Consider the following 56,351-nt stretch of genomic DNA (forward strand, 5'->3'; position numbering starts at 1 on the left):
ATCGGCTCCCACCAGGCTTCATGGTCCAGATACCAGCGCACGGTTTGGGCCAGGCCCTCCTCGAACCCCATGCGCGGCGACCAGCCCAGTTCGTCACGGATGCGCGCGGGGTCGATGGCGTAGCGGCGGTCATGGCCCGGCCGGTCGGCGACATGCGTCATGGCCTGGGCGTGCGGCCGCCCGTCCGCGCGCGGCGCCATGGCGTCCAGGGCGGCGCAGACGCCCTGGACCACCTGCAGATTGGTGCGTTCGGCCTCGCCGCCCACGGCGTAGGTACGGCCGACCTGGCCCGTCTCCAGCACCCGGATCAGGGCCTGGGCGTGATCGTCGACATGCAGCCAGTCGCGCACCTGCCGACCGTCGCCATAGATGGGCAGCGGCTGGCCCAACAGCGCCCGCAGCACCGTCAGAGGGATCAGCTTCTCCGGGTGCTGGCGCGGGCCGTAGTTGTTGGAGCAGTTGGTGACCAGCACCGGCAGCCCATAGGTGTGCCCCCAGGCCCGCACCAGATGGTCCGACGCCGCCTTGGACGCCGCATAGGGCGAGCGCGGATCATAGGCCGTGGCCTCGTCGAACCGCCCCTGATCCCCCAGGGCGCCGAACACCTCGTCGGTCGATACATGCAGGAAGCGGAAGGCGTCGGCCGCCGCCGCATCCAGCGTCTGCACATGGGTGCGCGCGGCCTGAAGCAGGACCAGCGTCCCCACCACATTGGTGTCGATGAAGGCGGCCGGGCCGTCGATGGACCGGTCCACATGACTTTCCGCCGCCAGATTCATGATCGCCGCCGGACGATGCGTCTGAAAGGTCCGCGCCACGGCCTCGGCGTCGGCGATGTCCCCCTGGATGAAGACATAGCCGGGCCGCCCTTCACAGTCGGCCAGGGACGACCGATGGCCGGCATAGGTCAGCTTGTCATAGGCGACGACGCCCCGGCCCGCGTCCAGCAGCGCCCGCGTCAGGGCCGAGCCGATAAACCCGGCCGCGCCGGTGACCAGGACCGGGCCGCTCATTCCACCACCCTCAAGGCCATGGGGACGCCATCATAGGCGAAGGGCGCATCCGCATCGGCCAGCCGGGGCCAGGTCTTATCGCGATCGGACAGCACCGGCGGCCCCGCGTCGGGCCAGTCGACACCCAGCGCCGGATCATCCCAGGCCAGGCCGCCCTCGGCGACGGGCGCATAGGGGGCCGAAACGCGATAGGCCACCCGCGTCTCGGGCTTCTGGGTCATGAAGCCGTGGGCGAAGCCGACCGGGACATACAGCTGGTCCCCCGCCTCGGCGTCCAGGGTCACGGTCAGGGCGCGGCCGAAGGTCGGCGATCCGGCCCGCAGGTCCACCACCACGTCGAAGACGGCGCCGGTGATGCAGCGCACCAGCTTGGCCTGGGCGTGGGGCGACCGCTGGAAATGCAGGCCGCGCACCGTGCCGGGCGCATGCGACAGGGACAGATTGTCCTGAACAAAGCCGTGGTCCAGCCCCAGGGCCGCCAGCCGGTCGGCCGACCAGCTTTCCTCGAACCAGCCGCGGGCGTCGGCGAAACGGCGCGCGCGGATCAGGGTGACGCCCCAGCTCATGTCCCGCGATCCACCCCGTGAAGGCTCAGGCGCCGGTCTCGGCCGGGGCCGCCGCCGGTTGCTCGGCCGTCGTCTGGCCGGTCAGCAGGGCATAGGCGCGGTCCAGCGCCTCGTTGCGCACGAAGATGATGCCGCCCGGCTGACGCGCCGGGGCCGCTTCGCCCGCGCCGGGGTTGGTCCCGTTCAGCGGCGCGCCATAGAAGATGTGCGCCCCGATCTGGCGCACCTGTTGCAGCCGCTGGCCCCAGGACGGGCGGACATAGTTGGCGTGATAGTTGACCGAGGACTTGGGCAGCTGGGCGCTGCTGCGGCCCTCCTGCACTTCGCGCGCGATGCGTTCGGCGCGGCGCCAGGCGGTCATGTTCACCTGGCCGCGCCCGATCGAGCCGTCGCAGGTGAAGGTGAACTGGCAGGTGCGGCTGTTGCGCTGATAGACCACGGCGCAGATCGAGCGCGGATAGGCGCCATGACGCGAGCGGTTGATGACCACCTCGGCCACCGCCGCCTGGCCCGCCTCGCTCTCGTTGCGGGCCTCGTAATAGATGGCCTGAGTCAGGCATTCGATGTCGTTCTCGGGAATGCGCGGCGCCGTGGTCAGGTCCAGGCGCGGCGCGACATAGCGGCCGTTGCGGTTGGCGCTGGCCCGGGCGAATGGATTGGGCGCGGGCGGAGCGATGGTTCCGACGGGCTCTTCGCGCGACAGGACCGGCGCATCCGTCGTCGTCGCGGCGCGCAGCCGGGCGCGGGCCGGTTCGCGTGCGGGGTCTCGCTTCGTCGTGCGGGCGGCCGCGCGGACCGGATGGCGCGCCGGATCGGTTAGGCGGGCGCCGTTCCCATCGGTCAGCATCTGTTGCAACCGGGCATTCAGCCGGGCGCGCCGGTCCGCGTCGGTTTCGGGCGCGACGGCGGGCAGGACGTCCCGGACCACAGGGCGCGCGGCCGGGCGCACGCGCTCGGACTGGGCCGCCCCGGCCAGGCCGGCGACGCCCAGCAGGCAGGCCGCGCCCGCCACAACTATGGTTCGATGCGAAGCCTGCAAGGCGTGGCGCACTCCCGATCAGGCTCCTGAAATACCAGTCCCCGCCCTCATCGCCAAGCGGAGCCGCCGGGCGGTCGACACGGGGCCTTTGTTCCGCCGCGCGGGCGGGGCTACAACCGGCGCATGACCCGTCCGCCCCGCGCCGGATTCTCGCTGATCGAAGCCCTGGTCGTGCTGGCTGTGGGGGGACTGGCGCTGACCGTCATCTTCTCGATCGGCATGCGGGCGGGCGACGCCGGATTTCGGCTGGGGCGCGGAGCCATGGCGGCGGCGGATCGCGATGTGGCCCTGGGCGACATCCGCGCCACGGTGCGCAGCATCGCCCTGCGCCCCACATCGGCCTTCCTGCCCCAGATCGACCGCCCCATGGACGGCCAGGCCCAGCGGATGGAGGTCGAGGTGGTGATGGAGCGGGCCACCCAGTGCGCGCCCCAGGGCTGGAGCGGCCGCCTGGTGCTGGAGATCGCCGACCAGGACGGCGAGCGGGTGCTGACCTGTCGCGCCGGGAACCGCCCCGTCACGCGGCTGATGACCCTGACGCAGGGGCAGACCGGCTTTTCCTATTCCACCGACGGCCAGGTGTGGACGCCCGCCTACGCCAATACGCCGGCGCCGCGCGGCGATGGCCCCGTGCCGCCGCTGAACCTGTGGGTGCGCCTGGCCGGGCCGGGCGTGGACATCGTCGAAATGGCGTCGTCGGGCCGGGCCGAAATCTGGTATCGAGTGGGCGCCGATGGCGCGCTTTGAGCCGTCCCGCCCCGGGTTCGCCCTGCCCGCCGTTCTGGCGGTGACGGGGATGGTGACGCTGGTCTTCCTGGTCGCCATCACCGCCCTGGCCAGCCTGCAGGCCGAGGCGCGGTCCGCGCGCGAGCGGGTGCGTTTCCTGCAGCGCGCCATGACCGCCGAGGCTTCCTTGGCCTATATGATGGCGACCGAGCCGTTCCGCGCCAGCGTCATCCTGGCCGGGGCGCCGCGCAACATGGACGACACCTTCGGGTTGAACCTGGCGACACCGGTGGAGTCCGGCGTGCCGGTCAGCGAAATCCGGCTGGACGGGCGGCCCTATCTGATGGACCAGGACGGGCCGATGGTCGTCCGGCTTCAGGACGCCGCCGGTCTGGTGAACCTGGCCCGCACCACGCCGGATGTGCACCAGCGGCTGGCGACGCTGGCGGGACTGCCCCTGTCCACGGCCCAGGCCGCCTACGCCCGATATGTCGACTATGTCGATCCCGACGACCTGCGCACCCTGAACGGGGCCGAGCGGCGCGACTATGGCGCGGCGGGCGGGCCGCCCGACCGGCACATGCTGCGGCCGTCGGAATGGCTGTCTCTGCTGGGCGTGCGCGACGGGGTCGATCCGCGCAAATGGAACGACGTGCGGCACGCCTTCATCGTCGAGCCGGAGATGATCACCTACAACGTCAACACCGCCCCTGCGATCGCGCTTCAGGCCGTGTTCGACATCAGCGCGGGCCAGGCCGAGAGCGCGATCCGGCGGCGCGAGGTCACTCCCTTCGCCAGCCTGGAGGAATTTCTTCAGACCGTCGGGTCCACCTTCGTATCCGACCCGATGCGCCTGTACACCTATCCGGGCGGGCGGGTGATCTATGAGATTCGCGACGGACGCTCGGCCTGGACCTACCGGGGCATGATCGTCCTGACCCCCGGCGGGGTTGTGCAACCGCTGTGGATCACGCAGACCGAACTGATGGAAGCGCCCCGACGGGCCGCGGCGGACACCACGAATGCGACTCGATTTCCTTACACCCCGTATTGACCGGCTGAGCGCCGATGGCGGGCTGGAGGCCGTTTACGCCGGCGCGCCCCTGGGGCGGCTGTTCCGCCGTCCGGTGGTTCTGCTTGCGCGCGAACTATGCGCCTTCGGCCTGTTCGAGACGGCCAATCTGCCGCGCGGGCGCCGGCGCCAGGCGGCGCGGCTGCATGCGCGCACGGCCTCGCCCTATGTCGCGGGCGGCGCGGCCCTGGTGAAGTCGGGCGAGGATTTCGGCGTCTGGTGGTGGGATCTGGCGCGCGTCGCGCCGATGATCGCCGGGCGCGGCCAGGTCTCGCTGCGGCCCGAAACCCTGGCCCAGCCGGTCGGGCGGGACTGGCGCATCGTCAAGCTGGCGCGCGGTTATGAGGCCCAGCATTGGCGCGACGGGGGCCTGCGCGCCTCGGCCTGGCGGGCCGCGCGCTATGACGACGCCGCCTGGACCGCCTTCGCCCGCACCCAGCGCGACGCGCGGGTCGAGGCGCCGGCCACGCCGCCGCCGGCCGAGAGCCTGCCGGTGGATCGGGGGGGCGAGGCCTTTTCCCTGGCCCGCGCCGAGATCACGCGCGAGCAGGCGATCGGTCTGGGCCTGGGCGGCCTGGCCCTGGCGTCGGCCAGCCTGTTCGCCTTGATTCTGGGCCAGTCGATCCAGACCGACAACAAGGCCGCCGAGATCGAGGGCGAGATCGCCGAAATCCAGGCCGCCACGCCCCGCCAGGCCGACACCCAGGCGCTGGAAGGCGAACGGCGCCGCCTGGCCTCGTTCCGCGAGATCGAAAACCGCACCAGCCCGCTGAGCGCCGCCGGCGCGGCCATCGGCATATTGGCCATCCACGACCTGACCCCGATCGCGCTGGACGCCCAGGCGGAGACCCTGACCCTGACCCTGCCCTATGAGGCGGTGAAGGTGGCCGGCGATCTGGTGGCCGAGTTCGAGGGCTCGGGCTATTTCCATCAGGTGGAGCCGCGCACCGACGCGGCCGGTCAGCGCCTGATCATCGAGATGCAGGTTCGCGAGGCGGCGCCACCGTTGTCGCCTGACGCATGAAGCGACAGTCGGCGTCGCTGGAGATCAGCGTCATGACCACCCGGTCGCCGTTCAGCAGATTGGCTGTCGTGGGCGAACAAGCCCCGCCCGGCGCGATGTCCAGCGCCGGCGCCAGAGTATAGCGCCACGGTTCGCGCAGGGTGACGGTGCGCACGTCGGCGTCGGCCGCCGTCTGTCCGCCCGCGGCCGGATCGACCAGACGCAGGGCCTGGCCCGTGCGGTTGGCCTCGCGCCGCAGGTCGGACACCTGGCGCTGGAAATCGAAGAAGACGGCGTGGGACGTGGCCTGGTCCATCATCCGGCCGGTCGAGGGCATGACGATGGCCGCGGCCATCGCGAAGATGGCCAGGACCACCAGCACCTCCATCAGGGAGAAGCCGGCGCGCCCGCGGCGTGGATCAGCGCTGCTGTTCCGAGCTGACATCGGCGTTGACGCCTTCGCCGCCCTCCTGGCCGTCGGCGCCGTAGCTGACGACCGAGGCCGCACCGCCGCCGGTCAGGCCGCCGGCCGCACCGGCGTCCGCCGGGGGCATATAGACATAGGGGCGCCCCCAGGGGTCGGACGGCAGGGCGTCCATATAGGGCCCCTGCCAGCCGGGAACGGTGGTCGCGTCGGCCTGGATCAGCAGGTTCAGCCCTTCCTGCTGGGACGGCAGGCGGCCGATGTCGATGCGCATCGTCTCCAGCGCGCCCTTGATGGCCTTGGCCTGGATGCGGGCCGCCGTGGTCTTGGACCGATCCAGCTGGGCGAACAGGCGCGGGCCGACCACGGCCGCGATCAGGGCGATGATGGCCAGGACGACCAGAATTTCCAACAGGCTGAAGCCCTGGCGCAGCGAACGGCGCGCGGCGGGCCCGGAGGAAGGCTTGCGGCGGTTTTGGAGACGGAACGTCAAGGTCTGCCTTGGTAAATCTGTTACGGACGGCTGACGGCTGCTATAGCTCACGGCCGGTTGGCGGTCGAAGAAAAAACGAAACGCGGGCGCGGGGGCGTGCGGCGGGTGGAGACGATTTGAAAGCGGTTCTGGCGGAACTGAGATCGGCATGGTCGACGCGCACGCGCGCCCTGACCGCCCGTTTCCAGCGGACGACCCCGCGCGAGCGACTGCTGCTGGCGGCGCTGGCGCTGGGGGTGCTGGTCTATGCGCCCATTCTGGCCATGGAACGCCGCGCCCAGGCGTCCGACCGCTATATCGACGCGGTGACCGAACGGGCGGCGGCGCGGCTGGCGCTGGATGCGGCGCGGCGGGCCACGGCCGACCCCATCGACCGGGCGATCTACGAAGACATGCGCAGCTGGGGCATCGAGGCGACCAATGTGCCGACCGCCCAGGTTCTGCTGGAGCGGCGGCTGGTCGAGGCCGTGGCGCGGGCCGAGCTGGCCAACAGCCAGATCACCACCGAGACCGAGCTGGAGACCATCGGCGCGACCCAGTGGGTGCGCGGCGAGGTTCAGGCCGACCTGCGCTGGACCCCGACCTTCGCCTTCCTGGACGCCCTGGCCGCCTGGCCAGAGGGGTTCCGCGTCACCAGCTTCCAGTATGAGACCACGCCGCCGCCGCCGGCCAATCCCGGCATCCCACCCGAAATCCTGGCCGAGATGATGGCCGGCCGGCCGCAGGGCCGGGTGCGCATCGGCGTGGCCGCCCCGGTGCGGCTGGCGCCCCCATCGACCGAAGGGGGAGCGTCGTGAGCCGTCTGTTGCCCTTCCTGCTGGCCGTGCCGGTGATCGCCTTCCTGCTGGGCATGGCGTTCCCGGGCCTGCCCGAAGACCCGCCGGCCGTGCGCCGGGGCGGAACCGGCGCCCGCGCCGAAATGCTGCGTCCGGGCGAGACCTCGGCCGCGGCCGTGCGCTTCCTTCGCACCCTGCGGTCCGACCCCCCGCCTCCGCCTCCGCCGCCTCCGCCTCCGCCTCCCCCGCCGCCACCCCCGCCCCCGCCGCCGCCAGACGTGGCGGTGGTGTTCAAAAGCCTGCTGGCCGGCGTCGAACAGGACGCCGCCACCGGAACCTTGCGCGCCCTGGTCCGCCAGTCCGCCTCTTCCATGCCGCAAATCAACCGCATGGCTGTGGGAGACGCCTTTGGGGACGGTTGGCGCATAAGTGAAATTTCAGAGACCGCCGTCACACTGCGCAAGGGCCGGGAGGTCCGCGTAGTCCGCCTGTACGGCTGATTCTCGGGAGAGCCGCATGATCCAGACGACACCCCGCCGCCTGACGACGACCGCGCTTCGCGGCCTGCGCCGGTGCGCGGCCCTGACGCCGCTGATGCTGGCGGCCGGCTGCGCCGCCTTTCCGTACATGTCGGCCACCACGACCCGGCCCGACGCCGAGGCCGTGGCCCGCACCCGCGCTTCCGGGTCAGACGCGCCGATCATCGACGGTCAGATCGGCGGCGACCGCCGCCCGACCGAGATGCTGACCCTGCCCGGCGGCGCGACTGCGCCCCAGGTGACGCGCCAGCCCGCCACCGAGGCCCAGATCGCCGCCCTGCTGCCCGACGAACAGGTGGACGCCGCGCTGGCGCCCCAGTCGATCCCGCAATTCGTGGCCACGGCCTTCGCCGTGATCGGCGCGCCCTACACCATGACGCCCGACGTGGCCCAGCGCACCGAGACCATCGCCGGCGGCACCGGCGGCACAGTGTCGAAGAGGGTGCTGTTCCGCATGACCCAGATGGCGTTGAAGCAGTACGGCATCGACGTCTTCATCGACAACGGCATGGTCACGGTGGGCGAGCCCGCCTCGGCCGCCGCGCCGGGCGCCGCCCAGGTGGTGCGCGGCCGCGCGCCCACCCCCGCCAGCGGCCGGGTGGTCCAGGTCTTCAACGTCCAGACCATCGAAGTCACGGCGATGCAGACCCTGCTGACCGATCTGTTCCCCGGCGCGGGCCAGGTGCGGATCACGCCGGACCCCCTGACCAACACCATGATCATCTCCGGTCCCGGCCGCGAAGTGGCCCAGGTGGTGCGGGTGCTGCGCGAACTGGACCAGCCGCGCTTCGCCGGATCGAACGTCCTGCGGGTCGAGCCGGCCTTCATGGCCGCCGACGCCCTGGCCCAGGCGGTGGAACAGGCGCTGACGGTCGAAGGTTTTGTGGTCTCGCGCATGGCCGCCTCGGGCCGGTCGCTGGTGATCCTGTCCTATCCGGCCGCCAACCAGATCCTGATCTTCGCCAAGGATCCCGAGCTGGCCGAACGGGCCAACTACTGGGTGTCGATGCTGGATCGCCCCGCCAGCCTGGGCGACAAGGCCTCGACCTTCGTCTTCCAGGTGCGCAACACCGACGCCGCCTCTCTGGGCCGGCTGGCCATGGGCCAGTCCGGCGGGTCGTCTTCCCCGCAACCGCCCGTCGGCGTGCCCGGAGCGCCGCCCGCGCAGGCGGCCGAGGCGGCGCGTAACGCCGCGGCCCGCGCGGGCGGGGGCGCCGGTCAGGCCGGAGGCGACGGCGCCTTCCTGGGCGGACGCATCCTGACCGACACGGTCGGCAACCGCATCCTGTTCACCGGCACGGCCAGCGACTACGCCCAGTTGCGCACGCTTCTGACCACCCTGGACGTGCCGGCGCCCCAGGTGGTGATCGAGGTGATGATCGCCGAAGTCACCCTGACCGACGACACGGCCCTGGGCATCAATCTGTGGGGCCGCGAGGTGCGCGGCGACGGCACCTGGACCGGCGGCACCGAGGGGGTCGAGATCGGCGCCGGCGGGGCCACCTTCAACTTCACCGGCCCGGACATTCGCGCGGCCATCAACGCCTCGGCCTCGAACAACCGCGTCAACATCCTGCAGCGGCCGCAGCTGGTCACCCGCAGCGGCGGCACGGCCCGGTTCCAGGTCGGCACCGACGTGCCGATCATCACCTCGCAGCGGGCGACCAATTTTTCGTCGGGCGACGAAGGCACCGATGTGCTGCAAAGCGTCCAGTACCGCCAGACCGGCGTCATCATGGAGGTGACGCCCGTCGTCTATGGCGACCGGGTCGATATCGAGATCAGCCAGGAAATCTCGTCCGCCGGCGCCCCGCCCGCGGGCACCAGCATCGGCAGCCCGACCATCCTGAACCGCAGCCTGACGACCCAGATCGCCATCACCAACGGCTGGACCGGCGTGCTGGGCGGGCTGATCAGCAACGACTACACCAAGAACAATTCCGGCGTGCCCTTCCTGAAGGACGTGCCCATCATCGGTTCGGCCTTCCAGGCCAATACGGTGTCGGGCGTGCGCACCGAGATTCTGGTGCTGATCACGCCGCACATCGTGCGCAACGACGAAGACATGGCCGACCGCGCCGACCGCTATGCGGCCGACATGAACGCGGCCTTCCGCACCGGGGCGGGCTGGTCCTACACCCTGTCGCCGTGGGGCGCGGGGCCGGCGATCCGCGGCGTCGGCGTCGATCTGCCCAGCGCCCAGCGCGCCTCGGAACGGCCGCCGCTGATCCCGCGTCGCACGCCGCGCGAGAACGAGGTGGAGCCGCAGTTGGTCGATCCGGCCGCCGCGCCGCCGACCCTGCCGGTCGAACCCGAGACGCCGGCGCCCACCGTGGTCATGGCCACCCCGCCAGGCCGGCCCTGAGCGTCAGAAACCCCGGTCAGAAACCCAGGCCGGGGATGTCGCTGCTCATGCGGCGCCAGCCCATCCGGTCGAACACCAGCGGCGCGGGCGGCGGCCCGGCGGCGGGCTGGACGCTGACCGTCATGGTGTAAAGCTGGACCCGGAACGCCCCCTGCCCCATGGGAAAGCCGGTATTGGCGACCTCGTCGCCATGCGGTTCGGCGATCCAGCGCACCGTGTCGCCGCCCGGCAGGGCGATGACGCCCTCAGGCTCGGCCATCGGATTGACGGCGCGCGTCAGGGCCAGGGCGTTCTCCTGCTGGGCCGACTGGGCGATGGCGCGGGCGGCGCGCTGCTGGCCCCGGGCCATCTGAAGCTGCAGCTCGAAGATGGCCAGCAGCGTCACCGAGGCGATGGCCAGGGCGACCAGGGCCTCGATCAGGCTGAAGCCCGCGCGACGGCGCCGCATCACACGGCGCCCTCGTAGACGCTGGACAGGGCCAGGACCAGCGACAGGGCCACGAAGCCGACGATCAGCGAGATGAAGGCGATGGCCAGCGGCTCCAATAACGAGGTCAGCCGCTTCATCCGGTCGCGCAGGCGATCTTCGTAATTGTCGGCGATGAAGCCGAACATAGCCCCCACCGCGCCCGACTTCTGACCGGCGCGCAGCAGACTGAGATCCATCGCCTCCAGCCGCGTATGCGACGCCAGCGAGGCGTCTAGGGTGACGCCCGCCCTCAGGTCGCTGTCCAGCATGTCCAGCCCGCGCCGGAACGATCCGATCGGCACCGCCGCCCGCGACAGGGCCATGGCCGACAGAATGGGCACGCCGCTGTTCAGGGCGAAGGCCGACAGGCGCGCCCAGGCGGTGATCTCTCGCGCCTGGATCACCGGGCCGATCACCGGCGCGCCGTGGGCGACGCCATAGGCGCGGGCGCGCACCTGGGGATTGGTGGCGATCACCACGCCCAGCACGACCAGGGCGGCCAGGGCCAGGCCCACGATCGGCAGATTGGCGTTGGCGAACTCGCCCGCCGCCAGAACCCACCGCGACACGGCCGGCACATTCTCTCGGTTCTCGCCGATCATGGCCCCGAAACGCGGCACCACCTGGGTGAAGATGAAGCCCACCGCGCCGAAGCCCGCGAACAGCAGGAAGGCCGGGTAGGTCATGGCGTTGGTGAAGTCGCGCCGCAGCCGGTCTTCATAGGCCATCTGTTCGGCCGCCTGACGCAGGACGTCGGCGATCTTGCCCGACGCCTCGCCCACCCGGGCCATGGCGTAGACATAGTCGGGGAAGCCCCGGACATGGCCCTCCATCGCCGCGCCGAAGGAATCGCCGCGACGCAGGGCGGCGATGGCGGCCTGGAACTGGGCCTTGCCCTTGTTGGCCTGAATGCCCTGGGCCACCGTCTCCATCGCTTCCAGCAGCGACACCCCGGCCTCGATCATCAGGGCCAGCTGACGCAGCACCAGCACCCGTTCGGCCGGTTTCAGGTCGCGGTCGCTACCCTGGGCCTTCACCGCCGCCGGGGCGATCTTCAGCACTGTCAGACCATCGGCCGACAGGCGGCGCACGGCCGCCGCCTCGTCCGGCGCGGCGACCTGGCCCTTCATCGTCAGGCCGTCACGGCCCACGGCCTCGTACTGGAACGGCAGATCGGTCATGCGGCGGGCGGGAAGAACAGCGGCCTGACGCGGGGATGCGTCACCCGACCATACAGGATCGGGGTGCGGTCCGTCCTGACATAGTCGCGGCCGGTCGCGGCGCGGTAATCACGGTGATAGGCGTCGGCCAGCGCCTCTTCCTCGCCCGGCAGGCGACGGCGGATGCCGCCTTCCTGGGTCGTGGCGCCGTAGTGCAGCTGGTGAAACGTGCCCTCGCCCACCAGCATGACCAGCGGCCCATCGGCGCTGAGACGTTCAAAGGCGTCATAGTTGGCGAAACCGCCGCCCAGGGCGCGGAACCCCTCGTTGAACCCGCCCCGCTCCAGGAACCGCGCCCGGTCCATGACGAAGAAGGTGGTTTCCGGCGGCGAACGGAAGGCGCCCTCAGCATAGCTTTCGCCCAGGGCGCAGATCTCGAACAGGCGATAGCCGTCGGCGGGCCAGCCGATGCCGGCCAGAAGTCCGTCCTCGACCGCGCGAGTATAGCCTTCGGCGACCGACACCTGCTGCACCTTCGGCCCCAGGTGGAAGCCCAGTGTGGCGACGAAGGCGTCGGGGTGGACGGCCATGGCCTGAAGCGCACCCTGCACCAGGCCGGGCGAGGCCATGCGGGCGCCGTCCACGGCCACGGCGATCCGTTCGCCCTTGGCCATGGCGGCCGCGCGGTTGATGGCGATGCAGGGCGAGGCGCCGCCGTCATCGACCCGCAGGATGGTCACCGGCGCATCGGCGTCGAACCATTCGGCGCGCACCGGATCGGTCGAGCCGTTGTCGGCCACGATGATCTCGACCTCACCCGGCGCAATCCCGGTCTGATAGGGCGGCAGCAACGACCGTATGGTGCGCGGCAGTTCACGCGCCATGTCGAAGGCCACCACCACGATGGACAGGCGCGGCCGGGTCACGCCGCCGCCTCCAGCAGGCGCGCCCACATGGCCGTGGCCTGGGTCGGCACCGGTCCCGCGGCCTTCTGGTGCGTCAGTTCGGCCTCGCGGAACGGCATTGGCGCGGTGGCGTCCAGCCCCAGGTCGGCGGCGGCGGCCCGCACGCGCGCCTCATAATCCGGGGCGTCATAGTCGATGACGGCGAAGGGCGCCCTGTCGCGCCAGGCCAGCATGGCGGCGTTGTATCCGGCCCAGATGGCCACTGAGCGGTCGGTCTCGAAGCCGTTGCGCGCCGCCAGCGACCCGGCCACCGCCAGCGGATGCCGGAACGAGCCCACCAGCCGCAGATCCGGCAGCACCTCGAACCAGCCGTCCAGCAGCAGGGTGGCGCGCGGATCCTTGAACCCCCAAGGATGCGGCAGGCCGTCATAGTCGGCCAGAACGGCGCGCAGGGCCGCGATCTCGTCACGGGTCCAGGCCACGGGCTCGGCGGGCGGCGCGTCCCAGGCGGCGCCGACGCGGGCCAGGACGGCGTCATGCACCGGCCACAGGCGCGGGTTTTCGCGGTTGCCCTTCTTGTTGTGCGGGGCGGCGGTGTTCACCTGGCCCAGGGTCAGGCCCAGATCCTGAAGACAGCCCGCCAGGCACGAGGTGCCCGACCGGTGCATGCCCACGACGGCGATCGGCGCCGCAGCCGGGACGGGACTCAAGCCTCGCCTCCGCCGACGATGCGGTGAACCTCGGTCAGGGCCGTCTCGCCGCGCCGGGCCTTGAGGAAGGCGTCGTCGCCGAAGCTCAGAAAACCGTCCTCGCGCGCAATATCGGTCAGGCGGTCCTCGTCCGCGCCCTGGCGCAGGCCGGCGGTCAGGGCGGCGGACATGGGCGCGATCTCATAGACGCCGACCCGGCCGCGGAAGCCCGACTGGCCGCATTTGGGACAGCCGACCGGCTCGTGCCAGTTCGCCGGCTGGCCCTTGACCTGTTTGCGCACAGCCTTGGGCAGATCGGCCTCATGCAGGGCGGCCTCTTCGGGCGTGGAGGGCCGTTTACAATCGACGCACAGGCGCCGCACCAGCCGCTGGCCCTGGACGCCGCGGATCACGTCGGCCAGCAGATAGTCCTCGATCCCCAGGTCCAGCAGGCGCGGAATGGCCGCCAGGGCCGAGTTGGTGTGGACCGTCGAAATGACCAGGTGGCCGGTCAGGGCCGCCTGGACGGCGATGCGCGCCGTCTCGGGGTCGCGGATTTCGCCGACCATGATGACATCCGGGTCCTGGCGCAGGATCGAGCGCAGACCGGCGGCGAAGGTCAGGCCGATTTCGGACCGCACCCGCACCTGGACCACGCCGGGCAGGTCCAGTTCGACCGGGTCTTCGACCGTGATGATCTTGCGCTGGCCGTCGTTCAGATGGGTCAGCAGGCGATAGATGGTCGTGGTCTTGCCCGAGCCGGTCGGGCCGGTGACCAGCAGCACGCCGTTCGGCTGTTCCGACAGTTCCAGCAGGCTCTGTTCCTGGGCCGGGGACACCCCCAGTTCGGACAGTTCGGGCAGGCGGCTGGTCTTGCCCAGCAGGCGCAGGACGATGGATTCGCCCCACGACGCCGGCAGGGTCGAGACACGAAGATCCACCTCCTGGCCCGAGACGCGGATCGACTGGCGGCCGTCCTGCGGCAGGCGGCGCTCGCCGATATCCATGCCGGACAACAGCTTGATGCGCGAACAGACGGCGTCATAGCTGCTGCGCGGGGCGGTGCGGGCGGTGCTGAGCACGCCGTCGATGCGCATACGCACGACGAAGCGGTCCTCGAACGGTTCGACGTGCACGTCCGAAGCGCGGCGCGACAGGGCCTCGGCGAAGACGGCGTTGACGAAGTCGATGGTCGGCGCTTCTTGGGCCAGTTCGCGCAGGCGCGCCGCATCGGCGCCGCCGCCCAGGATATCGATATCCAGGCCGCCGCGCCCCTGATGCAGCAGGTCGCCGGTCAGGCCCTCGATCACCGACCGGGGCGCCAGCAGGAAGGTGACGGGATCGGGCGTGGCCTGGCCGATTCGTTCGGCCAGCAGGGTGTCCAGCGGCTGGACCGCCGCGCACAGGATCGGGGCGTCCGCCGCATCGCCCGCCCGCCAGGCCACGGCCTCGCGCTCCGCCCACCAGGACACGGGCGAGCCGATCTGGGCCAGGAAAGCGGCGATGCGGTCGGGCGCGGGCGCGTCCTCGGGCGTCAGCACCGCCAGACCCAGCTGTTCGGACAGCACCTGAAGCAAGTCCGTCTCGGACAGGGCGCCCAGGCGCACCAGATTCAGCCCGATCAGGCCGCCGTTCTGCGCCTGAAGAGACAGGGCGTTCTGAACGTCGGCCGCCGTGACCAGTCCACGATCCAGCAACAGTTCGCCCAGCCGCCGACGGTCGGCGGCGGGAAAGCGGATGGCGATCGGATCGGGGGACGGCGCGGTCATGGATCAGGTCCGGTTCGGACGCGGCCTCAGCGTTTGGCCGCGACCTCGGGCATCAGGCCATCGACGATGAAACGCATACCGCTGGAATCATGGGCCATGGAGCGCAGAAAGGCCAGGGTGTTGCCGGCCTGTTCGGCGAAGGTGACGCTGCAGCTGGGCGTGAAGGTGACGTTCTGGAAATTCGGAGCCTGGCCGCCCGAATAGTGCAGGGCGGCGTTCTCGAACACCACATTGACGTAGGTGTTGCCATCCAGATCGACGCGGCCGGCGACAGTCTGATCCTTGATCTCGGCCATGGGCCAACTCCGTGAAGGTGAAGGGTTCTGTCCCCTTCCCTGCGCCAGAACGGGCGAGGCCGCAACCATGGGCGCGTTTGGAGCATGCCGACAGGCGACCTGCAGTCGGGTCCAGACGACAGGCAAAGAAAAAGGGGAGGGCCGAAGCCCTCCCCTTCCGAGACGATCCGAAGACCGTATCGTTTTTCTTACGGCACGTAGACGATGCCGGCGCCGGTGCCGACCGATTGGTCGTTGGCGACGGTGCCGCTTTCGAACTCGGTGACCGAGCCGTTGGCCAGGGTGGCGTAACGACGGGCCGTGATCTGCTCCGGACGGGCTTCGATCGAGATCTGCACGTCGCCGCGGCCGAAGTCACCCAGTTCGGTGGTCAGCAGGGCGGTGTTGATCACGCGCTCGCCGTTGGCGGCGATGCTCGGGAACAGTTGCTTCGGCGCCGTCAGGGCGACGTAGCTGCCACCTTGCAGGGTCGGCTGGTTGTTCAGAACTTGGCCATAGACGGCGCCCGTGGTCGAAGCGCTGACGTTGCCCAGACGGATCAGGTTGGTCGAACCGTTGGCGTTCTGGATGGCGGTCGAGTTCATCCACGGGAAGATGATGTTGGTGCCATCACGCTCGATCGGCTCCAGGGCGCGGTTGGCCGCGGTTTCCTGGTTGTACTTCGTCGCATCCAGTTCGTAGGCGACAGCGATTTCGTAGGCCGAGGCCGGGATCGCAGCCGTACCCGTCTTGGTGACGGTGAACTCGTTGGCGGCGGTCAGGGTCAGACCACCCTTCACTTCCACGACGCCCGCCTGGATGTTGGCGTGGGTCGAGGTCGTGCGGCCGGTGTTGTAGGCGCTGGCCACACCACCGAAGGCGGTGTTCAGGGTCGAGAAGTTGCCGGTGACGACAGCATCGACGTCCAGGACGTCGGTGGCGGCGACCACGGCGTTGGTGCGCAGCAGGCCGTACTTGGCGGTTTCATCGACGATCAGAGCGGCCGTACCCAGGACGCCGACAGTGCCGGTTTCCGGAGCAGCGGTGTGGAAGCCCGCGGCGGTCTTGAAGGTGGTGTAGACCGGGGTCACGTCCAGGGTGGCGACGGTGTTGCCGTAGGCGCCGGTGCCCAGGGTGCGCGGAGCGACGATCGAGGCATCGACGGTCCAGGCGAAGGCGTCCGGACGGCTGATGATGACCTTGGTGCCCGAGAAACCGTTGTCGATCGGGGTCAGAGCGCCGTCGGTCACCAGGTTGGTGCGGACGCTGACGTCGCCGGCGCCGGTGACGCGGATCGGCAGATCCATGTTGAAGCTGGCGCAGTTGGCGGCCGAGTTCGACACGATGAACACAGCCGTCTTGGCCGTCGGGGTGGTCGACGGAGCGGCGGTGAAGGTGGTGCAGCCGGCGCCCGGCAGCACGTTGGCGGCCGTCGGAGCGGTCGCGAACTCAGCGTTGCCGATCAGTTCGATCGTCAGCACGACGTTGCCCGAGGGCAGGAAGCCCGACGACAGGGTGTCGGCCAGGGCGAACACGTTGGTGTTCGACGGCGTCTTGGCTTCTTGAGCCAGCGGATAGCTGCCGCCCGGGCCGCTGACAGTGGCGTCGGTGTCGATGATGTGCGCCGGCAGGGTGCCAGCGGCGCGGAAGGTGATGGTGTGAGCGCTGGCGGCGCCCGCAAAAGCCATGACCGAAACGGCGGTCGCGGCGAGAAGGATGTTCTTAGTCATTTGGATATGGTCCCCCAAAGAAACCTGTTGTGTGGACGTAGCCAACGTTGAAACGCCTTTCGGCCACAGTTCAAGCCTGAAAATTCAGGCCGGGCTGCGCCCACGGCAAGCGCTTTCTATCCCGACGACTTTCGCCCGGTCAAGGGGATTTGCGCAGATGCGGTCGACGAAACACTGTGGAAACGCCAGTTGTGACGGGTGCTTAGACGCCCGCGAATGCGTCGAGGTGCAAAATCCCCATGCGTTCAGTCGACGGCCGCCGCCACGCCCCCTGCCGCGCGAAACGGCGAAGGCGCGACATGGGACCGCCGCGACTGGGGCGCCCCAGAGCATCGGTATGGAATTGCTCAGCAAAGCGTCGTCCTGGATCGATTTCATCTGTCCGGCGGGGTCGCTGCACGCCCCTGAACGCCGTTATCGGATAGTCGCGCGAAAGGCGAGTTCCCGCTTTTGCATTTTCTAGGGCGGTCTTCGCTGAATGCTGGCGTTGCAGGATTACGGCGATGTAAGAGAAGCCCCGACTCGTGGCGACGGCGCCACACCTGAAACCCGACCAGCCGAGGAATCATGTCCAATCCCTATATGGACGAGGCCCTGACGCGGGTGCGCCTGGCCGAACACGGCCACCGGGCGGTGGTCGGGGGGCTGTGGGACGTGATCGGCCCGCTGCAGCGGGATTTCCTGATCGCCCAGGGGATGCAGCGGACCGACCGTGTGCTGGACATCGGTTGCGGCGCCCTGCGCGGCGGTGCGCCGCTGGCGGCCTGGCTGGATGCCGGCGGCTATTATGGAATCGATATTTCCGAATCCCTGATCGAGGCCGGGTGGCGCGAGGAGATCGCCGCCGCCGGCATGGCCGACCGCCTGCCGCGCGATCATCTGCACGTCACCAAGGATTTCGAGGTTCCGTTCGGCGTGACCTTCGACCTGGGGCTGGCCATCTCGCTGTTCACCCATCTGAAGATCGACGGCTATCAGCGGTGCGTGGAACGGATGACGCCGCATTTCCGGGCGGGCGGGCGGATCTTCGCCACCGTGTTCGAGGGCCAGGGGCCGGAGACGCGCCATCCGGCGGGGGTGGTGTCCTATCCCAACCGCGACCCGTACCATTTCACGCGCGACCAGCTGGCCCAGGCGACGCCGGCGGGCTGGACCTTCGACTGGATCGGGGACTGGGCCCATCCGCGTGACCAGCAGATGATCGTATTGACGCGGGCTTAGGCCTCTTCGGCCAGCACCCGGCGCAGATAGGCGCCGTAGTCATTGCCCATGTCGGCGGCCAGCCGCTCCAGGGCCGGGGCGTCGATGAAGCCCTGGCGCCAGGCGATCTCTTCGGGGCAGCCGATCTTGAAGCCCTGGCGCTGTTCCAGCGTCCGCACGAACTGGGCCGCTTCCAGCAGGCTGTCGGGCGTGCCGGTGTCCAGCCAGGCGAAGCCGCGCCCCAGGCGTTCGACCGACAGCTGGCCCCGCTCCAGATAGGCGCGGTTCAGGTCGGTGATCTCCAGCTCGCCCCGCGCCGAGGGCTTCAGCCCGGCCGCCAGGTCCGGCGCCTGGGAGTCATATATATAGAGTCCCGTCACCGCCCAGTTGGAGCGCGGGGCGGCGGGCTTCTCCTCCAGATCGACCGCGCGGCCGTCCGGGCCGAAGCTGACCACGCCATACCGCTGGGGATCGGTGACATGATAGGCGAAGACGGTGGCCCCGTCGGGCCGGGCCAGCGCGCGGCCGAACATCTGGCCCAGGCCGCGCCCGTAGAAGATGTTGTCGCCCAGGATCAGCGCCGAGGGGCCGCCGGCCACGAAGTCGGCGCCGATGACATAGGCCTGAGCCAGACCTTCGGGCCGGGGCTGTTCGGCATAGGACAGGTTCAGCCCCCAGCGCGCGCCGTCGCCCAGCAGGGCCTGGAACGCTGGCCGGTCGTGCGGCGTGGTGATGATCAGGATCTCGCGCACCCCCGCCAGCATCAGGGCGCCCAGCGGATAATAGATCATCGGCTTGTCGTAGACGGGCATCAACTGCTTGGACACGACGCGCGTCATGGGGTGCAGGCGCGTGCCCGTGCCGCCCGCCAGGATGATGCCCTTCATCGTCCGCCCCCTTCGCGCACCCTGCCACCGACCAGATCGGCCACGGCCTGCCGCCAGGGCGGGGCCGTGACGCCATAGTCGCGCGCCATCGCCTGGGACGCCAGCGGCGAGGCGCGCGGGCGCGGCGCCCGGTCCGGCCCTGTGTCCGCGGGACGGCCCGCAACGATCGGTGCGACGGGACCGCCCGCCGCCTGGCGTGCGTCCAGAATCGCCTGGGCCAGATCGCGCCACGACGCCCGCCCCTGCCCGGCGAAATGATAGGTTCCGCCCGGCGCGGCCGGGTCGGTCGCCAGCCGCGCGGCCACGGCGATCAGGGCGGCGGCCAGGGACGGGGTCGTGGTCGGCGAGCCGTACAGATCCTCGACCACGCGGATGTCGGCGCCCGCATCGGCCTGATCCAGGATGGCGGTCACGAAGCCCGGCCGGTCCGGCCCGACCAGCCAGGCGGTGCGCACGATCACGGCGTCGGGCGCGGCGGCCAGGATGGCCTGTTCGCCCTCCCATTTGCTGCGGCCATAGACGCCCAGGGGGTTCGGCGCATCGGTCTCGACATAGGGCCGGTCGGCGGCGCCGTCGAAGACATAGTCGGTCGAGACATGCAGCAGCCGCGCGCCCGACCGCGCGCAGGCGGCGGCCAGGATGGCGGGCAGGTCGCGGTTCAGTCGCCGCGCGGCCTCGGGCTCGCGCTCGGCCCCGTCCACATCGGTCCAGGCGGCGGCGTTCAGCACCACCGCCGGGCGATGGCGATCCAGTGCGGCGTCCACGGCGGCCGGGTCCAGGGCGTCCAGATCGGCGCGGGTGGCCAGAATCGGCGACAGGGCGGCGGGCCAGTCCGCGCGGGCCAGGGCGCGGCCCAGCCGCCCCCCCGCCCCGACCACCAGCACGGCGGCGGGCGCGCTCAACGGCCCACGGGCGGCGGCGGCTTCAGCCGGTCGAACGGCCGCCCGTCGCGCGCGAAATGAGGGTTGAAGCCCGGGTCATCGGCATAGCCCTGGCCCCAGCGGCGCCACAGGCGAGCGGTGGCCTGGGCCGAGGCGCGCAGGCGTTCGCCGTCCTGACTGAGCCCCCGCGACTTGGATTCCAGATGATACAGGGTCGCGCCGGGTTCATAGATCACCGCCAGCCCCTGGTCCTGGGCTCGCAGGCAGAAGTCGGCGTCATTGCCTTCCACCGGCAGGCGCGTGGCGTCGAACCCACCCAGCCGCTGGAACACCTGGGCCGACACGGCCATGCAGGCGCCGGTGACCGAGACGGATCGGTGCGCCAGGGCGTGCCGCCCCATCCAGCCCGCATCGGCGCCGGGCCGACCGACGCCTTCGTGGATCAGGAAGGCGTCGGGCCGGGGCCGCGCCACCATGCCCGCGTGCTGCAGGGTTCCGTCCTGATAGACCAGCCGCGCCCCCACGGCGCCGACGTCGGACCGCAGGGCCTGGGCGACCAGGGCGTCCAGCCAGTCGGGGCTGATGACCACGGTGTCGTCGTTCAGGAAGACCAGAACCTCGCCGTCCGACGCCTGGGCCGCCAGATTGTTCATCAGGGCCCAGTTGAAGGCGCCGTCATAGGGGGTGATCTCGATCTGCCCGGCGGCGCGACGGTCGTCCAGCAGGGCGCGGACCTGGGCGTCGCGGCTGTCGTGATCGACCACCCGCACGGTCATGACGCAGCGGTTGGCGTCGCGGTGGGCCTGAAGGCTGTCCAGACACGGGCGCAACAGGTCCAGCCGGTCGCGGGTCGGGATGATGACGGTCGCGCGCGCGCCCTCGGGCACGGCGTGGCGCACCCGCACGGCGCCGGGAACGCGGGCGCCCAGGATGTCGGTCTGCGGCGTCACCTGCGCCGTCTCGCCCATGCGCACCAGATGCGCGCGCAGCGTCTCGGCCCAGGCGTCGGCGTCCGGCGCGACCGGCGCCTCGGCCCTGCGGCTGAACAAGACGCGGGGGATGGACGCGATCTGGCCGCCCGCCTCGGCCGCCGCCAGCACGGCGCGCGGACCGTCGGCGAACCCTTCGCCCACCGCATCGGCGAAGGCCAGGCAGTCGCCGACCCACGGCGACTGACGCAGATAATCCAGGTCGAAGCCGGGCTTCAGGACCGGCGCCGCGTGCGCGCGACGGCGCCAGTCGTCCGGCCCGTCCGTCTCGGCCGCCAGTTGATCTTCGTCGACATAGGCCACCACGGTGTGGGGCCGCGCGTCGAACAGGGCCTGCACCGCCTCCACCGCATCGGGCGCCAGAAGGCCCGAGGCCGCAAAGGCCAGCACCGGCCCCTGGCCCGCCGGCGGTTCGCCGACGGTGATCGTAGGGGCCGCCCATCCACGCCGGGCGATCAGGTCGTCCAGCAGTCGCCGCCCCTGATCATCCAGGCCGACGACGAAGACCCCGGCGGGGGGCACGCTCTGCTCCAGGGCGCTGTCCAGCGCCTCCTCCAACCATCCGCCCGGACAGTCGGCGGCGTCGATGCGGATGCGGACACGGCCCGGCCCAGCGGCGGGCGCCAGGGCGGCGCGGATGGCGTCGTGCGCCGGGCGATACCAGGCGTCGAAATAGTCGGGCCAGTCGCCGGCGCGCCGGGTCAGGGCGCCTTCGACCGCCGGCAGCATGGCCTCCAGACGGCCCAGGGTCTGGCGCACCTGTGCCAGTTCGCGGCGCACCGCCTCATAGGCCAGAACCTCGTGCGGGTTCGGCCCGCTTAGAACCCCGGTCCCGATCGGCGCCGGATGGCCGGCCTCGCGCACCTCCAGCCGCTGTTCGGGGCCGCCGGACACGGCGCCGGCGGGAACGATCAGCTCGAACCCCGCCGTCTGGGCGCCGAACCGCTCCTGAATGTCGCGGCGGAAGACGCCCGTCGCGCCGGCTCCGGCGAAGACCCCGTCGATCCACAGCTCCAGCGCCATCGGCCGTTGCGGGTCGGCCAGGTCCAGCGCCCAGCCGGCGACGCGATCCGGCGCGACGCTGTCCACGGCGCCCAGGACCCGGCGCACGTCATCGGCCGCCGCCTGGGACAACAGGGCCGCCCAGGCGCGCTCCTCGAACGGCCGCTGCTCCAGGCCAAAGACCGCCGCGTCATCGGCGAACAGGGCGCGATACAGCTGCGCCCACGAGCGCGCGGCGATCACCGCCGGAGCGCGATCCGTCAGGGGGAAGGTCGCCGCCACCCAGTCGCGCAAGGACTGGGATGGCGGATAGTCGAAATCGGCCTCGCGCGGTTCACCGCCCCGCAGATAGGCGTCGGCCACACGGTCGCGGAATTCGCCCGATTGAAAGAAGACGGCCGCCATCGCCGCCCGGTCCATGTCCGCCAGGGCGGACAGGTCGGCGCCCGGTTCGGGCGCACGGCCCAGCGCCAACCGATACAGATTGACGATCTCGTCGCGCCGGTCGTCGTCCAAGCGCCCCTCCCCGCCCTATCGCCCATGCGGTCTAGCGGCGGGCGGTCGCCACCGCAACGCATCGCCCCAAAAGACAGAACCCGGAGCGTCGCCGCTCCGGGTTCCCATTCTCGTCTTCCGACGTCAGGCGAAGATGTCGTCGGGCGCGGTGTTGTGATGGCGCTGGTCGAAATGATCCAGGTCCTGCGGCCGGTCGATGGCGTCGAAGCGGACATCCGCCTCACGCGTCAGCCAGCCCATGTCGTCGGCGCCGGGCAGAACCTGCGGCTCGAAGGCGTCGTCCTGGTACAGGTCGGGAAGACCGTCGGGCGTCAGTTCGTCCTTGACGCTCAGGATGAAGTCATCCGGCTGACCGCTGAACGGCGAGACCTCGGCCACGAAGGGCTTTTCGGTTTCGGCGACTGGCAGGATTTCGGCGACCGGCGCCGTTTCGGCCGACAGGATGTGGTCGTCCTCGACCAGACCGCTGAAGCGCGACACCTCGGCGATCGGCGCCTTGCCGTCGGCGCCGTCTTCCAGCCCCGGCAGGACCTGAGGCGCGAAGGCGTCGTCGTCCTGTCCCTTATCGACCAGCGCCGGCAGAACCTGGGCGGCCCCATCCTCGTCAGGCGACGAGGCGGGATACAGGCCGTTTTCGAAATTGCGGACGGTCTGCTGCCAGGTCTGGAAATAGCTGAGCTTGTTCTCGTCCGAAGTGGCGAAGATCAGCAGCATCTCGGCGCGGCTGGTTCCGCTGTTCAGACGGGCGGTCCAGTCGGCGACACCCTGGGCGTCGCCGACACGACCCAGGGCCGTCTGGTACAGCATTTCGACATACTGCTGGTTATTCAGGGCGCCGAAGCGGGTCTGGAACTCCTGCGACGTCATGAAGGCCTGGGCCAACTGCAGCTCGGTCAGACCATTGGCCATTTCCGCGCGCCAGGTCCTGAGCCCCGCCAGGTCCGGGTTGCGGTCCAGCGCCGCGTCATACATGCGCGCGATCAGGAAAGTGGCCTCGTCCTGGATCCACATGCCCTGGGCCAGGATCTTGGCCGTCATGACGTCCTTGTGCTCCTGGGATTCGGAGAAGTGGTACAGAACCTCGGCGCGCGTCATGCCGTTGTCCATGTTGCGCACCCAGTGGGCCAGGCCTTCGGTGTCCGCTTCGCGATCCAGCGAGAAGCGGTACATCTCCTTGAGGAAGTCGGTGTTGGTCAGGGCGCCATAGCGACGCTGGAACTCCGGCGAGGCCTCGAACACGTCCGACAGGCGGCTCAGCGGCGTGCCGCGCGCCAGTTCGTCGGTCCAGGTGCGCATGCCGAACACGTCCGGCCCCCGGTCGAAGGCCGCGTCGTACATGCGATAGACCACGGCATACAGACTGTCGGTCTCGAACGAGAAACGGCCGTCCAGGAACTCGATGCTCTCGACGCCCGAGATGGTGTCGGTGCCGCCCTCGAAGCCGCCGCGAACGGTGAAGCCGTTGATCCCCCCGGCCGCCGTCGCATAGCCGCGAACCAGACCGTCGTACATGGTACGGTCATAACCGCCGCCGCCGCTGATCACGTCCGATCCCCGACCGCCGACAAGAATATCGTCGCTGTCCCCGCCATTCAGGATGTCGTTGCCGTCTTCGCCGTACAGGGTCGACCCGACGGTGCGGGTCGGCACGACCGAATGGCCGGGAATGGAGACGTGCAGGCTGTAGGTTCCGCCCGCCGCCGGCGGCTTGCTGGTGAAGGTTCCACCCGTATTGGCCGCCCATTCGGCGACCTGGATGTAGTAGGTGCCCGCCACTGCAAAGGTGAAGGTCATGTGGGAATCTGTCTGCGATCCGCCATCGCTGACCGAACCGTCATCATTGATGCTCATTTCCACGCCTTGGGCGTTGAACAGGCGCAGGGTGGAATCGAAGCTGGCGTTGTCGATGTCGAAGGTGACGGCGACGCCCGCCGTGACGGTGAAGGCGTAATATTCCATCCCGCCATGCGTCGTCGCCCGCACCGTGGCGTGCGGAATGGTGGTCGAGTTGGCGATGTCGGGATCACTCAGCAGGTCGAAGCCGCCATCCAGCGACACGGCGCTGTTCATGGTGGCGTTGACCGTCGCCCGCGCCTTGACGATGTCGGGCGCTCCGCCGGTGACGCCGCCGGCCCCGGCGAACAGGATGTCGTTGCCGCCGCCGCCGCGCAGGACGTCGATGCCGCCGTTGCCGCGAAGCACATTGGCCGCACTGTCGCCGGTCAGGACGTCGTTCCCCGACGAGCCGTTGACGTTCTCGATCCCGCTCAGCGTATCTTCGCCATGTCCGCCCGTGGCCCGACCGGTCGACAGATTGACCGTCACGCCCGAGGGGGCGTTGGTGTAATCCGCCGTGTCGTTGCCCGCCCCGCCGTTCAGGGTGTCGTTGCCCGCCCCGCCGATCAGCAGATCGTCGCCGTCGCCGCCATTCAGCGTGTCGTTGCCCGAGCCGCCGTCCAGGGTGTCATTGCCGCCCAGGCCGTTCAGAGTGTCGTCGCCGCCCAGGCCGCTGAGGCTGTCCGCGAACTGGGTGCCGTCCATGACGTTGGCGCCCGCATCACCGGTCAGGTTCACGCCGCTGGTCGGCGGGGCCGAAGGCGCGGCGACCGTCTGGTCCGAGAACCGCAGGAACTCGATACTGGTCAGGGTGTCGGTCCCGTCCGGCCCGACCACCGTGGCGTTCGAGCCGTTCCAGGTGATGGTGTAGGCCGAGCGCGGCCCGCTGAAGACCGCCGTGTCGGTCCCCAGACCACCGTCGATGGTGTCATTGCCCGCACCGCCGGTCAGAACGTTGTCGGAGCCGTTGCCGCGGATGGTGTCGTTGCCCGAGCCGCCGATGGCGTTCTCGATCACCACATTCATGGCCACGGCCACATTGCCGATCAGGCCGCCCACGTTCGAGAAGGCGCCCTGGCGCAGATCGATGACCTGGTTCTGGGTATAGCCCGAGAAGTCGAAGGTATCGACGCCGCCCGCATCCCAGACCGCGAAGATCAAGACCGAACCGATGCCCGTCGCGCTGTACCACGACTGGCCGGCGTTGGAGTTGAAGCCATAGGTGGTGTCGCCCGTGCGCACCGACATATTGGCGCCGTACAGGCGCTGGATGGCCACAATGTCGTCCAGCAGCGGCACCGCCGAATACATGCCGTTGTGATTGCCGCCGGTGTTGGTGGCGCTGAAATAGCTCATCACCGTGTACTGACGGCTGTCTTCATAATATTCCGCATTGGCGGCATAGGTGATGGTCTGGCCCGGCCCCGCGTTATAGGCGCCGGGGTGACGCAGGCCCAGGGCGTGGCCGATCTCGTGCGTCAGCACCTGATAGCCGTACTGAAGCCACTGCGGATTGGCGTTGTAAGCCAGGGAGCTGTTGACCCACACGTCGCCGCTGGCCGAGCCGATGGCGCCGTTGCCCGGCAGATAGGCGAAGGCCGCCGCGCCGTCCGAACCCGACGAGTAGTTTCCGAACAGCATGGTGGCGTTGTTGGAATAGCCATCACCGTCATTGACGCGGGTAAAGGTGATGTTGGCCACATCGGCCCATGAGGCCAGCGCGCTCAGGGTGGCGGTGATCTGCGCTTCGGTGAAACGGCTGAAGCCCTGGGTGTCGTCGGGCATGGTGGTCGGGGTCGTCGACCGGAAGGCGAAGCTGATGTTGGCCGGCTGGCCCAGGGCGGCGCCCCAGAACAGGTTGGAGCGTGTGATGTGCCCGCCCGCCTCGGTCGGGTCGAACGAAATCTTGCCGTTCGGCTGGCGGGCGCCGCCGCCGCGATCATCGGCGTTCAGGAAATATTCCGCCGTCGGGCCGTCCTCGACCACGGGGCCATGGAAACCGCCGCAGCAGCCGCACGGCGCATATTCGCCGACATCGCCGAAGAAACGCTTGTCCAGCAAGGCGTCGGGATTGCGCGCCGCCTGGAAGTTCTCCTGACCAAAGGCGCGACGGCCCAGGATTTCCGCGTCAAACATGGGGGAATTTTCCGTTCTCGAAGAGGGTCTGACGGGAGGATGACCGGTCGTCCGCTTTCCGGCAAGCATGGCGATAATACGCAGACGCCGTTGCACCCCCATCACCGTGGCGCGGCAACCGAAATCGACCGTGAATTCCCGCGGCGAACGCTTGAGAAGGCGGCGTTGTCTGTTATGGCGACGGACAAGAACCCGAGGGGCCCCATCCTTATGAAAATGCTCAAGCTCAGACGAGGTCGCGCCCAGCCGGCCCGGCTGCGGGTGGCGGCGGGCGACCGCGCCCGCGACGCCCAGGCCTGGGTCGAGGCCGCGCGCCACTACAAGGCCGCGCTTGAGATCAAGCCCGAATGGGCCGCCATCTGGGTCCAGTACGGCCACATGATCAAGGAGGCCGGCCGGATGGAAGAGGCCGAGGCCGCCTATCGCCGCGCAGTCGAGCTGGAGCCGGACGAGGCCGACACCCATCTGCAGATCGGCTATCTGATGCGTCGCATGCGGCGTCCCGAAGCGGCGGCCGACGCCTTCCTGAGGGCGGTCGAACTGGACCCTTCGGTGGCGAGCGCGGTCGCGGAGCTGAAGACCCTGGCGGGCCGGGGCATAGAGATCGATCAGGAGCGGCTGGCCCGCGTTCTGCCGCAACTGCGGCGCCCGGTTCAGACACCGTCCCGGGCCGACAGCCTGGGCGCCCTGACGGCGCGTCTGGACAGTCTGCTGTCGCGGTCGCGCGCGGCGGGCCGGCCCGAGGCCAAGGCCTTGGTCAAGGCTCTGACCGCCGGGGTGAAGGCGGCCGAGGCGCTGGAGGCCCTGGAGGCCGAGACGGCGCGCGGCCTGACCCATGTGGTCTTCGACGTCTCGGACCTGATCAGCTATTTCGACAACGCCCGCCTGCCCACGGGCATCCAGCGGGTGCAGATCGAGGTCATCACCGCCCTGCTGACCGAACCGGCGGCCGGGCTGGAGGTTCGGGTCTGCGCCTTCACCAGCGGGCGCGACGCCTGGGTCGAAGTTCCGCAGGACGTCTTCCTGTCCATGGCCGACCTGTCGCTGGTCAGCGGCGAACGCAACGATCCGGTGTGGATGGCGGCGCTGGACGACCTGAAGACCCTGTTGGCCATGTCGCCGATCCTGGCCTTCCCGCGCGGGGCCTGGCTGATCAACCTGGGCACCTCGTGGTGGCTGCAGAACTATTTCCTGCACGTGCGGCGAGCCAAGGCCGCCTATGGGGTGCGTTACGTGCCCTTCGTGCACGACCTGATCCCGATCATGGCGCCCGAACACTGCGTCCAGCGTCTGACCCAGGATTTCATCAGCTGGGCCTCGGGCGTCTTCGCCCACGCCGACCGCTATCTGACCAATTCCGAGGCGTCCAAGCGCGACTTCCTGAAGGTGGCCGCCATCCTGGGGGCCGAGGTTCCGGCCGACGACGTGCATGTGGTGCGGCTGGACGCCGACTTCCGCAAGCCGGCCGCCCCGGCGCCCATGGCCGAAAGCCTGGCACGCTATGGGCTGACCGAAAACGATTTCGTCCTGTTCGTCTCGACCATCGAGTCGCGCAAGAACCACCTGGCCGCTTTCGCCGCCTGGACGGCCCTGGCGCAGAAGCATGGCGTCGACGCCATGCCGACCCTGGTGTGCGTGGGCAATCGCGGCTGGCTGAACGACGCGGTCTTCACCCGCGCCGGAGCCGATCCGGTGCTGCGGCAGAAGGTGCGGATGATCTCGGGCGTGTCGGACCCGGACCTGGCCAATCTGTATCGCGCCAGCCGCTTCACCCTGTACCCCAGCATGTACGAGGGCTGGGGCCTGCCGGTCACGGAATCCCTCTGCTACGGCAAGGCGGCGCTGCTGTCGGATTCCTCGTCCCTGCCCGAGGCGGGGGGCGATCATGCGGTCTTCTTCCCCCTGGGCGACCAGAAGGCGTTCGAGCACGAGCTGGAGCGGCTGATGTTCGACGACGCCTGGCGCGCCCAGGCCGAGGCCAGGGCCGCCGCCTTCCGTCCGCGTCCGTGGCGGGCGCTGGGGCTGGAGATCGCCGAGACGGTGCGCGACTGGGCCGCCCAGGACGCCGAGGCGGGGCTGCAGGAGGCCGCGCCCCTGGCCCCGACCATGGCCGAGCCGGGCCGCTACTACTGGATGCGGCGCGTGACCGAGACCCGCATCGCCCCCGGCATGACGGCGACCGAAATCTTCCGCATCGGCGACGGCTGGTGGCAGCCCGACGACTGGGGCGTGTGGACCAAGGGCCAGGGCGGAACCCTGGCCATCGGCCTGCCCGCGAACCTGGGGCCGGCGCGGCTGTACCTGGGGCTGCAGGGCATTCACGACAAGGCGCTGACCTGCACCGTCTCCATCGCCGGCAAGCCGGTCGAAAGCGGCGTCATCCGGCGTAAAAAGACCCAGTGGGTCAGCCTGCCGCTGGCCCCGGACCAGATCGTCGACGGCGTGCTGCGCATCGACATCAAGGGCGACAAGGTCGAGGACTTCTCCATCGCCACCAAGGGCGGCGATCCGCGCGTGGCGGGGGTCGGCCTGATCGGCTTCATGGTCTGCGCCGAGGATGACGCCACGGCTCGCGCCGACATGGCCGACGCCATCGCCTTCAAGACCCTGCCCGAACTGGCGGACCGCTATCTGGCGCAAAACGCCGCCGACTGACGAACGGACGATTGCCCAAAGGCGGTTTCTCGGCTTACCTCCCCCGCCTGGGAGAGGAACCTTCGCCATGACCGACGCCGCCACGCCCGCCCCGACGACGGGCAAGCGTATCGAATTCACGCCGCGCGCCCTGGTCCTGGGGTGCCTGCTGGCGGTGGTGTTCACCGCGGCCAACACCTATCTGGGCCTGCGGGTCGGCCTGACCTTCGCCTCGGCCATTCCGGCGGCGGTCATCTCCATGGCGCTGCTGCGGGCGTTCCGCACCTCGACCATCTGGGAGAATATGACGGTCCAGACCGTCGCCTCGGTCGGCGGGGCCATGAGCGCCATCATCTTCGTGCTGCCGGGCCTGGTCATGGTCGGCTGGTGGCGCGAGTTTCCGATCTGGGAATCGATCGGCATCTGCCTGCTGGGCGGGGTGCTGGGCGTGACCTTCTCCATTCCGCTGCGCCGGGCGCTGGTGGTCAATGGCGGCCTGCCCTATCCCGAAGGGGTGGCGGCGGCCGAGGTTCTGAAAGTCGGCTCGCGCGGGGCCGATCAGGACGAGGCGGCGGTGCGCGAGAACAAGGCCGGCCTGTGGGTCGTGGTCGGCGCCGCCGTGGTTTCGACCGTCTATTCCTGGCTGGCGGCGGCGCGGGTGTTCGCCGGCGAGGCGGCCCAGTTCATCAAGCTGCCGGCCGTCCTGGGCGGCGGCGCCACGGGCATGGGCCTGGGCATGCAGTTCGCCCTGCTGGGCGCCGGGCACCTGATCGGCCTGACCGTGGGCCTGGCCCAGCTGTTCGGCCTGCTGGTCGCCTGGCTGATCGCCGTGCCGATCATGACCTCGCCCGACTATGTCGCCTGGACCGCCGGCATGGGTCTGGATTCGGTGGCCGCCACCATGGCCGCCGGCGTCTCGGCCGAGGAACTGGCCGCCGGCGTATGGCGCAATGAGGTGCGCTTCATGGGCGCCGGCGTGATCGGCGTGGCCGCCGTCTGGACCCTGCTGAAGCTGGCGGGGCCGCTGGTCGGCGGCCTGACCTCGGCCCTGACCGCCCAGGCGCGGCGCAAGGGCGGCGAGGTGCTGGATCGCACCGAACAGGACATCCCCATCTCGACTGTCGGCATCCTGTCTCTGATCGCCCTGGTCGGCATCGCCGGCCTGATGACCGCCGTGGCCCAGGCGTCGCCGGTTCTGGCCGGTTCAACCGCCCTGCTGGTCGCCGGCGGCGTGGTCTATGTGGTGCTGATCGGCTTCTGCGTGGCGGCCATCTGCGGCTACATGGCCGGTCTGATCGGCTCGTCCAACAGCCCCGTTTCGGGGGTGGGCATCCTGGCCATCGTCATCGCCTCGCTGCTGATGCTGGGGGTGATGGCCCTGACCGGCGCGCCGGCCGATCCGGCCTTCGTCGCCTATGCCCTGATCGTCACCGCCATCGTCTTCGCCGTGGCGGTGATCGCCAACGACAACCTGCAGGATCTGAAGACCGGGCAACTGGTCGCCGCGACGCCGTGGCGTCAGCAGGCGGCGCTGCTGGTCGGCGTGGTCGCCGGCGCCATCGTCATTCCCTTCGTGCTGAACGCCCTGAACAAGGCTTTCGGCTTCGAGGGCGGCCCCGTCGGCATCGCCTCCGAGCCGCTGGCGGCGCCCCAGGCGACGCTGATCTCGGCCCTGGCGCGCGGCGTCATCAGCGGCGACCTGCGCTGGGACCTGATCGGGGTCGGCGCCGTGATCGGCGTGGCGGTCATCATCCTGGACGCCGTGCTGCGCGGCGTGACCAAGGACCGGGTCAAGCTGCCGCCCCTGGCGGTCGGCATCGGCTTCTATCTGCCGGCCGCCGTGACCATGATGCTGGTGGTCGGCGCCGTCTGCGGCTGGATCTACGAAAAGGGCCTGGCCAAGACCCGCTTCGCCGACGTCGGGCGCCGCATGGGCGTGCTGATGGCCTCGGGCCTGATCGTGGGCGAAAGCCTGTTCGGCGTGTTCAACGCCGGCGTCATCGGCGCCACCGAGAACGAGGCGCCCTTCGCCATCTTCAACCTGGGCGACGGCTGGCCGGCCATGAGCCTGGGCCTGGTCGTGTTCGTGGTGCTGACCGGTCTGCTCTACGCCTGGGTGCGGGGCCGCGCGGCCAAGGTCTGATCCGGCCGGAGCCGCCCCATGACCGGGGATGAGCCGCACGCGCGGCGCCTGTCGCGCACCCTGATCGACCTGGCGCCGGGCCTGGCCTTGAGCCTGGCGGTCGCGGGCGCGGCCTGGGCGCTGGGCCAGGTCGAGGCGCATCTGTTCGGCCGCGCCTGGATCGAGCCGCTGGTGCTGGCCATCCTGCTGGGGGTGGCGGCGCGCGGCGTCTGGACGCCCGGCCCACGCTGGCGCGCCGGGATCGCCTTCTGCGCCGGACCGATGCTGGAGGCGGGGGTGGCCCTGCTGGGCGCCACGGTCAGCGCCCAGGCCCTGGCGGCGGCGGGCCTGCCCATTCTGCTGGCGGTGGTGGTTCTGGTGTTCGGCGCCCTGGCGGCCGGCTATTTCATCGGACGGGCCGTGGGCCTGTCGCCGCGCCTGTCGCTGCTGATCGCGGCGGGCAACGCCGTATGCGGCAACTCGGCCATCGTGGCGGTGGCCCCCGTCATCAAGGCCGAGGCCAAGGACGTGGCCGCCGCCATCGGCTTCACCGCCGTGCTGGGGGTGGCGGTGGTGCTGCTGCTGCCGCTGGCGGGGGCGGCGCTGGATCTGAAGCCGGAAACCTATGGCGTGGTGGCGGGGCTGACGGTCTATGCGGTGCCGCAGGTGCTGGCCGCCGCCGCGCCCATGGGGCCGGTGGCGGTTCAGGTCGGGGCGCTGGTCAAGCTGATGCGGGTGCTGATGCTGGGGCCGGTGTGTGTGGTGCTGGGGCTGATCGCCCCGCGTCTGGGCGACAAGGCCGCCGTCTGGCCGCGCCCCAAACTGACCCTGGGCAAGCTGGTCCCCTGGTTCATCGTCGCCTTCCTGGTGCTGATGGCCGCGCGGTCGGTGGGATGGATCAGCGCCGACGCCGCCGCCCGCATCGGGCCGGTGGTCACGGTGCTGACGGTCACGGCCATGGCGGCGCTGGGCCTGGGGGTCGATCCGCGCGCCCTGTTCCGCGCCGGGCCGCGCGTGGCGGCGGCGGCCAGCCTGTCGATCCTGGCCCTGGCGACGGCTGCGATCCTGATCGCCGTCGGCCTGGCGCGGCTTTAGAGTGAACACCTGAGTTCAGTCGATTCCGACTGAACCGAAAATGGTCTGGAACGCCCGCGCTGGCGTTTTGCGACAAGGGCCTGTAAGAGGCGGCGCCTTCCCTGAAACCGCCCTGATGTGCAGCGGCGCGGCCCAGCCGCGACCGAACACAGTCCGCCCGAGTCCGAAATGAACCTTCGCAACGTCGCCATCATCGCCCACGTCGACCATGGCAAGACCACCCTGGTGGACCAATTGCTGGCCCAGTCGGGCGTGTTCCGCGCCAATGAGGCGACTACCGAACGCGCCATGGACTCCAACGACCAGGAGCGCGAGCGCGGCATCACCATCCTGGCCAAGGCCACTTCGGTGGTGTGGAAGGACACCCGCATCAACATCATCGACACGCCCGGCCACGCCGACTTCGGCGGTGAGGTGGAGCGGATCCTGGGCATGGTGGACGGCTGCGTCCTGCTGGTCGACGCCGAGGAAGGCGTCATGCCCCAGACCAAATTCGTGCTGACCAAGGCGCTGAAGATGGGCCTGCGTCCCATCCTGTGCATCAACAAGGTCGACCGCGCCCACGCCGACCCGGACCGGGTGCACCTGGAGACCATCGACCTGTTCTCGGCCATCGGCGCGACGGACGAACAGCTGGACTTCCCGCACATCTACGCCTCGGGCCGCAGCGGCTGGGCGACCATGGACCTGAACCAGCCGTCCGACACCCTGGCGCCGCTGTTCGACCTGATCGTCAGCCATGTGCCGGCGCCCAAGCAGCAGGCGAACGCCGACAAGCCGTTCCAGATGCTGAACGTGCTGATCGAGAGCGACCCCTTCCTGGGCCGCCTGCTGACCGGCCGGATCGAGAGCGGCAAGGCCCTCCCCGGCACGCCGATCAAGGCGCTGGACCGCGAGGGCAAGGTCATCGAACAGGGCCGGATCACCAAGGTGCTGGCCTTCCGCGGCCTGAAGCGTCAGCCGGTGGACGAAGGCGCCGAGGCCGGCGACATCGTGGCCATCGCCGGCATGTCCAAGGCGACCGTGGCCGACACCCTGTGCGCGCTGGAGCTGACCGAGCCGCTGGACGCCCAGCCGATCGATCCGCCGACCATCTCCATGACCGTCTCGGTCAACGACAGCCCCCTGGCGGGCCGCGAGGGCGACAAGGTTCAGTCGCGCGTCATCCGCGACCGCCTGCTGAAGGAGGCGGAAGCCAACGTCGCCATCCGCATCACCGAGACGCCGGGCGCCGACGCCTTCGACGTGGCCGGCCGTGGCGAACTGCAGCTGGGCGTTCTGATCGAGAACATGCGCCGCGAAGGCTTCGAGGTCAGCATCAGCCGCCCGCGCGTGGTCTATCAGACCGGCGAGAACGGCGAGCGGATGGAGCCGATCGAGGAAGTCGTCATCGACGTGGACGACGAACACACCGGCGTGGTCATCGAAAAGCTGTCGGCCCGCAAGGCCGAGCTGAAGGACATGGGCCCCTCGGGCGCGGGCAAGACCCGCATCGCCCTGTCGTGCCCGTCGCGGTCGCTGATCGGCTATCAGGGCGAGTTCCTGACCGACACGCGCGGCTCGGGCGTGCTGAACCGCGTATTCAGCCACTATGAACCCTACAAGGGCGCCATCGAGGGCCGTCTGAAGGGGGTGCTGGTCTCCAACTCGGACGGCGACACGGCGGCCTACGCCCTGTGGAACCTGGAAGAGCGCGGCGTCATGTTCGTGGGCGCCGGCGAGAAGACCTATCAGGGCATGATCATCGGCGAGAACAGCCGCTCCGACGACCTGGACGTCAACCCGATCAAGGGCAAGCAGCTGACCAACGTCCGCGCCTCGGGCAAGGACGAGGCCGTGCGCCTGACCCCGCCGCGCATCATGAGCCTGGAACAGGCCATCGCCTATATCGAGAGCGACGAACTGGTCGAGGTCACGCCCAAGTCGATCCGCCTGCGCAAACAGGTGCTGAACCCGTCCTTCCGCAAGAAGCGCGTCAAGGAAGACTGAGGCGCCTCAGCCGCCGCGCCCCAGCATGCCGCGCCAGCCGCCGCTGGTCAGCAGGGCCACGTCCAGCAGGGCCAGGGCCAGGGGCGTCGACGGCGGGGCGGCGATGAAGCGCGGCCGCCAGTCCGGCCCGTATTTGGCCTTGTAGGCGCGCAGGCCCGAGAAGCCATACACCGCCCCGCCTTCGTCGAAGACCAGGGCGCCGACCCGCGCGAACACCGGCGCCAGCCGCCGGTCGTCCAGCCCCGCCAACGGCGCCAGCCCCAGGTCCAGCGCCCCCCAGCCCTGGTCGTGCGCCCACTGGATCGTACGCACGAACAGATAGTCCATCACCCCCGGCGGGGCGTCGGGCGCATGGCGCATCAGATCGACGGCCAGTCCGTCCCGCGGCCGCGCGCCGGGCATCAGATTGGCGAAGGCGACGATGCGCCCCTGGACCCGCACCACCGCCACCGGCGTCAGATCCAGCCAGGCCGGATCGAACCGGCCCAGGGAAAAGGCCTTCTCCGTCCCCTTGTGGTGGGCCAGCCAGGCGTCTGACACCGCCTTCAGTTCGGCCGCCACGGCCGAGGCCGCGCCGGGCGGCAGCATGTCGAACACGGCCCCCTCGCGTTCGGCCCGGTTGACGGCGGTGCGCAGGTTCTGGCGCGCCTTGCCCTCCAGGCTGAAGACGGCCGTGTCGATCACGGCCGTCTCGCCCACCTTGCGCACGGCCAGGCCCAGGGTGGCCAGGTCGGCCAGCAGCCCCTCGCCCACCGAATAGAAGACCGGCGCCGCCCCATAGCCGTCGGCGGCTTCGGCGAAGGCCCACAGCAACTCGCGCCGTTCCGAAGCCAGGCCCGCCGGTTCGCCCATGGCGATCCAGCGCCGCCCCCGCACCCGATAGGCCAGGACGCTGCGGCCCGACGGACTGAACATCAGCGCCTTGTCGCTCAGGGCGGCCAGCCAGGCCTCGGGCGCCGCGACGTCGGCCTGTTGCAGGATACGGATCGCCTGATCGACCTGCGCCCTGTCGGCCGGCCGATGCCCCGCCGCACCGGGCGCCCCCAGCAGCGACCGGCCGGCGGCCAGCAGGGTCAGCAGCGCCAGCGCCGCCCCGGCGCGCAGGAAGCCTGAAACCTGGCGATCCGTCAGCAGGGTCCACCACAAGGCGTCCTGATAGGCCACGTCGCGATAGGCGAAGAAACCCAGCCACATCACCGCCGCGACCACCGCCGCCAGCAGCAGCAGCCACGCAGGCCGCAACGGCTCGGTCAGTCGGGAATGGCGATTGAAGGCCTTGCGGCACGGCGCCAGCAACAGGGCGACAAGCCCCAGCTGAACGGCCTCTTCCCAATCCAGCCCCTTCATCAGCGAGAACACCGCCCCGCCGACCAGCACGATCAGCACCGCCCAATAGGCGCCGCGCCGCCTTCGCCACAGCCCGGCCGACAGCATCAGCAGCAGGAACCCCGCCACGCTGGCGGCGAAGTGCGACAGATCGATCAGCAGCGGGTGCAGCAGGCGATCCAGAAAAACCAGCCGTTGTGTGAACGCCGGCGTCGCCGCCGACGCCAGCAGCACCACCCCGCCCAGAAAGGCGGCGACGGCGAACACCTGGGGCGTCAGCTCGAACGCCAGCGCGCCGAGACGCCGCAGAAGGTTGCGCTGGTCCCGTTCCGCCATGCGTCAGACTAATCCGCCGCGCTTCGGCCGGGAAGCGGCTGCAAACATGGCGGGGCCAAGGTCATTTGGCGGCGGGTGAAACAATCCGTTGCGGAGCGTGTTTTCAGGTCTCCCCAGCGGGCCAGCGGCCCGTGCAACCGGAGTTCCTCCCATGATCCGCAAGACCACCCTTCTGGCCGGCGTGGCTGGCGCCGTTCTGTTCGCCGCCCCCGCCCTGGCCCAGGACATCCCGGCCCAGGAGCCGGCCCCCGCCACCACCCCGGCCCCGGCGCAGGGCAGCATGACGATCCAGCCCGGCTCTGACGTGAAGAGCGAAAACGGCGCCCGTCTGGGCGCGCTGGAAGGCGTGCGCACCAATGACGTCGGCCAGCAGGAGCTGGAAGTCCGCGGCGACGACGGCCAGCTGCGCGCGGTGCCGCTGGGCGGTCTGCGCCAGGATGGCGAGACCCTGATCGTGGCCCTGACGCCGGAACAGTATCAGGCCGCGCCGGTGGTCCAGAGCGAGGGTGACGACGACGCCGCCCCCACGCCGGCTCCGACCACCGACACCGTCCCGGCGGACCCGTCGATCCCGGCCATGCCGGCCCCGGCCGCCACGACGCCGACCCTGCCGACCGATCCGGCCACTGCGGATCCGACCGCTGAGCCGACCGATCCGGTCGAGCCGGAACCGGCCACGCCTCAGGCCTGATCGCCCGATCCGATCCCTGGACCCGATGACAAGACGGGCGGCCGAAAGGTCGCCCGTTTTTTCGTCGTCCCGCTTTCATCCTCTTTGGGGACTGGCGGCCCGCGCACGGCGCGTTATGGTTCGCAGGACGCCCGCTGGGGGCGTTTCTGACGCCTTGTCCAAGAGTTTCGCCATGACACGCACTCTCGTCGCCGCCGCCAGCCTGGCCCTGGCCGCCCTGGTCGCCGCTCCCGCCGCCCTGGCCGCGCCCCTGCCCGCCGTGATGCAGGACGCCGAGGCGCCGCCGCCGCCGATCAACCTGGAACCGGGCGCGCCGGTGAAGGGCAAGGACGGGACCATCCTGGGTCACCTTCAGGATGTTCAGGTCAATGCCGCCGGCGCCCAGGAACTGCTGGTGCGCGGCGCCGACCGTCGCCTGCGGGCCGTGCCGCTGAACGGAATCCGCCAGGACGGTGTGGGCGTGGCGGTCGACTGGACCCAGCGCGACTTCCAGGCCGCGACCCCGATCGAGGAAGCCCCCCGACCGGCCGCACCCGCGCCCAGCGCCGCACCCAGCGGCGACTGAAACGCCGAACCGGCCATGAAAATGGGGCGGTCCCGACGGGCCGCCCCTTTCTGTGTTCGTCTGTTGTCAGGCCGGGCCGATCAGCGACGCTTGATCAGGCCCAGCAGGAACAGCAGCACGATGGCGCCGATGGTCGCCACGATGGTCGACCCGATCCAGCCGCCCCAGGCGAAGCCCAGAGCATTGGCCAGAAAGCCGCCGATCAGCGCGCCGACGATGCCGACGATGAGGTTGGTGATCAGGCCGTGGTTGCGGCCCATGATCTGTTCGGCCAGCCAACCGGCCACGATGCCGATGACGATCCAGGCCAGAATGCCCATTCCACCCATGACGAAGTCCCTTCTTCCTTAAGGCCAAGCTGCCTCGCCGCATTAATGCGCAGAAGGCGGGGCGGTTGCGTTCACGGCTGCGTCACTCCCCTGACGCGGGAGTGCGGCATGTCCCTTGAAGCGATCCAGGCGAGCCGTTCCGTTTCGGGACAGCCCGAAGCAACAAGGGGTATGGGGCCATGGCCACCGACATCGACCTTCACCTGGGCCGCCGCCTGCGTCGCCGCCGCCGCCTGCTGGGCCTGACCCAACAGCAGTTGGCCCTGCAGGTGGGCATCCGTTTCCAGCAGATCCAGAAATACGAATGCGGCGCCAACCGCATTTCGGCGGCGCGCCTGTGGCAGCTGGCCGAGGCGCTGGAGACGCCGGTCAACTATTTCTACGACGGCCTGGCCGAGGCGATGGAACGTCAGGAGACGGCCAACGGCGCCGGCGAGATGTTTTCCCGCAAAGAAACCCTCGACCTGATCCAGGCCTATTACCAGCTGGGCGAGCGGCCGCGCCGCCGCTTGCTGGATCTGGCCAAGTCGCTGCACGCCGAAGGCGACGCCCCGGCCAACGCCTGATCGCCGCTTGGTTCGTGACTCGTTGGCGGGGCGTGGGTATGCCCGTCGGCGATGACCGAGCTTGAAGCCTTCGCCCTGGACCTGGCCCGCGCCGCCGCCGAGGTCGCCCTGCCGCTGTTCCGCACCGATTGCGGGGTCGAGGACAAGGGCGGACCGGGCGGCTTCGACCCGGTGACCGTCGCGGACCGTCAGGCCGAGGCGGCGATCCGTCGTCTGATCGCCGACCGCTATCCGCATCACGGCGTGGTGGGCGAGGAATATGGCGAGGACCGGCCCGACGCCGAACACGTATGGGTGCTGGACCCCATCGACGGGACGCGCGCCTTCGTCGCCGGCCTGCCGCTGTGGACCACGCTGGTCGCCTTGCGGCACGGCGGAACGCCGAAGATCGGCGTGATCGCCCAGCCCTATCTGGACGAAGTCTTCATCGGCGGGCCGTCGGGCGCACGCCTGATCCGCGGCGGCGCGGCGACGCCGTTGAAATGCCGGCCCTGTCCGCGCCTGAACGACGCGGTGATCGCCACCACCGACCCCGACATCTTCAATGGCGCCGAACACGGGGCCTGGACCCAGGTGCGGGCGGCCGCGCGCCTGGCCCGACTGGGCTGCGACGCCTATGCCTACGCCATGGTGGCGGCGGGGCGCATCGATCTGGTGGCCGAGACGGCGCTGAAGCCCTGGGACTGGTCGGCCCTGGTCCCGGTGATCGAGGCGGCGGGCGGGCGCGTGGTCAACTGGCGCGGCCAGGCGCCCGGCGGCGACGGCCGCATCCTGGCCGTGGGCGACGCGGCCCTGATCGACCAGGCGCTGGTGACGCTGAGACGCGCGGCGATTTAAGAGGCCGCCGTTTCGGCCTGAGCCGCCTGAGGTCGGGGGTCCGGGTCGGCCATGGCCGTCGGTTCCGAAGCCGACGCAGTCACCGGCGACAGATCCTGCACCGGCGACACATAGTCGGCCATGGCGTCGAACTCGTTGAGGAAGACCGCGCGCATGTCGTCGGTCTCCATGATGATCTCGTGCTTGGCGCCCGCCACCTCGACATAACGGCCGCGGCCCAGCCGCTTGGCGGCCCAGCGGGCGGTCTGTTTCCACACGCGGTCATCGTCGGCCGACTGGACGATGCACACCGGAATGCGCACGGACTTCAGCGCCTTGGGCTTCAGAACCCGCTCGCCCGCATCGATGGCGAAGGCCAGCCAGCCCCAGGTCGGGCCGCCGACCGCCAGATGCGGACAGGCGTACATCTGCTGGCGCCACAGCTCATAGCGCGTCTCGTCCGAGGTCAGGGCGTCCTTCTCGAAGGTGTGGTCGAACGGATCGTCCGGGTCGTCCAGCACATAGTCGCCGGCCTTGCCGTGCCGCAGGTTCCAGCGCACGGCCAGCTTGACCGACCACATCGACCGCTTGCCGGTGCGGATCTTCAGCATCGGGCTGGACAGGACGGCGCCGGCGAAACGGCTTTCGCCGGCTTCGAGGCTTAGAAGGTTCAGACAGCCGCCCATGGAATGACCGACCATGATCCAGGGCTTGGGCGCACGGGTTTCATAGGCGTCCAGCAGGCGGGCGTAGTCGTCCAGGAATTCCTCGACCGCGCGGGCGTGGCCCCTCAGCCGGTCCGGCAGCAGGCGGGCCGACAGACCCTGGCCGCGCCAGTCGTGGGCCAGAACGCACCAGCCGCGCGCCAGGAAATTGCCGATCAGCTCGAAATATTTCTCGATGGGTTCGGTGCGGCCGGGCGACAGCACCACCGTGCCGCGCGGCTTGGCCGCCACCAGGGTCGACGGCGTCCAAAGGGCCGAACGCAGGCGCAGGCCGCCGGCGCCACGGAACCAGTCCCCCTGCCCGCCGGGGGGCGAGGAGGCTCCGGGCACGCCCATCAGCGGGGCGTTGGCGGCGAAGGCGGCGGCGCGGTTCACTCAGGCTTCCTGAATTTCAAGGTCATGCGGTCGCTTTCGCCGATCGCATCGTATTTGGTCCGGTCGAACGTCGGGTCGGGCGCCTGGCCCTGGGGCGCCGTCAGACGCTGGGGCGGCAAGGTTTCGACACCGAAGGGATGATCCTTGGTATCCCTTTCATTCGCGTTGATTTCCGAGGCGGCCACAAAGACAAGACCCGCCTCGGCCGCCAGCTGTTTCACGAACGCTTCCTGGACGTATCCGTTCGACGCGGCCGGGTCCTGATCGTCCTCGGGCGCCAGGCGGTGCTGTTCGATCCCCAGAACGCCGCCGGGCCGCAGGGCGGCGAAGGCGTCGGCGAACGCCTTTTCCACCAGACCCGACGCCATCCACGAATGCAGGGTACGCAGGAACAGCACCATATCCGCCGTGCCCGGCGCCGTCAGTTCGCCCGTCAGCCCGCCGAACGACACGAAATCGATGTCGCCATACAGTTTGCGGTCGGCGCCGAAGCGCTCCTGGAAGGCGGCGTTCAACGCGCCCTGGGCCGGGTCGGCGCCGGGACCAGAGGCGAACAGGGCCGCCACATAGCGCCCGTCGCCCTTGTTCAGATAGGGGGCCAGGATTTCGGTGTACCAGCCGCTGCCGGGCCAGACCTCGACCACCTTCATGCGCGGCTGCAGGCCGAAGAAGCGCATCGTCTCCAGCGGGTGGCGATAGGCGTCGCGCGCCCGGTCCTTGGCCCGCCACGGCCCGGCCACGGCCCATTCCAGCGATCCGACCGGCGGTCCCTGGGGCGCGTCCGACGCCGGAGCCTCGGTCTGTTTGTCGCGATTGCACGCCGACAGGCCCAGCAGTCCACAGGCCGCCGCCCCGGCCAGCAGGCCGCGCCGCGAAGCGCCCCCGCGCAGCCCCGAGCTGTGATCAGCCATACGCACTCCCCGTCCTGCGCCCGTCCAACGCCCGGGCCGGCTGCGGTCGAGACGGCTTAACGACGTTCGCGGCCAGGGTCAAAGCCGGGGTCAAAGCCGGGGTCAAAGTCCGCGCGCAGATCAAGCGGGCTTGCGCAGACGCAGGGTCATGCGGTCGCTTTCGCCGATGGCGTCGAAGGCGGCGCGCTCGGCCGGCGTCAGGGTGCGCTCGCCCTGGCTGCTGCGACGAACCGGCGGCAGGGTCCAGACGCCGAACGGGTGGTCGCGATCATCGGCGGCGTTGGCGTTGATGTCGCTGCGGCCGTCCAGCACGAAGCCCGCGCCCTGGGCGGCGTGGATGACATGGCTTTCGGGCACATAGCCGGTCGGGGCGGTGTCGGCGACGTTCAGCCCCTCGACCGCGCGATGCTGTTCGACCGCCAGCACGCCGCCGGGCTTCAGCGCGCGGAAGGCGGCGGCCAGGACAGTGTCGGTGACGCCCGGCTGGCGCGCCCAGTTGTGAAAGGCGCGGGCGATCAGCACCATGTCCGCCGAACCTGGCTCGATCGCCTGCAGCGCCGCCAGATCGTTGGCGGGAACATAACGGCCCCCGGTGGCCTGGGCGTAGGGTTGCAGGATGGCGGTCCACCAGCCGGCGCTTCCGGGCTGGACCTCGACCACCGTCAGGCCGGGCGTCAGGCCCCAGAAGGTCAGGGTTTCTTCGGGGTGGCGGAAGGCGTCGCGGGCGCGGTCGGCGGCGGGACGCGAGGGCGAGGCGATGGCCGCCGCCAGGGCCTGGTCGGCCTGATATTCCGGCACGGCGGTCGAAACGGCCGAACGGGCCGCGCGCGGCGCCGTCTGGGCCTCGGCCGCCAGAGCGGGGGTCAGCAGCATCAGGCCGGCGGCGAGCATCAGGCAGGGACGCATCGGCGATCTCCATCCAAAGGGGCGTTTACCCTTAGCGGCCCGAGACGGGGCGGCAAGTCGGCGCGCGCGTCAGGCGACGATTCCACGCACCGGCGGCCGGCCCCTTGACGCCCCGCGCCGGCTTCCCATCTGAACATCCGAGAGCGCCGATCCCGGGCTCTCACGGACCTGCCGGGGCCCCTTGGGGACCGTCGGGTGCGGAACCCCAACGCCGTCCCGGGCCGAAAACGCGGGGGCGGCTCAACCTTGCTGATCCTCAGGAGGATGACATGCGTACCTATGATTTCTCGCCGCTGTACCGTTCGGCCGTCGGTTTCGACCGTCTGGCCGGTCTGCTGGAAAGCGCCGCGCGCACCAGCCAGGAAAACGGCTGGCCCCCCTACAACATCGAGACCACGGGCGAGAACGCCTATCGCATCGAGATCGCCGTCGCCGGCTTCACGCCCGACGAGCTGAACATCGAGGTGAAGGAGAATCTGCTGACCGTCACCGGTCGCAAGGCCGCCAATGACGAGGCGGTCGCCAGCCGCACCTTCCTGCATCGCGGCCTGGCCGAGCGCGACTTCGAGCGCCGGTTCCAGCTGGCCGACTATGTGGTCGTGACCGGGGCGGACCTGTCGAACGGCCTGCTGTCGATCACCCTGGAGCGCCAGCTGCCCGAGGCGCTGAAGCCCCGGCGCATCGAGATCGCCGCCGGCCAGCCGCTGATCGAAGGCAAGGCCAAGAAGGCCGCCTGACCGGCCGCCGCCCCTTTCGAGTGATCCCCCAAGCCTGGAGGGGCGGCGTTCGCGTCGCCCCTTTTTCTTTTTTTGTCAGGCGGCCTGTTCGGCGGCGGCGGCCAGGCCGATGACGCGGTCCAGCCGCGTGGTCGCCAGATCCACCCCTTCCAGCACCGCATGATGCAGTTCGGCCCCCGACAGGTCGGCGCCACCCAGTTGCGCCTGGGTCAGGTCGGCGTTGTCCAGCCGGGCGTAACGCATGCGGCTCAGCGTCAAGGTCGCCGGCAGGGTGCGCGACCCGCCCAGAGGCAAGGGCCCCAGGCGCGCGCCGCGCAAATCGGCGTTGGACAGATTGGCGCGGCTCATCCGCACCCCGCTGAGGTCCGCGTCCCGCAGATCGGCGCCGCGCAGATCTGCGCCGTCCAGGGCCGCGCCCTGAAACGCCATGCCGCGCAGGTCCATGCCGACCATGCAGGCGCCCTTGGCCGACAGGGCGGGCAGCCGCAGCCCCTTCAGCCGGTCGCCCAGAGGCCGCAGATCCATGGAGTCGAAATTGGCCGGCTCGCCCATCACCCCGCCGCTTTCGGCCCAGGCGTTGGCGTCCAAAGCACGCTGATACAGGGCCTCTGCGCCCGCCACGGCGGCCGCGTCCGGGTCACGCAGGGCGCCGGCCAGATCGGCGCTGTCCAGCTTGGCCGCCCCCACGCTGACGCCCGTCAGCACCGCACCCACCAGACAGGCGCCGTAAAGATTGGTCCCGACCACATCGGCGCCGTCCATCATGGCGCCGGACAGGTCCGCCTCCTTAAGATTGGCGCCGGTCAGCCGCGCGCCGCGCATCGAACAGTCGGTAAAGTCGGCCTTATGCGCGCTCAGCCCTTCCAGGCGCGATCCATCCAGGCGCGCGCCGGAGAAATCGGCGCCGTCGGCGACGCCGGTCATCGTCTCGTGCCGCACGGCCGACAGCCCCTTGGTGGCGTGGGGAATGGCCAGCACGCCTTCGCGGAAATCCGCCTGGGTCAGGTCAGCCTGGCTCAGATTGGCGCCGCGCAGCGACACCCCGCGCAGATCGGCGCGGTTCAGGCGCGCCGCCGCCATATCGGCCCCGCGCAGGTCACAGCCGAACATCAGGGCGCGTTCCAGACTGGCGCCCCGCAGGCAGGCGTTCTCCAGCGACGAGCCCGACATGTCCGCTTCATCCAGCATGCGCCCCGCCAGGTTCAGCCCCGACAGGTCCATGAATTTCAGCGACAGGCGGCGGCCCCCGGGCCGTCCCTGGGCGTAGCGTTCGTGGGCGGCCATGAACAGGTCCAGGTCGCTCTGGGTCAGGCGGCGGCGAACGATGTCGGTCATGCGGCGGCTCCGATCACGTCCAGGCCGCGCACCCCGGTCAGGATGGCGCCGTCCAGTTGAACCTCGCGCGCCTGGGCCCCGTGCAGGCTGGCCCGGCTCAGGTCCGCGCCGGTCAGGATCGCGCGCCGGATGTCGGCGCCCGTCAGGTCGGCGCCGCGCAGCACCGCCCCGGTCAGATCCGCAGGCATGAGACGCTCCGGCCCGATCAGCAACGGCCCCAGTTGCGCCTCGCGCAGATCGGCGCCGTTCAGCCGCGCCCCCGCCAGCCGCGCCCCGCGCAGATCGGCCCGACGCAGGCGCGCCGAGCGCAGATCGGCCCCTTCCAGGTGCGCGCCCTGAAGCTGCACCCCCTCCATGTCCAGGCCGTAGAAGACCGCGCCGCGCGCCGACAGGGCCGTCAGATTGTAGCCGGTGATGGATTTCAGCGCCCGCAGGTCCACCTGATCGAACACCGAAGGCTGGCCCTCGGCCCCGCCGGTTTCGCACCACAGGGCGTGGTCGCGCAGCATCTCGGCGGCCGGCAGGCGCGACACGGGCGCCCCGGTGGGCCGGTCGTCGGTCAGGGCGCCGGTCATGTCGGCCCCATCGGTGCGCCACATCGCGGCCTTCACCCCCACCAGAACCGCGTCCCGCAGGTCGGCGCCAGTCAGATCGGCGCCCGACAGGTCCGCCCCGGCCAGGTCGGCGCCGCGGAAGCTGGCGGCCTTCAGATTGGCGCGGACCAGCTTGCAGTCCTTCATGATGGCGTCGGTGAAGTCGGCCGACTGGGCCTGGACGCCCGACAGGCGCGAACGTTGCAGATTGGCGCCGGCCAGACACGCGCCCTGAGCCTCGGTGTCCTTGCGGTTCTGGGCCTCGACAATGCGGAAGCCGGCCTTGGCGTCGGCAGCGGCTAACGCCCCTTCGCGCAGGTCCGCCTCGAACAGATCGGCGCCGGTCAGGTCGGCCGCGCGCAGACAGGCCCCGCGCAGATCGGCGCGGCGCAGGCTGGCGTCGCACAGGATCACCTCCTGCATGTCGGCGCCGAACAGATTGGCGTTGTCCAGCCGCGCCCCGGTCATGTCGCAACCGATCAGACAGGCGGCGGCGAAGTCGGCGTCGGCCAGATTGCGGCCCCGAAAGCTGAGGCCCGACAGGTCCAGCCAGGCGAAGACCGCGCGCGCTCCGCCCGGCCGCGCCTGCCAAAGGCGTTCGTGCCGGATGCAGATGGCGTCCAGTTCCTGCTGGCTCAGGCGTCGCCGAACGACGGATTGCGGGGCTGCCGACATGGCGACACCCTGCCCCAGACCCGCTTAAGGAAGGTTTGCGAAAACCGACGTTTCGCCAAGCCCTTGACGGTCGGCCGTCTATTCCGTCAGCAGGCCCTGGTCGCGCAGGGCGTCGGCCAGTTCGCCCGGCGCGGTCCACAAACGGGTGTAACCCGCTTCGCCCAGACGCTTCAGCTCGGTCGTCAGATCGGCCTTGGGCGAGGCGGCGAACCGGCCGTCGAAGCCTTCGCCGTCATCGGACACCCGCACCATGGGCCGGCCGGTCTCCAGCCGATGCAGATAGCCTTCGTACAGAACCGCCGCCTGGTCAGCCAACAGCCCCGTCTCGACTTCCAGCCCCGCCTGGCGCAGCCGCTCGACGCCACGGCCCGAGGCGAAGGGCGAGGGATCGACGCAGGCCACCACGACGCGGGTCACGCCCGCCTCGGCCAGGAAATGCGAACAGGATTTGCGCCCCGACGACCGGGCGCCGCACGGCTCCAGCGTCACATAGGCGGTGGCGCCCTGGGCGCGGGCGCCGGCGGCGGGCACGGCCTGTTCCTCGGCATGCGGGCGACCGCCGGCCGCTGTCGCCGCCTCGGCGACCACCTCGCCGCCGTTCACGATGACGCAGGCCACCGAGGGGTTGGGCCAGGTCTTGCCCATCTGCTGTTTGGCCACCGCGATGGCCCGGGCCATGAAGGCCATGTCGTCGGGGCCGCTCATCCGATCACCGGCAGGGGCTGGGCGCGGTCGGCGTCGAGATAGCGGGCGGCCGTCGGCTTCAACTGCGCGTCCAGCTCGATCTCCAGCGGATTGCCGGTCGGAATCTCGACCTCCACGATCCGGTCGTCAGGCACGGCGAACAGATGTTTGACGATGGCGCGCAGGGAATTGCCGTGGGCGGCGATCAGCACATCATCCCCCGCCGCCAGGCGCGGCGCGATCTCGGCGTTCCAATAGGGTAGGACGCGATCCAGGGTAGTCTTCAGGCTTTCGGTGTCCGGGATCGGCTGGCCCGCATAGCGAGGGTCGGCGTGGAAATCCCATTCGCTCCCGGCCTCCAGCGGCGGCGGCGGAGTGTCATAGCTGCGGCGCCAGACCTTGACCTGATCCTGACCGTGCCTGGCCGCCGTCTCGGCCTTGTCCAGGCCCGTCAGCCCGCCATAGTGCCGCTCGTTCAGGCGCCAGTCCTCGACCACCGGCACGGCGTCCAGACCCGCCGTCTGCAGGGCCAGGGCGCCTGTTCGCTTGGCCCGTTTCAGCACCGAGGTGAACATGACCGCTGGGCGGAAACCCGCCTGGGCGATCAGGTCGCCGGCGCGCCGGGCCTGGGTCTCGCCCTCGGCCGTCAGATCGACATCGACCCAGCCGGTGAAGCGGTTTTCCAGGTTCCACTGGCTCTGGCCGTGGCGCAGCAGGATCAGGCGCGGCATCCCAAACTCCGTTGATCTGTGTTCCGGGGGTAGGCCCGGCGCCCGCGTGGGTCAAGCAGACCCGCCGCACGACCGCGGCGCACCCTTCACGATGATCGTGCGTTGTCCCGGCGCCCGCCGCCCGGCTATAGCCGCAGAACCTTCGCCTTACGGAAGCCGCCTATGCCCAAGCCCCGCGCCGACCTGGTTCCCAACACCGCCGCCTATGAGACCACGCCGCTGGTCAAGGCCACGGGGTTCCGGGAATACGACGCCCGCTGGGTGCTGGAGAAGGAGATCAACCTTCTGGGCATCCAGGCCCTGGGCCTGGGGCTGGCCACCTATGTGCACGAAATCGGCGTCGCACCCCGCATCGTCGTGGGTCACGACTTCCGCAGCTATTCCCTGAGCGTGAAACAGGCCCTGATCCTGGGCCTGCTGGAAGGCGGGATGGAGGTTCTGGACATCGGCCTGGCCCTGTCGCCCACGGCCTATTTCGCCCAGTTCGCCCTGGACGCCCCCTGCGTGGCCATGGTCACCGCCAGCCACAACGAAAACGGCTGGACCGGGGTCAAGATGGGCGCGAACAAGCCCCTGACCTTCGGCCCCGACGAAATGGGCCGGCTGAAAGCCATCGTGCTGCAGGATCAGGGCGTGGCCCGGCCGGGCGGGCGGCTGGAAAGGGTCGAGGACTTCCGCGAACGCTATATCGCCGACGTCGCCGAAAAGGTGCGCCTGAGCCGCCCGCTGAAGGTCGTCTGCGCCTGCGGCAACGGCACGGCCGGCGCCTTCGCCCCCGAGGCCCTGCGCCGCATGGGCGCCGAGGTGATCGAGATGGACACCGACCTGGATTTCACCTTCCCCAAATACAATCCCAACCCCGAAGACCACGCCATGCTGGTGCAGATGGCCGCCAAGGTGAAGGAGACGGGCGCCGACCTGGCCCTGGGGTTCGACGGCGACGGCGACCGCTGCGGCGTGGTTGACGACAGGGGCGAAGAAATCTTCGCCGACAAGATCGGCCTGATGCTGGCCCGCGACCTGTCGGCCATCCACCCGGACAGCACCTTCGTGGTCGATGTGAAATCGACCGGCCTGTACAAGACCGACGCGGTGCTCAAGGCGAACGGCGCGACCACCGTCTACTGGAAGACCGGCCACAGCTACATCAAGCGCAAGACCGCCGAGATCGGCGCCCTGGCCGGGTTCGAGAAGTCGGGCCATTTCTTCATGGCCGGGCCGCTGGGCCACGGCTACGACGACGGCATCGTGGCGGCCGGGGCCGTGCTGGCCATGCTGGACCGCAATCCGGGCAAGCGCCTGTCCGAGCTGAAGGCCGCCCTACCCGACGCCTGGACCAGCCTGACCATGTCGCCCCATTGCGACGACGAGCTGAAATACGGGGTGCTGGACCGGATCGTGGCCGAATATCAGGCCCTGGCCGACGCGGGCGGCGAAATCCTGGGCCGCAGGATCGTCGAGGCCATCACCGTCAATGGCGTGCGGGTGCATCTGGAGGACGGCAGCTGGGTCCTGGTCCGCGCCTCGTCCAACAAGCCGGAACTGGTGGTGGTGGTCGAATCCATGCGGTCCGAGGACGACATGCGCGCTCTGTTCCGCCAGGAGGTGAAGCCGCGCCTGGCCCGATACGCCGAGATCGGCGCCTATAATCAGGAGATCTGACCTGACCGATCCGGTGGTCATCGTCGGCGGGGGCTTTTCCGGCGCCATGCTGGCCGCGCGCCTGGCCGAGCGGGGGCGCGCCTCGGTCGTCATCGACCGGACCGGGGATTTCGGGCGCGGCGTGGCCTATTCGACGCCGTTCCCGGGCCATCTGCTGAATGTGCGGTCCGGCCGGATGAGCGCGGTCGAGGGGCGGCCCGGCGATTTCGTCGACTGGCTGACGACCCACGCCCCCGATCACGCCGACCCCGACGGCTTCGCCCCGCGCGCCCTTTATGGCCGCTATGTGCAGGACCGACTGGCGGCGGTCGAGGCGGCCCACCCCGGCCTGATCCGGCGCGAGGTCGCCGAAGTCGCGGCCATCACCGAACAGGGGGTGCGGCTGGCGGACGGGCGGATGATCACGGGCGGGGCCGTGGTGCTGGCCACCGGCAACCCGCCGCCGCGCACCGCCAAGGGTGACGCCAGGGTGCTGTCCGATCCCTGGGCGCCCGGCGCGCTGGACAGCATCACCGAGGCGGACGACGTCGTCATCATCGGCACCGGCCTGACCATGATCGATGTGGTCCAGACGCTTGAAGCGCGCGGCTGGACCGGCCGGGTTGCGGCCCTGTCGTTCAAGGGCGTGGCGCCTCTGCCGCACGGATACGGACACGATGCGCCCGCCGACCTGCCGTCCGACGCCGTGGCCGGGCCGCTGTCGCAGCGGCTGAAGGCGGCGCGCGCCCTGGCCCGGCGCACCGACTGGCGCGCGGTGATGGAGGGCTATCGCCCGATCACGGCCCGGCTGTGGCTGGAGGCGACGACGGCCCAGCGCGCACGCTTCCTGCGTCACCTGCGCCCCTGGTGGGACGTGCATCGCCACCGCATCGCACCGCAGATGGCGGACATGCTGACGCGGCTGGAGGACCAGGGCCGGCTGACCCTCAGGGCCGGGCGGCTGGACCGCATCGAGACGCAGGAAGAAGGCTTGGCCGTCCACTGGCGCCCCGCCGATGGGGCCGCCGCTGACCCCCTGACCGCCGCCTGGGTCATCGACTGCACCGGCCCGGCGCACGATCCGGCGACCCACGCCCTGACCGCGCCCCTGATCGCCGCCGGCCGCGCGCGGCTGGAGCCGCTGGGCCACGGGCTGGACCTGGACGCCGACGGACGGGTGCGAGACGCGGCGGGCCATGCGGACGGCCGCCTGTGGATGGTCGGCCCCCCGGCCCGCGCCGCCTATTGGGAAACCATCGCCGTGCCCGATATCAGGAAACGCATCGAAATCCTGGTTGGCGCCCTGGCCTAGCGGAACGCGCCTTCGCGCAGGTTCAGCCCGTGCTCAAGCCAGGCCTTCAACGCGACCAGCATCTGGGTCCAACCCATGCAGTTGCCGTAGGAGGCCTTCAGCCCGGTCGGCGTCTGACGCCAGCCTTCCTCGGCGATGGTGACCAGGGTGCGCGCGCCGCCATCCAGCGGGGTGAAGGCCATGGTCACCGTGGTCATATAGCCGGCCGCGACCACCGGATCGGCGTCGTCCGGCACGCCCTCATTGGCCTCCCATTTCAGGACGATGCGGCGGTCCTGCACCACCTCGACCACCTCGACCGGAAAGGGGCCGGGGAAGTCTGCGAACTCCCACTGCACCGTCTGGCCTGTCGCCAGCCGACCGACCGCGCCGCCGGTGGTGAAATACGCCGACAGCTGTGCCGGGTCGGCCACCGCATCGAACACCTGATGCACAGGCTTGGACACCCGCATCCCGACCTCGAATTTCAGTTCCATACCGCGCTCCCTTGCTTGCATCCGCGCCAGATAGGTTATAAAATCATAACATGTCAAATTCGGACGATCTGGACGCCGTTTTCCGGGCGCTGGCTAACCCGGTCAGGCGGCGGCTGCTGGACGCGATGAAGGACGGCCCGCGCACCACGGGCCAACTGTGCGAGGCCGAGCCGTCGCTGGATCGCTGCACGGTGATGCAGCATCTCAAGGCGCTGGAGGCGGCCGATCTGGTCATCGTGCGGCGCGAGGGGCGCGAGCGGTGGAACCACCTGAACGCCATGCCGATCAAGGCCGTGCACGACCGCTGGATCGCCCCCTATGCGCGCGGCGCCGTGGCCATGCTGGCGGACCTGAAGGACCGGGTGGAGGCCTAACCCGCCGCCTTCACCGCCGCCGCGATGTCCGAGACCACGCGGCGGACCAGGGCCTCGTCGTCGCCCTCTGCCATGACGCGGATCAGTTTCTCGGTGCCCGAGGGACGCACCAGCACCCGGCCGGCGCCGTTCAGGGCGGCCTCGCCATCTGCAATCGCGGCCTTGACCGTGGCGTCTTCCAGCGGCTTGCCGGCGGTATAGCGCACGTTCTCCAGCAACTGCGGCAGGGTGTCGAACTGGCGGGCCAGCTCGCTCATCTTGCGCCCGCTGTCGACCATGACGGCCAGTACCTGAAGGGCCGCCATCAGGCCGTCTCCGGTGGTGGCGTGGTCGTGCAGGATGATGTGCCCCGACTGTTCCCCGCCCAGGTTGAAGCCGCCTTCGCGCATCCGCTCCATCACATAGCGGTCGCCGACCTTGGTGCGCTCCAGCGTCAGCCCTTCGGCCAGCATGGCGCGTTCAAGCCCCAGGTTGGACATGACCGTGGCCACCACACCGCCGCCGGTCAGCAGCCCCTGGCGCGACCAGTCGCGCGCGATCAGGGCCATGATCTGGTCGCCATCGACCACCTGGCCCGTCTCGTCGCAGATGATCAGCCGGTCCGCGTCGCCGTCCAGGGCGATGCCGATGTCGGCGCGGTACTTTTTCACGGCCTCCGACAGGGCCGCCGGATGGGTCGAGCCGCAGTCCAGGTTGATGTTCATGCCGTTCGGCTCGACCCCGATGGGGAAGACCTCGGCGCCCAGTTCATACAGGGTCGTCGGCGCCACCCGGTATCCGGCCCCGTTGGCGCAGTCGATGGCGATGCGCAACCCCTTCAGGCTTAGGCCCTTGGGGAAGGCGTGTTTGGCGATCTCGACATAGCGGGCCTGGGCGTCGTCGATGCGCTTGACCCGGCCCAGACGGTCGGGCGCGGCCAGCCCCTCGCCCAGGCCCTCGTCCATCATGGCCTCGATCTTCAGCTCGATCTCGTCCGACAGCTTGTAGCCGTCCGGGCCGAACAGCTTGATGCCGTTGTCGGTGAAGCTGTTGTGCGAGGCCGAGATCATCACCCCCAGGTCGGCGCGCATCGACCGGGTCATCATCGCCACCCCCGGCGTCGGCAGGGGGCCGAAGGTCAGCACATCCATGCCGACCGAGGCGAAGCCCGCCACCAGGGCCGGCTCGATGGTGTAGCCCGACAGTCGGGTGTCCTTGCCGATCACCACCAGATGCCGCCGGTCGTCGGCCGACATGAACAGCTTGCCGGCGGCCAGGCCTACACGCAAAGCCACCTCGGCGGTCATCGGATGGGTGTTGGCGCGGCCGCGAATGCCGTCCGTTCCGAAATACCGCCTGTCGGCCATGCGTCGTCTCCCACGAAACCATCCGAAACCGCTTTTTAGGTGCCGGACTCGTAATGTCGTCCTAGAGCAGACTATCAACGCCGTCATCCTCGGGCTTGACCCGAGGATCGGATGCGCCAGCGCTCCGTCAGGAAGCGTTCGGGCGTGTGCGTGAACGTCTTCGTCTCCGCCTGCCTCGGCCTCTGATCCTCGGGTCAAGCCCGAGGATGACGGATCGGAACGTGGCGACAGATTTCGGAGCGAGACCACCATGTGCGGCATCATCGGCGTCAGCGGCCAGGGTCCGGTCGTCCCCCGTCTGATCGACAGCCTGAAGCGGCTGGAGTATCGTGGCTATGATTCCGCCGGGGTCGCCGCCCTGGTCGACGGTCGCATCGAACGGCGCCGCGCCAAGGGCAAGATCCGCGAGCTGGAGGCCGTGCTGGCCGACGATCCGATCAAGGCCACGGTCGGCATCGGCCATACCCGCTGGGCCACCCACGGCGCGCCGACCACGGCCAACGCCCACCCGCACAAGGCCGGGCGGGTCTGTCTGGTTCACAACGGCATCATCGAGAATTTCGCCGAGCTGAAGGCCGAGCTGGAAGCCGCCGGCCGGGTGTTCGAGAGCCAGACCGACACCGAGGTCGTGGCCCATATGATCGACGCGGCGCTGGAGACCGGCGTCGCGCCGCTGGACGCCTTCAAGTCGGTGCTGGACCGGCTGACCGGCGCCTATGCCCTGGCGGTGCTGATCGAGGGCGAGGACCAACTGATCCTGGGCGCCCGACGTGGCAGCCCCCTGGTCGTCGGCTGGGGCGAAGGCGAGATGTATCTGGGCTCCGACGCCCTGGCGGTCGGGCCGTTCACCCAGGAAATCAGCTACCTGGAAGAAGGCGATTACGTCGCCATCGACCGTTCGGGCGCGCGCATGTTCGACGCCTCGGGCGCCGCCGTCGAACGGCCGGTGGTCAAGGTCTCGGCGTCGTCCGCCCTGGTCGAAAAGGGCGAGTATCGGCACTTCATGGAAAAGGAGATCCATGAACAGCCCGACAGCGTCCAGCACACCCTGTCGGAATATCTGGACCTGGTGACCGGCAAGGCCAAGGCCCAGCCCGTCGACTTCGCCGCCATCGACCGCATCCAGATCATCGCCTGCGGCACAGCCTTCTACGCCGGCCAGATCGGCAAATACGCCTTCGAGAAGATCGCCGGCCTGCCCTGCGACGTCGAGATCGCGTCGGAGTTCCGCTATCGCCACCCGGCGCTGACGCCCGGCACGCTGGCGGTCGCCGTCAGCCAGTCGGGCGAGACGGCCGACACCCTGGCCGGCCTGACCTGGTGCAAGCGTCAGGGCTTGAAGACCGCCGCGGTGGTCAACGTCCATTCGTCTTCCATGGCGCGCGAAGCTGAGACCCTGTGGCCCACCCATGCGGGGCCCGAGATCGGGGTGGCTTCGACCAAGGCCTTCACCGCCCAGGTGGCGGCCCTGCTATCGCTGGCGGTGGCCGCCGGGGTGGCGCGCGGCCGTATCGATCCGGCGGCCGAGGCCGAACTGGTCAAGGCCCTGTTCGAGGCGCCGCGCCTGATCGCCGAAGCCCTGGCCATGGACGACGACATCCGAGCCGTGGCGGTGGACCTGTCCAAGGCGCGTGACGTGCTGTTCCTGGGCCGGGGCGCCATGTTCCCCCTGGCCATGGAAGGTGCGCTGAAGCTGAAGGAGATCAGCTATATCCACGCCGAGGGCTACGCCGCCGGCGAGCTGAAGCATGGCCCCATCGCCCTGGTGGACGAGGAAACCCCGATCATCGCCCTGGCCCCGCTGGACGAGGTGTTCGAGAAGACGGCGTCCAACCTGCAAGAGGTCGCCGCGCGCGGCGGTCCGGTGGTGATGATCGCGCCCAAGGCCGCGCCCGATCCGCATGGCGCCGGCATCGCCCGGGTCGATGCGCCCCAATGCCACCCGCTGGTTGCGCCGCTGATCTATGCGGTGCCGGTGCAGTTGCTGGCCTATTATACGGCGGTCCAGAAGGGCACGGACGTCGACCAGCCGCGCAACCTGGCCAAGTCGGTGACGGTGGAATAGGCGGCTTCCGGCGACGCGGGCGCCCCGCTATGGTCCGCGCCCGTTTCGAACCGGAGATCGCATGAGCGCCTCGACCCGCCGCCTTCGCAAGGCCGTCCTGCCCGTCGCGGGTCTGGGCACCCGCGTCCTGCCCGGCACCAAGACCACGCCGAAGGAGCTGCTGAACGTCGTCGACCGGCCGATCCTGTCCTACATCGTCGAAGAGGCGCGCGAGGCGGGCATCGAGCATATCGTCTTCGTCACCGGCCGCGCCAAACAGGCGATCGAGGACTATTTCGACCATCAGGTCGAGCTGGAGGCCCAGCTGGCCGCCAAGGGCAAGACCGACATCCTGGACGCCCTGAACGCCGACCTGGCCCGTCCCGGCGAAATGAGCTTCACCCGCCAGATGCAGCCCAAGGGCCTGGGCCACGCCGTCTGGTGCGCCAAGGACATCATCGGCGACGAACCCTTCGCCGTCATCCTGCCCGACGTCATCGTGGACGCGGCGCCCGGCGCCCTGAAGCAGCTGGCCCAGGTCTATGAACAGACGGGCGGAAACGTCATCGGCGTCGAGGCCGTGCCCGAAGACCAGACCCACAAATACGGCATCGTCGATCCGGCCAGCCGCGACGGCCGCCGCATCGCCATGAAGGGGATGGTCGAAAAGCCGGCCCAGGGCACGGCGCCGTCGAACCTGTCGATCTCGGGGCGGTACATCCTGCAGCCCGAGATCTTCGATATCCTGGCCACCCAGGAGAGCGGCGCCGGCGGCGAGATCCAGCTGACCGACGCCATGGCCCGGCTGATGCAGATCCAGGGCTTCACCGCCTATGAGTATGAGGGCGCGACCCACGACTGTGGCGACAAAATCGGCTTGCTGCGGGCCAATGTCGCCCTGGCGCTGAAACGCCCCGATCTGGGCGAGGCGGCGCGGGCGGCGGTGTCGGCCCTGCTGTAAGGGGCTATCAGGTCAGCCCGGCGTGCGTGTGGCGGTGGTCATGCGGCAGTGGTTGTCCACCTCGGGCCGGCCGGTGTTGGAGCCGTTGGAGGCCAGAATGCCGCCCCGCGCCTGACAGTCGGCGGCCAGACGATCCAGGGCGCTGAGATAGGTCGAATCCCGGCCGCTGCCGGCCGTGGCGCAGGCAGCCAGGGCAAGGGCGGCGGCGGACAGGCTGAGAATGGTCAGGGCGCGCATGGCGATCTCCTTCAGGAACGGCGATGATTTTAACCTAACGCCTGAGCCGCTCAACCGCTTCAACCAGACGTGAAAGCTGGGCCGGGTCTGACAGGCGATGATCCCCGCCTTCGATCCGTTCCAGTGTGACGTCCGCACCCTCCAGCCGCTCCAGCAGCGCCAGTTGATGCCGCCACGGCACGACGTCGTCGGCCGCGCCATGCAGGATATGCAGCGGGGTCTGGAGCCGCACCGGCCCGTCCAGCAGCAGCCAGTCGCGCGCCTCGTCGAACATGGCGCGGGTCAGGACGTATTCGCCCAGCCCCTCTTCGACCATCAGGGCCTCCCCGTCGCGCAGGATGGTCTGGCGCACATGATCCGGCAGGGTCGGCCACATCAGCCGCTGGGTGAAATCCTGGGCCGGATTGACCAGCACCAGCCCCGCCATCCGTTCGGGCCGCGCCAGGGCCAGCAACAGGGCGATCCAGCCGCCCATGGACGACCCGACCGGGATCACCGGCCCGTTCAGGGCGTCGATCAGGGCGATCGCATCCTGGCGCCAGCGGCCGATGGTGGCCTGACGCCAGTCGCCGGACGAGACGCCATGGGCGAAATGGTCGTAACGGACGTAATTCCAGCCGCCTTGGCGCGCCGCCGCGTCCAGGGCCAGGGCCTTGGTCCCCTCCATGTCCGAGCGGAAGCCGCCGATCCAGACGACGGTCGCTCCGTCGCCCGCAACACGTTTGAAGGCCAGGGTTTCGCCATCGGGGCGGATCAGGTGCTGGGTGTCGGTCATGCGCTCCTTCTGCATGCTTCCACCCTCTTCGTCATCCTCGGGCTTGACCCGCACGGCGCGGGATAGGACGGAAGACCCATGCCCACGCCCCAGGTTCTGTTCGTCACCTCCAACCGCATCGGCGACTGCGTCATCTCCTCGGGCGTGATCCGCGAGATCGGCCGCCAGATTCCGGGCGCCCAGATCACCGTGGCCTGCGGCCGCCCGCCCGCGCCCTTCTTCCGCTCGGCCCCCGGCGTGGTGCGCACCATCATCCTGGACAAGAAGAAGGCGGCCGGACACTGGCTGGACCTGTGGCGCCAGGTGCGCGGAACCCGCTGGGACATGGTCATCGACATCCGCGGCTCGGCCCTGGCCTGGCTGATCCCGGCGCGGCGGCGCGTGGTCTACAACCGCCGCTGGGAGACGGGGCTGCGCAAGGTTCAGATGGTCAGCCGCCTGATGGGCGCCGATCACGACCTGGACCCCGAACTGTTCATCGACGCCCGCGCCCGCGCCGAGGCCGCCGCCGTGATCGATCCGCAACTGGCGTCCGGCGCCGGTCCCGGCCCCGTCATCGCCCTGGCCCCCATCGCCCACCAGCC

51 protein-coding genes (2 of these 51 only partly in view) are annotated in these 56,351 nt (G+C 70.0%); 22 read left to right on the forward strand and 29 right to left on the reverse strand.

Going from position 1 to position 56,351, the window contains the following annotated elements; all coding sequences use genetic code 11:
• The 3 genes in view from rfbB to Q0581_RS12520 are tightly spaced (at most 25 nt apart) and all read right to left on the reverse strand, a layout consistent with a single transcriptional unit that may run on beyond the window.
• Window positions 1-1,013, reverse strand: partial view of a dTDP-glucose 4,6-dehydratase gene (gene rfbB, locus Q0581_RS12510; RefSeq protein WP_298700746.1) — the 5' portion only. It extends 46 nt beyond the left edge of the window; only the first 1,013 of its 1,059 coding nucleotides appear in the window; the start codon lies at window positions 1,011-1,013; the stop codon falls past the left edge of the window.
• On the reverse strand, window positions 1,010-1,579 hold the full coding sequence (gene rfbC, locus Q0581_RS12515) for a dTDP-4-dehydrorhamnose 3,5-epimerase (RefSeq protein WP_298700748.1): 570 nt from the start codon (window positions 1,577-1,579) through the stop codon (window positions 1,010-1,012). The genes rfbB and rfbC overlap by 4 nt, the downstream gene beginning before the upstream one ends.
• 25 nt (window positions 1,580-1,604) lie before the next feature.
• Complete coding sequence (locus tag Q0581_RS12520) at window positions 1,605-2,630, reverse strand: cell wall hydrolase (RefSeq protein WP_298700750.1); 1,026 nt, start codon at window positions 2,628-2,630, stop codon at window positions 1,605-1,607.
• Between the two features lie 111 nt (window positions 2,631-2,741).
• Between Q0581_RS12520 and Q0581_RS12525 the strand changes: the two genes are divergently transcribed.
• Genes Q0581_RS12525 through Q0581_RS12535 form a run of 3 tightly spaced genes read left to right on the forward strand, consistent with a single transcriptional unit; the run spans window position 2,742 to window position 5,440 of the window.
• Entirely contained in the window at window positions 2,742-3,365 is a 624-nt protein-coding gene (locus Q0581_RS12525) for a prepilin-type N-terminal cleavage/methylation domain-containing protein (RefSeq protein WP_298700753.1), read from the forward strand.
• The gene (locus tag Q0581_RS12530) at window positions 3,352-4,398 is read left to right on the forward strand and encodes a type II secretion system protein GspK (protein ID WP_298700755.1); all 1,047 of its coding nucleotides are present in this window, start codon (window positions 3,352-3,354) and stop codon (window positions 4,396-4,398) included. Before Q0581_RS12525 ends, Q0581_RS12530 begins: the two co-directional genes overlap by 14 nt.
• Window positions 4,367-5,440: a hypothetical protein gene (locus tag Q0581_RS12535; protein ID WP_298700757.1), complete on the forward strand. Its 1,074-nt coding sequence runs from the start codon at window positions 4,367-4,369 to the stop codon at window positions 5,438-5,440. Before Q0581_RS12530 ends, Q0581_RS12535 begins: the two co-directional genes overlap by 32 nt.
• Here Q0581_RS12535 and Q0581_RS12540 read toward each other — a convergent pair.
• Window positions 5,388-5,864, reverse strand: a complete 477-nt coding sequence (locus tag Q0581_RS12540; protein ID WP_298700758.1) for a type II secretion system protein — start codon at window positions 5,862-5,864, stop codon at window positions 5,388-5,390. The two genes, Q0581_RS12535 and Q0581_RS12540, sit on opposite strands and share 53 nt — an antisense overlap.
• Window positions 5,839-6,276 (reverse strand): type II secretion system major pseudopilin GspG, encoded by a 438-nt coding sequence (gspG, locus tag Q0581_RS12545; RefSeq protein WP_298700908.1) that lies wholly within the window; start codon window positions 6,274-6,276, stop codon window positions 5,839-5,841. Before gspG ends, Q0581_RS12540 begins: the two co-directional genes overlap by 26 nt.
• A gap of 176 nt (window positions 6,277-6,452) precedes the next feature.
• Here gspG and Q0581_RS12550 point away from each other — a divergent pair, with 176 nt between their 5' ends.
• Genes Q0581_RS12550 through Q0581_RS12560 form a run of 3 tightly spaced genes read left to right on the forward strand, consistent with a single transcriptional unit; the run spans window position 6,453 to window position 10,016 of the window.
• Window positions 6,453-7,133, forward strand: a complete 681-nt coding sequence (locus Q0581_RS12550; RefSeq protein ID WP_298700759.1) for a hypothetical protein — start codon at window positions 6,453-6,455, stop codon at window positions 7,131-7,133.
• The gene (locus tag Q0581_RS12555) at window positions 7,130-7,612 is read left to right on the forward strand and encodes a hypothetical protein (protein ID WP_298700760.1); all 483 of its coding nucleotides are present in this window, start codon (window positions 7,130-7,132) and stop codon (window positions 7,610-7,612) included. Before Q0581_RS12550 ends, Q0581_RS12555 begins: the two co-directional genes overlap by 4 nt.
• 16 nt (window positions 7,613-7,628) lie before the next feature.
• A complete protein-coding gene (locus Q0581_RS12560) occupies window positions 7,629-10,016 on the forward strand; it encodes a secretin N-terminal domain-containing protein (protein WP_298700761.1) in 2,388 nt (795 codons plus the stop codon).
• 16 nt (window positions 10,017-10,032) lie between these two features.
• Here Q0581_RS12560 and Q0581_RS12565 read toward each other — a convergent pair whose 3' ends face one another.
• The 7 genes from Q0581_RS12565 to Q0581_RS12595 form a co-directional block, all read right to left on the reverse strand.
• Entirely contained in the window at window positions 10,033-10,464 is a 432-nt protein-coding gene (locus tag Q0581_RS12565; protein ID WP_298700763.1) for a prepilin-type N-terminal cleavage/methylation domain-containing protein, read from the reverse strand.
• The gene (locus Q0581_RS12570; protein WP_298700765.1) at window positions 10,464-11,666 is read right to left on the reverse strand and encodes a type II secretion system F family protein; all 1,203 of its coding nucleotides are present in this window, start codon (window positions 11,664-11,666) and stop codon (window positions 10,464-10,466) included. Before Q0581_RS12570 ends, Q0581_RS12565 begins: the two co-directional genes overlap by 1 nt.
• Window positions 11,663-12,571 (reverse strand): glycosyltransferase family A protein, encoded by a 909-nt coding sequence (locus tag Q0581_RS12575; protein ID WP_298700767.1) that lies wholly within the window; start codon window positions 12,569-12,571, stop codon window positions 11,663-11,665. Before Q0581_RS12575 ends, Q0581_RS12570 begins: the two co-directional genes overlap by 4 nt.
• Window positions 12,568-13,260: a sulfotransferase gene (locus Q0581_RS12580; RefSeq protein WP_298700769.1), complete on the reverse strand. Its 693-nt coding sequence runs from the start codon at window positions 13,258-13,260 to the stop codon at window positions 12,568-12,570. Before Q0581_RS12580 ends, Q0581_RS12575 begins: the two co-directional genes overlap by 4 nt.
• Window positions 13,257-15,008, reverse strand: a complete 1,752-nt coding sequence (locus Q0581_RS12585; RefSeq protein WP_298700770.1) for a GspE/PulE family protein — start codon at window positions 15,006-15,008, stop codon at window positions 13,257-13,259. Before Q0581_RS12585 ends, Q0581_RS12580 begins: the two co-directional genes overlap by 4 nt.
• A 26-nt stretch (window positions 15,009-15,034) precedes the next feature.
• Window positions 15,035-15,304 (reverse strand): hypothetical protein, encoded by a 270-nt coding sequence (locus Q0581_RS12590; RefSeq protein WP_298700771.1) that lies wholly within the window; start codon window positions 15,302-15,304, stop codon window positions 15,035-15,037.
• A 188-nt stretch (window positions 15,305-15,492) separates the two neighbouring features.
• Window positions 15,493-17,013, reverse strand: coding sequence for a hypothetical protein (locus tag Q0581_RS12595; RefSeq protein WP_298700772.1), 1,521 nt, complete (start codon window positions 17,011-17,013; stop codon window positions 15,493-15,495).
• 567 nt (window positions 17,014-17,580) lie between these two features.
• Here Q0581_RS12595 and Q0581_RS12600 point away from each other — a divergent pair.
• Window positions 17,581-18,234, forward strand: a complete 654-nt coding sequence (locus Q0581_RS12600) for a class I SAM-dependent methyltransferase (protein ID WP_298700774.1) — start codon at window positions 17,581-17,583, stop codon at window positions 18,232-18,234.
• On the opposite strand, the gene rfbA is transcribed toward Q0581_RS12600, so the two are convergent.
• The 4 genes from rfbA to Q0581_RS12620 all read right to left on the reverse strand — a co-directional run bounded on the left by rfbA (window position 18,231) and on the right by Q0581_RS12620 (window position 26,460).
• A complete protein-coding gene (gene rfbA / locus Q0581_RS12605; protein ID WP_298700776.1) occupies window positions 18,231-19,100 on the reverse strand; it encodes a glucose-1-phosphate thymidylyltransferase RfbA in 870 nt (289 codons plus the stop codon). The genes Q0581_RS12600 and rfbA overlap by 4 nt on opposite strands.
• Window positions 19,097-20,002, reverse strand: a complete 906-nt coding sequence (gene rfbD, locus Q0581_RS12610) for a dTDP-4-dehydrorhamnose reductase (protein WP_298700778.1) — start codon at window positions 20,000-20,002, stop codon at window positions 19,097-19,099. Before rfbD ends, rfbA begins: the two co-directional genes overlap by 4 nt.
• Entirely contained in the window at window positions 19,999-22,488 is a 2,490-nt protein-coding gene (locus Q0581_RS12615; protein ID WP_298700780.1) for a glycosyltransferase, read from the reverse strand. The genes rfbD and Q0581_RS12615 overlap by 4 nt, the downstream gene beginning before the upstream one ends.
• 123 nt (window positions 22,489-22,611) lie before the next feature.
• Window positions 22,612-26,460 carry a DUF4214 domain-containing protein gene (locus Q0581_RS12620; RefSeq protein ID WP_298700782.1) on the reverse strand — a complete coding sequence of 1,283 codons (3,849 nt, stop codon included), beginning with the start codon at window positions 26,458-26,460 and terminating at the stop codon, window positions 22,612-22,614.
• 210 nt (window positions 26,461-26,670) lie between these two features.
• Between Q0581_RS12620 and Q0581_RS12625 the strand changes: the two genes are divergently transcribed.
• The 4 genes from Q0581_RS12625 (at window position 26,671) to typA (ending at window position 34,300) form a co-directional block, all read left to right on the forward strand.
• A complete protein-coding gene (locus Q0581_RS12625) occupies window positions 26,671-29,115 on the forward strand; it encodes a glycosyltransferase (RefSeq protein WP_298700784.1) in 2,445 nt (814 codons plus the stop codon).
• 67 nt (window positions 29,116-29,182) lie between these two features.
• Window positions 29,183-31,237, forward strand: coding sequence for an oligopeptide transporter, OPT family (locus Q0581_RS12630; RefSeq protein WP_298700786.1), 2,055 nt, complete (start codon window positions 29,183-29,185; stop codon window positions 31,235-31,237).
• Window positions 31,238-31,255: 18 nt separating this feature from the next.
• On the forward strand, window positions 31,256-32,311 hold the full coding sequence (locus Q0581_RS12635) for a putative sulfate exporter family transporter (protein ID WP_298700788.1): 1,056 nt from the start codon (window positions 31,256-31,258) through the stop codon (window positions 32,309-32,311).
• A 168-nt stretch (window positions 32,312-32,479) separates the two neighbouring features.
• Window positions 32,480-34,300: a translational GTPase TypA gene (gene typA, locus Q0581_RS12640; protein WP_298700790.1), complete on the forward strand. Its 1,821-nt coding sequence runs from the start codon at window positions 32,480-32,482 to the stop codon at window positions 34,298-34,300.
• 6 nt (window positions 34,301-34,306) lie between these two features.
• Here typA and Q0581_RS12645 read toward each other — a convergent pair whose 3' ends face one another.
• Window positions 34,307-35,962 (reverse strand): phosphatidylglycerol lysyltransferase domain-containing protein, encoded by a 1,656-nt coding sequence (locus tag Q0581_RS12645; RefSeq protein ID WP_298700791.1) that lies wholly within the window; start codon window positions 35,960-35,962, stop codon window positions 34,307-34,309.
• Window positions 35,963-36,113: 151 nt separating this feature from the next.
• Between Q0581_RS12645 and Q0581_RS12650 the strand changes: the two genes are divergently transcribed.
• Both Q0581_RS12650 and Q0581_RS12655 read left to right on the forward strand, forming a co-directional pair.
• Window positions 36,114-36,653, forward strand: coding sequence for a hypothetical protein (locus tag Q0581_RS12650; RefSeq protein ID WP_298700792.1), 540 nt, complete (start codon window positions 36,114-36,116; stop codon window positions 36,651-36,653).
• Between the two features lie 172 nt (window positions 36,654-36,825).
• Window positions 36,826-37,218, forward strand: coding sequence for a hypothetical protein (locus Q0581_RS12655; RefSeq protein WP_298700793.1), 393 nt, complete (start codon window positions 36,826-36,828; stop codon window positions 37,216-37,218).
• An 80-nt stretch (window positions 37,219-37,298) separates the two neighbouring features.
• On the opposite strand, the gene Q0581_RS12660 is transcribed toward Q0581_RS12655, so the two are convergent.
• Complete coding sequence (locus Q0581_RS12660) at window positions 37,299-37,547, reverse strand: GlsB/YeaQ/YmgE family stress response membrane protein (protein WP_298700795.1); 249 nt, start codon at window positions 37,545-37,547, stop codon at window positions 37,299-37,301.
• A 179-nt stretch (window positions 37,548-37,726) separates the two neighbouring features.
• Between Q0581_RS12660 and Q0581_RS12665 the strand changes: the two genes are divergently transcribed.
• Both Q0581_RS12665 and hisN read left to right on the forward strand, forming a co-directional pair.
• On the forward strand, window positions 37,727-38,113 hold the full coding sequence (locus Q0581_RS12665) for a helix-turn-helix transcriptional regulator (RefSeq protein ID WP_298700796.1): 387 nt from the start codon (window positions 37,727-37,729) through the stop codon (window positions 38,111-38,113).
• A gap of 51 nt (window positions 38,114-38,164) precedes the next feature.
• Window positions 38,165-38,950, forward strand: coding sequence for a histidinol-phosphatase (gene hisN, locus Q0581_RS12670; RefSeq protein ID WP_298700798.1), 786 nt, complete (start codon window positions 38,165-38,167; stop codon window positions 38,948-38,950).
• On the opposite strand, the gene Q0581_RS12675 is transcribed toward hisN, so the two are convergent.
• From Q0581_RS12675 to Q0581_RS12685, 3 genes are all read right to left on the reverse strand, one after another.
• Window positions 38,947-40,029, reverse strand: coding sequence for an alpha/beta hydrolase (locus tag Q0581_RS12675; RefSeq protein WP_298700799.1), 1,083 nt, complete (start codon window positions 40,027-40,029; stop codon window positions 38,947-38,949). The genes hisN and Q0581_RS12675 overlap by 4 nt on opposite strands.
• A complete protein-coding gene (locus Q0581_RS12680) occupies window positions 40,026-40,940 on the reverse strand; it encodes a methyltransferase (RefSeq protein WP_298700801.1) in 915 nt (304 codons plus the stop codon). Before Q0581_RS12680 ends, Q0581_RS12675 begins: the two co-directional genes overlap by 4 nt.
• Window positions 40,941-41,060: 120 nt before the next feature.
• Window positions 41,061-41,846: a methyltransferase gene (locus tag Q0581_RS12685; protein WP_298700803.1), complete on the reverse strand. Its 786-nt coding sequence runs from the start codon at window positions 41,844-41,846 to the stop codon at window positions 41,061-41,063.
• Window positions 41,847-42,115: 269 nt separating this feature from the next.
• Here Q0581_RS12685 and Q0581_RS12690 point away from each other — a divergent pair, with 269 nt between their 5' ends.
• Window positions 42,116-42,583: an Hsp20 family protein gene (locus Q0581_RS12690; RefSeq protein WP_298700804.1), complete on the forward strand. Its 468-nt coding sequence runs from the start codon at window positions 42,116-42,118 to the stop codon at window positions 42,581-42,583.
• 75 nt (window positions 42,584-42,658) lie between these two features.
• On the opposite strand, the gene Q0581_RS12695 is transcribed toward Q0581_RS12690, so the two are convergent.
• The 4 genes from Q0581_RS12695 to gpmA form a co-directional block, all read right to left on the reverse strand.
• The gene (locus Q0581_RS12695; protein ID WP_298700806.1) at window positions 42,659-43,918 is read right to left on the reverse strand and encodes a pentapeptide repeat-containing protein; all 1,260 of its coding nucleotides are present in this window, start codon (window positions 43,916-43,918) and stop codon (window positions 42,659-42,661) included.
• Window positions 43,915-45,186, reverse strand: coding sequence for a pentapeptide repeat-containing protein (locus tag Q0581_RS12700; protein WP_298700807.1), 1,272 nt, complete (start codon window positions 45,184-45,186; stop codon window positions 43,915-43,917). The genes Q0581_RS12695 and Q0581_RS12700 overlap by 4 nt, the downstream gene beginning before the upstream one ends.
• 78 nt (window positions 45,187-45,264) lie before the next feature.
• Window positions 45,265-45,891: a bifunctional diaminohydroxyphosphoribosylaminopyrimidine deaminase/5-amino-6-(5-phosphoribosylamino)uracil reductase RibD gene (ribD, locus tag Q0581_RS12705; protein ID WP_298700809.1), complete on the reverse strand. Its 627-nt coding sequence runs from the start codon at window positions 45,889-45,891 to the stop codon at window positions 45,265-45,267.
• On the reverse strand, window positions 45,888-46,601 hold the full coding sequence (gene gpmA, locus Q0581_RS12710; RefSeq protein WP_298700810.1) for a 2,3-diphosphoglycerate-dependent phosphoglycerate mutase: 714 nt from the start codon (window positions 46,599-46,601) through the stop codon (window positions 45,888-45,890). Before gpmA ends, ribD begins: the two co-directional genes overlap by 4 nt.
• A 162-nt stretch (window positions 46,602-46,763) precedes the next feature.
• Between gpmA and Q0581_RS12715 the strand changes: the two genes are divergently transcribed.
• Window positions 46,764-48,263, forward strand: a complete 1,500-nt coding sequence (locus tag Q0581_RS12715; RefSeq protein ID WP_298700812.1) for a phosphomannomutase/phosphoglucomutase — start codon at window positions 46,764-46,766, stop codon at window positions 48,261-48,263.
• A gap of 13 nt (window positions 48,264-48,276) precedes the next feature.
• Window positions 48,277-49,554, forward strand: a complete 1,278-nt coding sequence (locus Q0581_RS12720; RefSeq protein WP_298700814.1) for an FAD/NAD(P)-binding protein — start codon at window positions 48,277-48,279, stop codon at window positions 49,552-49,554.
• Here Q0581_RS12720 and Q0581_RS12725 read toward each other — a convergent pair.
• Entirely contained in the window at window positions 49,551-50,030 is a 480-nt protein-coding gene (locus Q0581_RS12725) for an SRPBCC domain-containing protein (protein ID WP_298700816.1), read from the reverse strand. The genes Q0581_RS12720 and Q0581_RS12725 overlap by 4 nt on opposite strands.
• A 50-nt stretch (window positions 50,031-50,080) precedes the next feature.
• On the opposite strand from Q0581_RS12725, the gene Q0581_RS12730 reads away from it, so the two are divergent.
• Window positions 50,081-50,404 carry a metalloregulator ArsR/SmtB family transcription factor gene (locus tag Q0581_RS12730; protein ID WP_298700818.1) on the forward strand — a complete coding sequence of 108 codons (324 nt, stop codon included), beginning with the start codon at window positions 50,081-50,083 and terminating at the stop codon, window positions 50,402-50,404.
• On the opposite strand, the gene glmM is transcribed toward Q0581_RS12730, so the two are convergent.
• On the reverse strand, window positions 50,401-51,750 hold the full coding sequence (gene glmM / locus Q0581_RS12735) for a phosphoglucosamine mutase (protein WP_298700820.1): 1,350 nt from the start codon (window positions 51,748-51,750) through the stop codon (window positions 50,401-50,403). The genes Q0581_RS12730 and glmM overlap by 4 nt on opposite strands.
• Before the next feature lie 250 nt (window positions 51,751-52,000).
• Here glmM and glmS point away from each other — a divergent pair, with 250 nt between their 5' ends.
• A complete protein-coding gene (glmS, locus tag Q0581_RS12740) occupies window positions 52,001-53,815 on the forward strand; it encodes a glutamine--fructose-6-phosphate transaminase (isomerizing) (RefSeq protein WP_298700821.1) in 1,815 nt (604 codons plus the stop codon).
• 61 nt (window positions 53,816-53,876) lie between these two features.
• The gene (gene galU, locus Q0581_RS12745; protein ID WP_298700822.1) at window positions 53,877-54,755 is read left to right on the forward strand and encodes a UTP--glucose-1-phosphate uridylyltransferase GalU; all 879 of its coding nucleotides are present in this window, start codon (window positions 53,877-53,879) and stop codon (window positions 54,753-54,755) included.
• Between the two features lie 12 nt (window positions 54,756-54,767).
• Here galU and Q0581_RS12750 read toward each other — a convergent pair whose 3' ends face one another.
• Window positions 54,768-54,992 (reverse strand): hypothetical protein, encoded by a 225-nt coding sequence (locus Q0581_RS12750; protein WP_298700824.1) that lies wholly within the window; start codon window positions 54,990-54,992, stop codon window positions 54,768-54,770.
• 34 nt (window positions 54,993-55,026) lie between these two features.
• Window positions 55,027-55,767: an alpha/beta hydrolase gene (locus Q0581_RS12755; protein WP_298700825.1), complete on the reverse strand. Its 741-nt coding sequence runs from the start codon at window positions 55,765-55,767 to the stop codon at window positions 55,027-55,029.
• Between the two features lie 78 nt (window positions 55,768-55,845).
• On the opposite strand from Q0581_RS12755, the gene Q0581_RS12760 reads away from it, so the two are divergent.
• A protein-coding gene (locus Q0581_RS12760) for a glycosyltransferase family 9 protein (protein ID WP_298700826.1) crosses the window boundary here: on the forward strand, window positions 55,846-56,351 show its 5' portion. The gene runs 460 nt beyond the window's last position; the window shows 506 of its 966 coding nt (coding positions 1-506); the start codon lies at window positions 55,846-55,848; its stop codon lies beyond the right edge, outside the window.

Origin of the sequence: uncultured Brevundimonas sp., assembly GCF_937863155.1 — a bacterium.
In the GTDB taxonomy this organism is placed as follows: Bacteria; Pseudomonadota; Alphaproteobacteria; order Caulobacterales; family Caulobacteraceae; genus Brevundimonas.

Bases quoted from the DNA above. Each gene is read 5' to 3' on its own strand.
- Q0581_RS12725 (WP_298700816.1), bottom strand. From the start codon at position 50,030: ATGGAACTGAAATTCGAGGTCGGGATGCGGGTGTCCAAGCCTGTGCAT.
- Q0581_RS12535 (WP_298700757.1), top strand. From the start codon at position 4,367: ATGCGACTCGATTTCCTTACACCCCGTATTGACCGGCTGAGCGCCGAT.
- Q0581_RS12565 (WP_298700763.1), bottom strand. From the start codon at position 10,464: ATGCGGCGCCGTCGCGCGGGCTTCAGCCTGATCGAGGCCCTGGTCGCC.
- Q0581_RS12750 (WP_298700824.1), bottom strand. From the start codon at position 54,992: ATGCGCGCCCTGACCATTCTCAGCCTGTCCGCCGCCGCCCTTGCCCTG.
- Q0581_RS12590 (WP_298700771.1), bottom strand. From the start codon at position 15,304: ATGGCCGAGATCAAGGATCAGACTGTCGCCGGCCGCGTCGATCTGGAT.
- Q0581_RS12645 (WP_298700791.1), bottom strand. From the start codon at position 35,962: ATGGCGGAACGGGACCAGCGCAACCTTCTGCGGCGTCTCGGCGCGCTG.
- Q0581_RS12690 (WP_298700804.1), top strand. From the start codon at position 42,116: ATGCGTACCTATGATTTCTCGCCGCTGTACCGTTCGGCCGTCGGTTTC.
- ribD (WP_298700809.1), bottom strand. From the start codon at position 45,891: ATGAGCGGCCCCGACGACATGGCCTTCATGGCCCGGGCCATCGCGGTG.
- Q0581_RS12715 (WP_298700812.1), top strand. From the start codon at position 46,764: ATGCCCAAGCCCCGCGCCGACCTGGTTCCCAACACCGCCGCCTATGAG.
- Q0581_RS12630 (WP_298700786.1), top strand. From the start codon at position 29,183: ATGACCGACGCCGCCACGCCCGCCCCGACGACGGGCAAGCGTATCGAA.
- galU (WP_298700822.1), top strand. From the start codon at position 53,877: ATGAGCGCCTCGACCCGCCGCCTTCGCAAGGCCGTCCTGCCCGTCGCG.
- Q0581_RS12600 (WP_298700774.1), top strand. From the start codon at position 17,581: ATGTCCAATCCCTATATGGACGAGGCCCTGACGCGGGTGCGCCTGGCC.
- Q0581_RS12540 (WP_298700758.1), bottom strand. From the start codon at position 5,864: ATGTCAGCTCGGAACAGCAGCGCTGATCCACGCCGCGGGCGCGCCGGC.
- typA (WP_298700790.1), top strand. From the start codon at position 32,480: ATGAACCTTCGCAACGTCGCCATCATCGCCCACGTCGACCATGGCAAG.
- Q0581_RS12700 (WP_298700807.1), bottom strand. From the start codon at position 45,186: ATGTCGGCAGCCCCGCAATCCGTCGTTCGGCGACGCCTGAGCCAGCAG.
- Q0581_RS12650 (WP_298700792.1), top strand. From the start codon at position 36,114: ATGATCCGCAAGACCACCCTTCTGGCCGGCGTGGCTGGCGCCGTTCTG.
- Q0581_RS12730 (WP_298700818.1), top strand. From the start codon at position 50,081: ATGTCAAATTCGGACGATCTGGACGCCGTTTTCCGGGCGCTGGCTAAC.
- Q0581_RS12755 (WP_298700825.1), bottom strand. From the start codon at position 55,767: ATGACCGACACCCAGCACCTGATCCGCCCCGATGGCGAAACCCTGGCC.
- Q0581_RS12620 (WP_298700782.1), bottom strand. From the start codon at position 26,460: ATGTTTGACGCGGAAATCCTGGGCCGTCGCGCCTTTGGTCAGGAGAAC.
- gpmA (WP_298700810.1), bottom strand. From the start codon at position 46,601: ATGCCGCGCCTGATCCTGCTGCGCCACGGCCAGAGCCAGTGGAACCTG.
- glmS (WP_298700821.1), top strand. From the start codon at position 52,001: ATGTGCGGCATCATCGGCGTCAGCGGCCAGGGTCCGGTCGTCCCCCGT.
- Q0581_RS12665 (WP_298700796.1), top strand. From the start codon at position 37,727: ATGGCCACCGACATCGACCTTCACCTGGGCCGCCGCCTGCGTCGCCGC.
- rfbC (WP_298700748.1), bottom strand. From the start codon at position 1,579: ATGAGCTGGGGCGTCACCCTGATCCGCGCGCGCCGTTTCGCCGACGCC.
- Q0581_RS12625 (WP_298700784.1), top strand. From the start codon at position 26,671: ATGAAAATGCTCAAGCTCAGACGAGGTCGCGCCCAGCCGGCCCGGCTG.
- Q0581_RS12655 (WP_298700793.1), top strand. From the start codon at position 36,826: ATGACACGCACTCTCGTCGCCGCCGCCAGCCTGGCCCTGGCCGCCCTG.
- Q0581_RS12570 (WP_298700765.1), bottom strand. From the start codon at position 11,666: ATGACCGATCTGCCGTTCCAGTACGAGGCCGTGGGCCGTGACGGCCTG.
- Q0581_RS12680 (WP_298700801.1), bottom strand. From the start codon at position 40,940: ATGGCTGATCACAGCTCGGGGCTGCGCGGGGGCGCTTCGCGGCGCGGC.
- Q0581_RS12635 (WP_298700788.1), top strand. From the start codon at position 31,256: ATGACCGGGGATGAGCCGCACGCGCGGCGCCTGTCGCGCACCCTGATC.
- Q0581_RS12695 (WP_298700806.1), bottom strand. From the start codon at position 43,918: ATGACCGACATCGTTCGCCGCCGCCTGACCCAGAGCGACCTGGACCTG.
- Q0581_RS12685 (WP_298700803.1), bottom strand. From the start codon at position 41,846: ATGCGTCCCTGCCTGATGCTCGCCGCCGGCCTGATGCTGCTGACCCCC.
- Q0581_RS12595 (WP_298700772.1), bottom strand. From the start codon at position 17,013: ATGACTAAGAACATCCTTCTCGCCGCGACCGCCGTTTCGGTCATGGCT.
- Q0581_RS12660 (WP_298700795.1), bottom strand. From the start codon at position 37,547: ATGGGTGGAATGGGCATTCTGGCCTGGATCGTCATCGGCATCGTGGCC.
- Q0581_RS12585 (WP_298700770.1), bottom strand. From the start codon at position 15,008: ATGACCGCGCCGTCCCCCGATCCGATCGCCATCCGCTTTCCCGCCGCC.
- Q0581_RS12525 (WP_298700753.1), top strand. From the start codon at position 2,742: ATGACCCGTCCGCCCCGCGCCGGATTCTCGCTGATCGAAGCCCTGGTC.
- Q0581_RS12560 (WP_298700761.1), top strand. From the start codon at position 7,629: ATGATCCAGACGACACCCCGCCGCCTGACGACGACCGCGCTTCGCGGC.
- rfbA (WP_298700776.1), bottom strand. From the start codon at position 19,100: ATGAAGGGCATCATCCTGGCGGGCGGCACGGGCACGCGCCTGCACCCC.
- glmM (WP_298700820.1), bottom strand. From the start codon at position 51,750: ATGGCCGACAGGCGGTATTTCGGAACGGACGGCATTCGCGGCCGCGCC.
- hisN (WP_298700798.1), top strand. From the start codon at position 38,165: ATGACCGAGCTTGAAGCCTTCGCCCTGGACCTGGCCCGCGCCGCCGCC.
- Q0581_RS12530 (WP_298700755.1), top strand. From the start codon at position 3,352: ATGGCGCGCTTTGAGCCGTCCCGCCCCGGGTTCGCCCTGCCCGCCGTT.